Source organism: Bacillota bacterium LX-D, from assembly GCA_031628995.1.
Lineage (GTDB): Bacteria > Bacillota > DUOV01 > DUOV01 > Zhaonellaceae > JAVLUO01.
In genome coordinates this window covers 1-57,671 of the sequence record JAVLUO010000007.1, presented here as the reverse complement: position 1 = coordinate 57,671, position 57,671 = coordinate 1, and the positions used below count along the sequence as shown (strand labels likewise).

Genomic DNA, 57,671 nt, shown 5'->3' with positions numbered 1-57,671 from the left:
CCTGCGCAGCTTTTTACATTGCGAATAACTTCACCAAAGGAGCCAATCCGTAAGCCAAGCTCTTGAACACCTGCCTGGAAATCCTTAAGTTTTTCCTCTTTAATTAAAAAAATAATTGTCTGTCTAGTAGTTAATTTACTTCCTAAACTTTTTACTTTCTTACTCAGGGTTCCTAAGCCAATTAATTGTTCAGGAGTAATAATCCCGCAAGGTGCCGCAATTCCCACACCTAAAATACCGCTTTTTTGCTTAAAAATTGCATCTCCCATTGTCCCACCCCCATGTTTATTGTGCTGATAAAGATCTATAGTTAAAGCATACCAATAAAGTATTATTTTTCATAGTAGTTTAAAAATAAAAAATGAATTTTGAAATTAAAAAATAAATAGCACTTTTCCCTTTTTTTTGCATATATTATTATGAAACATTTGGGAGAGGAGGAGCTATCTTTGGCAGATAACTTAGAGGTTGTAAAGAGAAGAGTTTGTGCCGAATCAGTTGTGAGAAATAGTACAAATCATGTGAATTTAACCAATACAATGGAATTTCCCGTAGAAGTAAAAAAAATTAAAGATGTACATATTGATGTTAAGAATTTGGAAGCACAGTCTGACTATGATACAGGAGTAATAAGGGGCCAGCTGTATAAACAAATTACCTGGGTAGCTGCAATGGATGGGTGCTTTGAAGGAGTTGAGTACGAGGCAGGTGGGGTTTATGATCTGCCTATGGAAGAGTCTTTCACTTGCACTATTGAAATGCCGGGAGTTAGGCCCGAAGATACAATTGCTTGTGAAGGTATGGTGAATGCTGTTACACAGGCAGAAGAAAGTACTGGTAAACATAATAAACCTGATGTTTGGAGTCAGGATATTACTTTAGAGTTGTATTCTAAAGCTACTCGGACAACGGAAATGGATATTGTAACAGATGTAATGATGTCCAATAATAAAGAGATGCATGTGGTCAAAGGGCAATTAACTATTCACAATATTACTGGTCAGGGAGAAAAGAGATTTGAGTTAAACACAGATTTAGAGTTTCCCCGTCAGGTGGAAATGATTAAAGATGTGCAAGCCAAGATTACAGATATTGAAACTGAGATTATGACCGATCAGGTAGAAGTTGCAGGTGTCTTACATAAGCAAATTTTTTATGTGGAAAAAGACAGCCAAAAAATGTTTGAAACTAGTGTAGATGAAGAATGGGAAGTAGTTTTTGACTTGCCGGGAGTTACAGAGGCCATGGAAGTAATGGTTGATGCCATTGTAGAATCGGCTAAAGTTGAGTTAAAAACTGGCATGGAGGATGAAGCTACCCAGGAAGCGGAAATAAAAGTTAAAGTAAAGGTAACAGAAGACCTGGATTTAGAATATATTAAAGATGTAGAAGGCCCTCACCTAAAAGTTGAAAGGGATATCTTGAAATGCGAAAATATAGTTGGTAGGGGAAGATCCAAAGTAACTGTACAGAATGAAATTTGTTTTGATCAGCCGGTTCAAAGAATAATAGGTATTGATGCTCAGGCTAATTTTAACAGGAAAGAATCAAGGCTAAGGCAAGGTCAAGCAACAGTTCAAGGAAATTTATGCAAGCATATTTCTTATGTAGGATTATGCGACAATGCTGTCTGGAGAAAAGCAGTTAAAGAACCATTTTCTACTACCATAGACATATTCGACGCTGAACCTGGAATGAATTTTGATATAAATTGCGATATTGAAGACATTGATTTAAGCCCGCCAAACTATGATGAGGAATGCCTTCATGGCCGCCATTTCACACCGGAAGAATACCCTTGGCAACAAATGGCCGTCTTAGATGTAGAGGTGAAAGTTACGGAAACGAAAGAAGAGGTAGTTGTAGTTGACGTTACCCTGGAAGAAAATGAAGAAGAGCCTGAATTACCATGCCCTACAGAAACACCAGTACCTACAGCTACACCTACTCCTACACCAACATTAGCACCTACACCAATGCCAACGCCAACGCCAACGCCAACACCAACACCAACACCAACAGTTACACCTGCACCAACTAAAAAGCCTAAACCAGGTAAGGAAAAGCCAATTAAGCCAACAGGTACACCAACTCCTGAGGGAACACTTAAACCTGAACCGGGAAAACCAAGCCACAGCTTCTGTTATTACCGCATTCAGCCTGGAGATACTTTGTATAAACTAGCACAACGTTACAATACAACTGTGGAAGCTATAGTGGCACAGAACCCTGGTATAGAACCAAATAATTTACAGGTTAATACTTGGATAAAAATCCCCTGCGGTGCCTCTGGCACTAAAGGATAATAGAAAAGCCGCTAATGTTTGCGGCTTTTCTAGCGTAATGGTTTTATTTGGCTGTTACCTCCTATAAGGAGCTGCATAAAATATATTAGTCCAATAAAGGTTAGGAGGAGTAGGAAATGAGCGATATGGAGGGTATTTTTGAACAAGAGATAGAAGAAGAAAAAGTTGAATGTGAAGGATTCGAAGTGGAAGGTTTAAGCCAAAGACATCATGATTATAGTGACCAGGATGATCAGTGCGGACATCATGAGCGAAATTGTCACGAATACCATAAGCACAATAAAAACAAAGGATGTGGCAACAACTTTTTAATTATACTCATTCTTTTTATATTAATTTGTCAATGGAATTAGTCTAGTCAATTAATTAGATGAATTTAGATTAAAGAATAAAAGCCGTACTAAAAGTACGGCTTTTATGGATTATTTTTATCTTTGTTAGCAATGCTTTTGCTTTCTTCATGAACAATTTTTTTGACATTTTGATTTTCATTTTTAGTAGGATTTTTTTCTTTTAAAGTGCTGAGCATGTTCATTAAGGACATTAAAGCGGTAGGATTTTTAGTAAGTAAGCTGGCAATATCTCCTGTATTTATTCCTCCTCCGTGATTTTTGTTATGTAAAAGTCCCGTTAGAGTTTGCATCAGGTTGCCATCTAAAGCATTGGCAGCCATCGTTTGTGTTAGTTCGGATTTTGGCAGCCGTAATGTAACAGGTTTAAGTAGATTTGTTATGTTAAAAAGTGTTAAGAGGCTTAGTAGCCCTAAAAGGTGATCAGCAGTAAAATGAGGATAGCGATCCAGTAAATTAAATATGCCGGTAAATATATCGACTTCATCTTCTCTCCCTTTATCCAAAAAGTTCTCCCCCTTTCATCGGAAATAGCCTAGAATAATATATTCCTTGATGCAGAAAATAATTACGCCAGCCGCTAAACTTTTAATAATGATTTAGCGGCTGGTTTCTTAGAAGTCGTTGTGTTCTGTAAATTCTTCGTAATCTTCTGCTTTATTGTCTTCTTCCTCTTCTTTTTCCACTTCAGCAAATTGCTCATCATCTTCTTTTTCTAGCTGCTCTACAGAAAAACCCTTAGTAATTCTTTTTAAAGGATTTTCCGAAAGAAAGAGCAGTATGACCAGCATGAAAAGAGCTAGTAGATTATGATGATGCCGATTTTCCCCTCTTAGGCTATCCCCTAAGGATAAAGCATTAGCCCTGGTTGTACTTTTTATTGCAGAGAGTGTTTGTAGAGCGTTTTGAGCGGGTGAGCTATTAAACAGCTCGTATAAGTTATTAGTTAAATCAACAATTCTTTGTCCTGTTCCTCCTAAAAATGGCTGAGCACTTTGCAGCAAGGCAAGTAAATCCTCGTTAAAATTCATGAATAAATTTGCCTCCTTTCCTTTAGGCCTCTATTGCATATTATGTTGGATAATATTTTGCTGTTACTAAGGTTAGCAAAGGAATAATTTATTGCCATCTAAACCAAAATAAACAGAAGAAAAAGTACTAACATTTATTAGAGGTGAATAGGCTTGAATAATATTTTTAGCAAAAGGATTTTGCTGGCGGTAGTTTTAGCGTTAACAGTAGTGTCTTTGCGTCAGCTGGCTCTAGTACAGCCACAGGATATTCCACAATTGCTGGGGGCTAAATTTGAAGTATCATCTATTCCCGATCCTGAACCCCTGGAGGAGGAAGCATTACCTACTCAAGGAGAATGGTCCTTAGTAAGAAGAGCTGATGAGGTTAACTTATTGACGAGACTTGTAGCTGGTGAAGCTACAGGTGAGCCCTATGAAGGACAGGTTGCTGTAGCAGCTGTAATGTTAAACCGGGTACGCAACGCCTCTTTTCCCAATACGATTAGTGGTGTTATTTATCAGCCCCATGCTTTTGAAAGTGTAACTAATGGGCTAATTTGGAGAACTGCCAATTTGGCTACAGCGAGAAAAGCAGCTATTGATGCTTTAAATGGTTGGGATCCAACCTACGGGGCACTATATTTTTGGAACCCTTATAAGCAAGTAAGCAGTTGGATTTGGACACGGAAGATAATACGTCAAATTGGCAACCATGTTTTTGGTATCTAAGATTATTTAGGAGGAAGCATTTATGCGTAAACTACTTTATATTGGTCTATTAACTCTTTTTGTAATTGGCTTATTTGCCTGGGGCAACTGGGAAAGAGCCGGCAAACAGAGGCTATCCTATGCTTTAGAAGCTGGTTATCAAAATAATTTTTACAATTTGGTCAGTCATGTTGAGCAAAGTAGAATATTACTGGGTAAAAGTCTTATTTCCGGTTCCCCAAAGCACAATATTCTTTACTTAACAGAAATCTGGAATAGAGCTGCCGATGCCCAAAATTCATTGGCCGCGTTGCCTATTACAGAAGTGAATATGGCTTCTACCCGTAAGTTCCTCAATCAATTAGGAGATTATTGTTTTACTTTGGCTAGAGCAGAAGCCAATGGCAGGCAGCTAAGCAATAAGGATTATGAAAAGTTGAAATACTTTTACGATGAAACAGGACGTTTAAGTGAAAACTTACATGAAATTGAAACGAATTTTAATCAGGATGGTTTTCGGTGGACAGATGCAGCCGTAAACACTGATTGGCTCAAAAGTGCCCAGGCTGCTCCCAAGAAGGATTTAGCAAATTTTGTGGATATTGAAAAACGCATTCAAGGTTTGCCTACCTTAATATATGATGGACCCTTTTCGGATCACCTGGAATTAAAAAAGCCATTAGGTTTAAGTGGAAAAAACCTAGTATCCTCAGAAGCTGCAGCAGAAGCTCAAAAGTTTCTGTCCTTTTCCAAGGAACAAAATTATAGAATTATTAGAACAAGTCAAGTTAATGGCAAAATTCCAGCCTTTAACTTTATCTTAAACCCTAATCAATCAAAGGGATTGATTAGTGTTGATGTCAGCAAAAAAGGCGGACATATAATTACTGTTCTTAATAACCGGACAATAGGCAGTAAAAAAATTTCTCTGGAAGAGGCTGAGGATAAAGCAAACCAATTTCTAAAGGAAAATGGTTATCAGTATATGCTTCCTACATATAGGATTACCCAAGATAATTCTTTAGTTATTACCTACGTTTACTGTCAAGACAATGTGGTTATTTACCCCGACCAATTAAAAGTTAAGGTTGCTTTAGATAACGGCGAAATAGTAGGTTTTGAATCCTTTAGCTATTTAATGGCACACCACGCAAGAAAAATTCCTAAGGCGAAACTCACAGAAAGAGATGTTAAAGCAAGAATCAATCCTAATGTAGTTGTAGAAAGTATGCGCCAGGCTATAATTCCTTTGGAAAACGGAAAAGAAGTTTTTACATATGAAGTTAAAGGCGTCTTAAGACAAGAGCAGTATTTAATCTATATTAACGCCCTTAATGGCGATGAGGAAAACATCCTTAAAGTTATGCAGCAGCCAGGGGGGAATTTAGTTCTTTAGATGTAACAAAAGGTAAGCAAACATATTAAAACAATATGTGCTTACCTTTTGATTAAAAATTTTCAACCCTAAAATTCTACTTTTAATAAATCCATAACATTTTGAATGCGGTTAATAATAGTTGCTGACTCTGAGCCGGCAAAGAGTAATCCCACAGCGTAGTTATTTTCATCTAAAACTAAGGCGCCGCTGTCTCCAGGGCTAGCCATAGGGCCGGCTATAACCTGATCGGTGAAGTAAACATTGTCGTTTTCTCCTAAAGAAACCTTTAGAGTAGTTGATAAAACTCTCACCATTCCTGTATTAAAGCCGCTTGAACGCCCACTTTTTTTAACCTTCATTCCTAAACTAATTTCTTTCACACCCCGAACATACCCAATATCCAAGATTTTTGGCGTAATCGCATCATAAGAAATAGGCCGGGCTACAGCCGCATCTACTAAATTACAAACAGATGATTTTTTAAACAGGGACATTCGATAGTTTGGTTTAACGCTGTGTAATATTTTGTTGCCTACCCTCTCTAAAGCTGCAGCTTTGGGACAGGCAGCTTGGGTGTATTCTCGGGAAATAGGTATAAATCTTTCTAAGTAACCAATTAACTGGTCTTTGGTTCCTCCATCGTACGGACCTGGTTGATAAATAGGGTCTCCAATTCTGCAGCGCCCATCTCTGCCATTAGAGCTATTGGCAAAAACATGGTTATTAGAAAGCAGCAAGGTTTTTTTAGTAGCTTTGTCTTTCACCACTGCTCCAAAAGTACCTGCTGTAATTTTATAGTGGCCGATGCTGACACCAGGAGGTGCCGGGCGCATGTAATCCGTATGTCCTAAAAGACGAATATCCCCTACCTCAATTACATCTGTTTCCACATCATATATTTTGGCAGGAACTTTTTCCCGCTTGCTTAGTGCCTCAGGAGGCAGTTTCTTATTCACTAATACTACAACAGATCCTTTATTTGTTGTTTCCCCGTGGATTGTTTTAAATCCCTTGCCTACACCTACGATATTAGAGGAAATATTCATTAGGTCATAACGGGTTTTTTTCAAAAGTCTATCTAAAAGATCCATTTACTCACCCTCTTAATCATAAAAAAAGTTTTACTGGTATATTAATATTCAGAGGGTGGGAAAAGGGTGAACTAATAAAAAAAAGCCCTTTTAAGGGCAAGATGGGGAATCTTAAAATAAATTAGACAGGCTATTGATATCGATACCTGTTAGCTCAGACATTGTTTTCCCAGCAAAATCCTTGGAGCGGGCAAATGCTGCGTTGACTGTTTCCGTAAGGACTCTTTGCAATTTTTCTCGTCCCAGGGTGGACATGGCATTAGGAGATAAGCGTATTTCTTTAATTTCCCCTAACCCATTAATAATGACACTTACAGCACCTTGTCCGCCTTTTACTTCCGTGGTTTTAACAGCCAAAGTTCTTTTGGCTTGGGCCATGTTTTCCTTAAATTGATTTGCTTGGGCAAACAAGTTATCAAAATTCATACTCATTAAGGCAACCTCCTACAATATTGTACATATTAAGCTCCTTTGTAATCTAGTAATAAGTTATGAGGAAGGCGAGTAAAAGTTTCCTGTTTACATAAATTACCTTAAGTACCGGCTTTCTTAGTTATTTTACAGAAAAATGTAAGAAATTTTAAATAAACGGTAAAATTTAGCAGGTTATTTTCCAATGATGTCGAAGTATACTATAAAACACAATATATAGTTGTCAAGGGTCAGAGTACACCACAATATATAGGGGTTGGAGGGGGAGATGTGAAAAAAATGGGTGCAGATTGTTATCTGTATAAAAGAATTAAGTCTAAGTCTGATGAATTGACCAGAATGGCAATTAATTCCCAGAGAGGTTTGTTAGATCAGGAGATATATCAAAAAAGCTGCGAACTAGACGAACTAATCGTGCGTTATATGAGAATAAAAAGAAGCCGCTCCTAGGCTCATAAATAGATTTTTAGCTAAGTATAATGCCGATGTAAATAGGCAGAATTAAGGCTAAAAGAGCAATCAGAGAAACACCAAAGGCTGCTAATTTATTTCCTTTGTCTAAATTAAATTTAGCATAACTTAAGGTATGAAGAACTACGGCTATAACCAATATATATCCAAAAAATACCATGTATGTTTACCTCCTACTACCAGGTGTTGCGTAAGATTGAGAATATACTAAAGGGCCGAAAGGCCCCCTAGCCTTATCAAACTTTATTCTTAGTTTAAAGGAGCCGATTTTAGGATCATTCCTGTACGACGAATATGGAAATTAACAGAAGCTGTAATTTCCGCATCAGGAAATCTTGCTGACCAATTGTAATTTTGCCAATCGGGGATAGTAGCAAACTGCCAGACAGCTGCTCTGGCAAAACCAAAAATATCTGAGCGGTACTCATGCTGACATTTATAAAGTAGTTGATTCATTTTTCTTTTAACTTCTTGTTCAAAAGCTTTTTCCAATTGTTTTTTTAATTTTGGGTTTTCATAATTGATTCTGCTTTGAATCGAGGCGATGGAACCTTCTAAATCCACTTCAACTTTTATTTTTGGTACTTCTCCACGTAAATCAACGCTAACTTTGGGCGTTCTGCCAGTCTGAAGTGCTAAAGCGATAATGTTATTCGGTTTCTGAGGGTCATTTATGGTATAAAAACCATATTCAAATTTGCCATTTAAGAATTGAAAAATTCTTGCCTCTTCTCCCGTTAATTCTCCTACCATTGTGCCGGACCGAAAAACGGCCATGCCGAAATATTCACTTTTTTTGCCGCTTCGCCGAGGTGTTTTCCCAGCAATATAATCCCCTTCGTGTATTTCACTTTGCATATTTTTCATTTCCTTAGTGTCTAATTCTTTTAAATTGTTTACACCGGCCAAGGTAGCATAAGGCTCTTCTAAGGTTGATTTAAGATCGTTATAAAAGTCGTTTAAAGTTACCTGAGGGTAAAAACCGGAATAAGCACCTTGCTTAATCATTAAAAATATATCCTTTACAGGATCCTGACCAATAAAAAAGTTATTTTCTTTTAAAAAGGTTTCAGCATCTCCTTTAGAAACCACTACGTTCATAATCCGCCGCATTTCCAGATAGCGCAGCATAGCCCCTGCATATTTATTTATATCTCCGCTGCGGGCTAGTTTTTCCGAAAAGACAATTAATTTACTATGCATTAAATTAATTTGCCGGGAAGAGGCCACATTGGCTAGATTTAAGCCTGTAAAAACCGAAGGACAATCTACAGTGATGATGGTTGTATTAGCAGGCCCTACTTGACTGCTGCCTTGTTCCATGCCTCCATTTGGGGCTTGCCCCATATTAGCTATTTGCAAAGTAAGCCGCAATTTATTTTTTACACCTACGTCTAAACCCATAGCAATTACATAGGCCATTTCATTAACCTCTCTTTGGTCATAGCAGCCAGAGGGTAAAATAGTTAGAAGCAGGCAAAGACATAAAAGCAAAGCTATTTTACGCATTTTGTTGAGCCACCTTTTTCTTTTTCCCCCGCATTAGAGCTACCAGCAGTGTCAACAGCGGTATGCCAAAATAAATAATACCCCCATAAAATCTAAAAAATGAGACATAAATATAAGCTACATTAGAAAGGTCAGCATGCAGAAATGCTACGGCAAATAATAAGATGCAAAGGGGCGGCAGCAGCGTCCGAAAATCGCTAATTCTTAATGTTTTACAGTAGATGCTAAGAGCGGCATACAAATTGGCACCTGTAGCTATAATGGCGCTGATACTCCACACAAAAATAAAAATTGATTCAAATCTTTGAAAAAAGTTGCCATAGGCAATAGTTCGTGCTAGACCTAATAAAGGTATGGTGTTCTCTAAACCTACGAAATAGGGAAAGGCCAAGGAGTAGCACAAAAAACAAATTGCAATAATTAGTCCCGAAAGAAGAATAGAGATAACCCCAATTTTTTTAAAATGCTCTTGCCCTTGCAATGATTTTAAAACAATGGTTAAAAGCAGTACATCTCCGTAGACAGAACTGCGTTCAATACCATGAAAAATAATTTCTCCCAGACCATAGCCTAGTAGGGGGTATAAATTTGACAAACGATAAAGATAAATTCCCAGGGCAAGGAGCATTGCGATACCTGCCAATATATATAAAAAGAAAAAGCTGGCAGTTCTTGTTAGACCTTCTAAGCCATGGTAGAGTGCAGCTATTAAGGCTAGGATGAAAAAAAGCATAATAAAACTAGGAGGTGTCATCGGATACTCATAAATTTTAATGGCTTCAACAAATTCCCTGATAAATAAGGTAGAATTATAGAAAAACAATAGACAAAGTACAAAAGAAAGTATTTTACCAAGAATAGTTCCAAAAACTATTTCTAAAATTTCATTTAACTCTAGGCCCGGAAATCGTTTAATCAGTTGATAATAGATTAGAAAACCTAGTAAAGCCGTTAAGGAGGAAACCGTTGTTAGAAGCCAAGAAGCACCTCCGGCTATTTCTACAACATTACGTGCGCTGCTAAATAAAACTTTAGAGGAAATCATAATCGTTAGAAGACAGATAGTGTCGTAAACTCCAACTTTTCCTTCTTTAAGCATTGTACCTACTCCTTTTGCCCTTCTGGAGGCTCAGTCTGGATCCAGCCTCGAGAAATTTTTGGCTGCCGCCGCTTATTAATAGGATTAATATGATCAGGTCTATTTTCCTGTTTCCAAATAGGGTAACGAATAATTAAGTCAGAACTGCTTTTGGCCTTAGGCCAGCCAGGGGTGAAGAAAGGCACTCCAAAATTTCTCCGGCCGGAAGAAATAGAAAAAGCAGCTACTAAACCGGCAGCAATGCCAAAAAATCCCAAGATGCTGCCTAGAAAGATAAAAACAAAGCGAATGATTCGGGCGGCAAAAGCTAAAGAATAGTTGGGAATAGTAAAGCTTCCCAGGCCTGTTAGTGCTACGACAATAATTAAAATAGGGCTGACAATTCCAGCACCAACGGCTGCCTGGCCTAAAATTAAAGCTCCAATAATACCTAGTGTATTGCCGATTAAACTGGGCATCCGCAGACCTGCTTCCCGAATTAATTCAAAGGAAAATTCCATGAGCAATACCTCAATGACTGTTGGAAAAGGTACTGCCTCTCTTGATTTGGCAATAGAAAATACAAGGTCTGTTGGAATCATCTGCTGATGGTAATTAACTAAAGCAATATACATGCCTGGAGTCAGCAATGCGACCAGTAAACCTATAATTCGGACCATACGTAGTGCAGAGCCGTACTGCCAGCGTAAAAAGGAATCTTCCGGGGAATGCATCAGCGATAAAAAAGTGATGGGCATGACCATTGCAAATGGTGTGCCTTCCACAATGACTGCCACTTTACCTTCCAATAGATGGGAGGCAGTTCTATCAGGCCGCTCCGTTGTCAAGACCTGAGGGGTCAAGCCAAACGGATCATCTTCAATGAGTTGTTCCAGCATGCCGTCGCCGCCAATAAAGTCGGTTTTAATGCTTTTAATTCTCCGCTTTATTTCTTTAACTATGTCTGGGTTGGCAATGCCTCTAATGTACATAATGGAAACTAAACAGTTATTTTCTCGACCTACAGACATAAATTCGTTGACAAGGTTTTTATTTTTAATAATTCTTCTGATTTGAGTAGTATTTGTTTTTAGAGCTTCTGTGAATGCCTCTTGTGAACCTCTGACTACGGATTCCGTAGAAGGTTTATCAATTCCCCTTTTTTCAAAGCCCCGACTTTCAATAGCCAGACAACAAGTGTAGCCATCTACGAAAAGTACCGTCACTCCCATTAAAACTTGGGTAATAGCATCTTGGTAGTTTAGGAGTTTTTTCGCTTGACTTACAGGCAAAACATTATCATTAATATACCGGATAACGTTTTCACCCTGATAATCTTTAAATAATTCCGCATCCATCAGCTGGCGTAAAATAAAATCATTAATTGTATTTCGGTCTGCCATGCCATCGATATAAATCACAAAAGCTTTAATTTGTTTATTAATTTTAAACTCCCTAATTACTACATCGGCATTTCCCGGGATGCTAAATTCTCTTTTTAAGATTTCTAAACTTACATCAATATCCACTGAAATTTCATCCTGGGTCTGCTTTTTCGGCCGTTGCTGATCCTCTTGCTTTGGCTGTTGTTTTTCTTTTTTCCATGGCTGTTGCTGTTTTTTACCTATATCTTTTACCCGCCGCCATTCCTTGGCTCGAATGGGCCGTTTCGGGCCTTTCTCATTGTCGTTTGTATTCTCTAAGTTTCCCTGGGAACCACCATAATCTAAATTCTCTCTCTCTTCTGGACTGACTCTTTGGTCGCTTTCGTTGGGAAGTTCCTCGAGAATGAATCCACTGTTAGTAGGAGGCTTATAGGCTAAAAAAGAAAGCACCTTTTGAAATAGAGTTTGTTTTTTTGGCTGTTCGTTATTTGAAGGCAAATTTATCACCAAGCTATCATTTTTTTATATCTTTTGTAACTTTTAGAAAAAAATGCAAGAAATTTTACCTACAGGGTAATAAATAATTTTCCTCTGTTGTAACATATTTCCTTAAAGATTATAAAATATACTATAAAAAAAACGAAAGCGAGGAAGCGAAATGACAACTGTCCAAAATGTTAATGGTCCATTTTTCAAAAATATTAAAAATATTAATGAAAGAAGTACGGCGCCTGTTGTTCAACAGCAAGAAACCTGTCCTCAACTGCCGGGAACTATTTTAGTGGAGATAATGGATCCTTCGCAGCAATAGTAGATAGTATTACTAAAGCCGGAGGAACTGTAGAGGTAGTCAATAAGTAATTAGTTAAGAAGTAAAAGCAGTTAAGCTTAGCTGCTATTGGCTAATGGAAAGCAAAAAGAGGTATTAATTACAAAGCTTGGCTCTCATTTTCTTGACTTTAAAATTAGCTTGTACCATAATAAACTGCAAAGAGGTGGAAAAATGAGTCCAGTTGCAATTGAAATAGGGCCTTTAACCATTCGCTGGTATGGTATTTTAATTAGCTTGGCTTTAGGCCTGGGAACTATTCTAGCTTATCGGAGAGCTACTAAACGGGGAATTAATCCGGAACATATTTTAAATTTGATTTTGATTGCAGTGCCATCGGCCTTATTTGGGGCGCGGCTCTATTATGTTATTTTCAATTGGCCTGAATATGTCCAAAATGGTCTTTTGGAGGTAATAGCTGTATGGCATGGGGGGCTGGCTATTCACGGTGGATTGCTAGGAGGGGTGTTAGCAGGTTATCTTTACATAAGAAGTCAAAAGTTAAATTTTTGGCAGATGGCAGATATTATTGCTCCTAGTTTAATTTTAGGGCAAGCAATTGGCCGTTGGGGCAATTTTTTTAACCAGGAGGCCTATGGAGGGGTTGTTTCCTTAGAGTTTATTAGCCATTTTCCTGATTTTATTCAAAAGGGCATGTATATTGGAGGAGCATATCATCATCCTACTTTCCTTTATGAATCCCTTTGGAATTTAGCTGTATTTATCTTTTTACTTTGGTTCAGCCGACGTAAACTTCCTGCTGGAACTATTTTTTTAAGCTATTTAGCTTTGTACTCTCTAGGGCGTTTTTGGATTGAGGGATTAAGGACAGATAGTTTAATGCTGGGCCCTTTGCGAGCGGCTCAAGTGGTTAGCGTAATTTTAATTGTTTTAGCGGGGATTTTACTAGCTTGGAGAGTAAGCAAAAGAGAGAAGTACTAATGAAAAGGCAATTGGTTGTGACAATAACTAATTGCCTTTTCTCTAAAACTTTTGAAGGAAGGAGTAATTTTAAAATAGAATTGGGTAACTGAGTAAAAAATAAAATTCTCAATTGGGTTACGAAAATTGTTAATGGTCAAAAATAAATGGGGGGGTAACATGGGTCAAAAAATACTTGTAGTAGATGACGAACCTAGCATTGTAGAATTAGTTAAGTTTAACTTGGAAAATGCTAATTTCTGCGTTGAAGAGGCGGCAACAGGTAATGAAGCACTAGAAAAAGTCAAAAAAGAAAATTTTGCTTTAATAATCTTGGATATTATGCTTCCCGGGGTAGATGGTTTAGAGGTTTGCCGAAGGATACGCCAACAAAGCCAAGTTCCAATTTTAATGCTCAGTGCTCGGGTGGAAGAATTTGATCGGGTGTTAGGTCTAGAGCTAGGTGCAGATGATTATTTGACTAAACCCTTTAGCCCCAGAGAATTAATTGCTAGAGTCAAAGCAATTTTGCGGCGGGTAGACGAAAGTAAATTAGAAGCCAAGGAGCAGGGGATTGCCCTTCGGGGGTTGACTATTTTGCCTGAACAACATAAGGTACTGGTTAAAGGGCAGGAAATAGAACTGACCTTAACGGAATATCGTTTGTTGGAATTAATGCTCCAATCTCCAGGCAGGGTTTTTAGCCGGGAATATTTACTAGAAACTGTATGGGGAATAGACTACTTTGGCGATGCTAGAAACATTGATGTCCACATTCGACATTTGCGGGAAAAAATCGAACCAGACCCTGCCAATCCACAATACATTATAACAGTACGAGGCATCGGGTATAAATTTAGGGAGAAAGATCTATTTTGAAAAGCATTCGCACTAAGTTGACTGTCACCTACTTGTTTTTGATTTTGGTCATTGTGGCTATGACGGCTGGATTGTTAGAATATTCCCTAAGAGATTACAGCAGGGAAAAGTTGAAGCAGGAAATGATTACAGAAGCTGAAGTTACGAGCACCTTGGTAGGAAAAATTGAAAATACTCCCCAGGAATTAAACAAGCTGGTGCTGGAGTTAGGACAAAAAACCGGTGCTAGAGTAACCATTATTTCTCCTCAAGGCCGTGTCCTGGCAGATTCTGCAGCCGATTACCGGAAAATGGAAAACCATTTACATCGTCCGGAAGTACAAACTGCTTTACAAAAGGGGTTGGGAGTAGAAACCCGCTATAGCTTTACTCAAAAGGAAAATTTACTGTACATAGCTAAGACATTTCAAGGCCACAATCAGCTGAAAGGAATAATTCGTTTAGCAATCCCTTTGTCCAAGGCCTATCGTGTTCCTGCGGCTATGAATCGGATCTTATCCTTTAGTATCTTTTTTGCAACCCTGACCGCTCTTGTCTTGAGCTTTATTTTTGCCAGGTGGTTATCTATCCCCCTTAAAGAAATAACTTTAGCAGCGAAAAGAATGGCCACAGGAGATTTTAATTTCAAGATAAATTATCGTTCCGATGATGAAATAGGCCAACTAGCTTTGAATATTAATGATATGGCTGCTTCTTTACAAGAAAAAGTAGCTGAACTCTCCTTCGAAAAAAACCGGATGGAAACAGTAGTTAATTATATTGTCAGCGGAGTTATTTTGCTTAATCGAGAAGGGGAAATACTGCTGATTAATCCTAAGGCAGCCGAAATTTTTGGTGTGGAAGCCCGCAAAGTTTTAGGCAGACATAATTTAAGTGCTACTCACCATTATCATTTAGATGAAAAAGCCAGAGAAGCTTTAGCAGCAGGTGAGGTTTTAACTACCGATTTGCAAACTATTTTACCGGAGGAAAAATCATTCTTAGCCTATTTCGTACCACTGCCTAGGGAAAGAAACAAACAGGAAGTATTAATTGTATTGCACGATATTACCTCATTGCGCCAATTAGAACAAATGAGGGTTGAATTTGTCGCAAATGCTTCCCATGAGCTGCGTTCTCCTTTAACTGCCATTAAAGGATTTGCTGAAACTTTGCTAGACGGGGCCTTGGAGGATGCTGACTTGCGGCAGAGGTTTGTGCAGATTATTAATCGGGAAGCTGAAAGGCTAGATCGTTTAGTGAAGGATCTTTTAGATTTAGCTCGGATTGAGTCTAAGAAAATTAAAATGGACATACATCCTTTTGAGCTAAAATCTTTAGTAGATCAAGTACAAACTGAATTTAGTAAACAATTACGGGAGAAGGGTATATTTTTTAAAGAGAATTTGCCTGCGGATTTGCCCAAAGTCTACGGGGATAGAGACTGGCTCCACCAAGTTTTGATTAATTTAATTGATAACTCCATTAAATATACATCTAAGGATGGTGTGATTGAAGTTAAAGCAATGCTTAAAGACAATGAATTGATGATCGAAGTTAAGGACAGTGGCCAAGGCATTCCCAAAAAAGATTTGCCAAGGATCTTTGAACGTTTTTACCGAGTTGATAAAGCCCGTTCTAGGGAGTTAGGCGGGACTGGTTTGGGGCTTTCCATTGTCAAACATATAATTGAAAGCCACGGTGGAAAAATAGGTGTTTCTAGTGAGCTAGGCCGGGGAACAACTATCCATTTTACACTTCCTATAGATTAATCTTACGAAAATTGTTTGAGAATTTTGTTATTTCCATTTAAAATATTAATATAAATTCTTGTTAAGGATGCGATGCTCAAAATGAAAACTCTGCAGGTTGGAAAAAGCAAATTCGATCTCGGAAAAAGAACCATTATTATGGGTATTTTAAATTTTACACCTGATTCCTTTTCTGACGGAAATATGTTTTTTGATTTGGAAAAAGCTGTTCAACATGGACAAGAAATGGTGGCGGCGGGTGCCGATATCATCGATATAGGTGGAGAATCGACAAGACCAAATTTTGAACCTGTAAGTGCCGAAGAAGAATTAAGACGTGTCCTTCCCGTAATTAAAGCCCTGCGTGAGGTCACTGAAGTTCCTATTTCTATTGATACATATAAGGCCGAAGTAGCAAGACAAGCTATCGAAGCGGGAGCTAATATGCTCAACGATATTTGGGGTTGCAAAGCAGATCCGGAGATGGCTCATGTGGCGGCTTGCTACCATGTTCCCATTTGCTTAATGCATAATAAAAAAGAAGCTGTTTATAACCAGCTAATTCCGGACATCCTTGCTGAGCTGCAAGAGTGTATAGACATTGCCAAAGCAGAGGGAGTAGAGGATCAGAATATTATAATTGATCCGGGCATTGGTTTTGGCAAGACACTAGAACACAATTTAGAAGTTATGCATCAATTGCAAAAGTTTAAGGTCTTAGGATATCCTTTATTGTTGGGAACTTCCAGAAAGTCGATGATTGGCAAAGTTTTAGACCTTCCCGTAGAGGAACGGGTTGAGGGGACAGCGGCCTCAGTGGCAGTAGGAATTGCTAAAGGGGCTGATATTATTAGAATCCATGACGTTAGAGCAATGAGTAGAGTAGCTAAAATGACTGACGCCATGATCAGAAGGTAGGTGCTTTAGTTGGCAGTAGCTTTTATTGGTTTAGGCTCAAATTTAGGTGACAAACAGGCAAATATAAAAAGGGCCATTGAAATGCTTAATGGACATGAAGAAGTGGATGTAACCAAAATTTCCCCTAACTATGAAACAGAACCTGTCGGTTATGCAGAGCAAGATAATTTTTTTAATGCTGTTGTAGCTGTGGAAACTAGTTTAACTCCTTTGAAATTATTGGAATTATGTTTAAATATTGAGCAAGAATTAAAAAGGGTTCGCAAGATTAAATGGGGGCCCAGAACCATTGATTTGGACATTTTACTTTACGATGACTTAATTATTAAAACAGAGCAGCTGACAGTACCCCATCCCTATCTTCATGAACGCTGGTTTGCCTTAAAACCTTTGAATGACTTAGCACCAAATTTAATTCATCCTGTCTTAGGTGAAAGTGTTAGTGAATTGCTGGCTGAGTTAGAACAGCAAAATGATTAATTCATTGTTTTTACTTCTTGCAAAATAGATATTTACATTGTATCCTTTAGATAAGGATAGACAAATAAATAATGTTGTACCTTCAGGGGTTGGTTAAAGGCGAAAGCCTTGATTCCACACCGGCGGTGATGCTTTGTACAAGCTAAGCCCGCGCGCCGAAAGGTTGATTCGGGGAAGTTCCGAAGCCGACAGTTAAGTCTGGATGAAAGAAGGTGACTAACAAGAGCTATAAAAATTTTTGCATCGATTTTTAAGTGATTTTAGAAAATTTTTTAAAGTTATAGCTTGAAAGTTAGCATTTTTAAACCCTTGGATAGATACATCCAAGGGTTTTTTAGTTTGCTCAAGGAGGTTAAAAATGAATCACCACTTGTTTATGCAGAGAGCTTTAGCTTTAGCAGTTAAAGCTAAGGGGAGAACCAGTCCCAACCCCATGGTAGGGGCTGTAGTTGTCAAAGATGGAAAAATTGTGGGAGAAGGCTATCATCACCAGGCAGGAGCCCCTCATGCCGAAGTTTTGGCACTTCAGGAAGCGGGGACAAAAGCTCAAGGCAGCACCTTGTATGTAACCCTAGAACCCTGCTGCCACTTTGGGAAAACACCTCCTTGTGTGGAGAAAATTATTCAATCTGGTGTGAGGGAAGTCATTGGTGCTGTAGCAGACCCAAATACCCTAGTTAACGGCCAAGGATATGAACTCCTGAAAGCAGCTGGAATTAAGGTGCAAGTTGGGGTTTTGCGTCAGGAAGCTGAACAATTAAACGAGGTATTTTTCAAATATATACGCACCAAAAAGCCTTTTGTAACCTTAAAGTGGGCCATGACTTTAGATGGGAAAATCGCTACTGTTAATAACGATTCAAAGTGGGTAAGCAATGAGAAATCCAGGGCTTTGGTCCACCAGTGGAGGGATAGTACCGACGCACTAGTTGTAGGTGTGAACACTATCTTAAATGATAACCCTTTTTTAACTACCAGGCTTCCCCATGGTAGAGGGAAAGACCCCTGGAGAATAATTTTAGATACCCATTTACGTACGCCGGTAGAAGCTAATGTTTTAAATACAGCTTCCAAAGCTCCTACTATTATTTGCTGCGGGCCGGAAGCAGATGAAATTAAGAAAAATAATTTAGCAGCGCAAGGGGTACAGATTTGGGAACTGCCAATTCAGGGAGGAACCTTAGACTTAAATTATTTACTTGAGAGTTTAGGGAAGCAAGAACTAACCAGCATTTTAGTTGAGGGAGGAGGAAAGGTGTTAGAATCTTTCTTTCGCCTAGGACTTGCTGATAAAGTTTGCTGCTTTATTGCTCCCAAAATCCTAGGTGGAGAAGCGGCTAAAACCCCTGTAGAGGGGGAAGGTATTAAGCTGATGAGTCAAGCTTACAAGTTGACCCGTGTATCCCACGAAAGTATCGGAGAGGATTTATTAATTACTGGATATTTGAGGAGGTAATATGTTTACAGGAATTATTGAGGAATTAGGCCAAGTAGTGGACAACAAAAGATCATCTGCCAAGAATTACCTTAAAATTAAAGCTGAGAAAGTACTTTTGGGAACTAAAGTTGGCGACAGCATTGCTGTAAATGGAGTTTGTTTAACGGTTACGAAGCTAGAAAAAAATGCTTTTTTTGCTGATGTTATGCCGGAAACTTACCGTAAAACGACTTTGGAAAGTTTAAAGCTAGGGGAAAAAGTTAATTTAGAAAGGGCTGTAGCTGCCGACGGCAGATTTGGCGGCCATTTTGTCAGCGGTCATATAGATGGCAGCGGTGAAATCTGCAAAGTGCAAAGAGAGGAAAATGCAGTGCTTTTAGCAATTAATGTTTCCTCTGATTTACTGCCCTATATTATTCCTAAGGGCTCCATTGCCATAGATGGCACCAGCCTTACAGTTGCAGCAGTAAGTGCCCAAGGATTTTCCGTATCCTTGATTCCCCACACTTTTCAGGAGACCAATTTGCAGTTTAAGAGTCAAGGGGACAAGGTAAATTTGGAAACTGACCTTATGGCTAAGTATTTAGCTAATTTTCTAACAAACTTAAAGGACCAAAAAAGCAAATTATCTATAGATTACTTGACTAAGCTAGGTTATTAGGAGTGATTTAGATGCTAAGCACAATTGAAGAAATTATCGCTGATTTAAAACAAGGGAAAATGGTAATTATGGTAGACCATGAAGATCGAGAAAATGAAGGAGATCTTTTAATGGCTGCGGAAGCAGTTACCCCCGAAGCTATAAACTTTATGATTACTCATGGCAGAGGGTTAGTTTGCCTGCCTATGGAAGAAGAAAGGGCCAATGAACTTAAGCTGCCTGTAATGGTCAATAGCAATACGGATCCTTTTTACACTGCCTTTACTGTTTCCATAGATCTTAAAAAAGGAACTACTACTGGTATTTCACCTTATGACAGGGCCAAGACTATTTTCCACGCTGCGGATGAAAGGGCCCAGGCAGAAGACTTTGTACGCCCTGGACATGTGTTCCCTTTGCGGGCTAAAAAGGGAGGAGTACTGAAAAGAGCGGGGCATACAGAGGCGGCAGTTGACTTAGCAAGGCTGGCAGGTTTTAAACCTTTGGGAGTAATTTGTGAAATCATTAAAGCAGATGGCACCATGGCTCGCTTAAAAGATTTAGAAGTTTTTGCTCAAGAGTTTAAGCTAAAAATCGGCAGTATTCAGGATTTAATTGCTTATCGCAAAAAACATGAGCAGCTAGTAGAAAAAATAGCAGAGGCTGCTTTGCCCAGTAAATATGGTCAATTTAAACTTAATGCCTATAGGGACAAATTAACGGGACAAGATCATTTGGCAATTGTTAAAGGAAATCCCAGAGGTGAAGAACCTGTCCTTGTCCGTGTCCACTCTGAGTGCTTAACAGGGGATGCTTTAGGCTCCTTAAGATGTGATTGCGGTGATCAGCTAGGTAAGGCTTTACAAGCCATAGAGAGAGAAGGCAAAGGAGTAGTTGTGTATCTAAGACAGGAAGGCAGAGGCATAGGCTTAGGAGCAAAAATGAAGGCTTATGAGCTGCAGGATCAAGGTTTAGATACAGTTGAGGCCAACGAGGCTTTAGGTTTTCCCGCTGATTTACGGGATTACAGCATTGGAGCTCAGATTTTAACAGATCTAGGTATACGAAATATCCGCTTGATGACTAATAATCCTAGGAAAATCAGAGGTTTAGAGAACTATGGATTGAAAATTGTGGAAAGAGTGCCTCTACAGATTCCCTATGGGCCAGAAAACAAAAAGTATCTCTTAACTAAAAGATTTAAACTTCAACATGATTTGGAAATTGGGGGAGATAGAATATGCAAATAATTGAAGCTAATTTAATCGGCACCGGCTTAAGGTTTAGCATAATTGCCAGCAGATTTAATGAATTAATTACCCGAAAGCTGGTAGAAGGAGCCAAAGACGGACTCCTTAGACACGGTGTCCGGGAGGAAGATATTTCTTTAGTGTGGGTTCCCGGTGCTTTTGAAATTCCGATTATAGCCAAAAAAGCAGCACAAAATCCTAAAACTGATGGAGTTATTTGTTTAGGAGCAGTTATCCGAGGGGCGACTCCTCATTTTGAGTATGTCAGCGCCGAAGTAAGTAAAGGCGTTGCTAGTGTAGGCCTAGAGGTAGGAAAGCCAGTAATTTTTGGAGTTTTAACTACGGATACCATTGAGCAGGCTATTGAGAGGGCTGGCACTAAAGGAGGCAATAAAGGTTGGGATGCTGCCCAAAGTGCTATTGAAATGGCAAATTTAATGAAACTAGTCTAAAATAGAAAGGCAGTCTGTCATGTTGGCATACTGCCTTTCTTATAAAAAGAAACAATTTTACTGATTACTAATATGCTAAGGGTGGAATAGAGCAGCTTTTTATTTTATGATGGAAATAAAACTAATGGAGGTAACAGCAGTGAATTGGCAGGAGATGCAGGATGAAATTATGCTCTTTGATGGTGCCATGGGTACGATGCTTCAGGGGGCAGGTTTAAAACCGGGACAGTGTCCAGAACTCCTTAACCTGGAGAACCCAGAAATTATTCGAAAAGTCCACCAGTCCTATATTCAAGCCGGTGCTAACATAATTGAAACAAATACTTTTGGGGCTAACCCCTTAAAACTAAGGGAATATGGATTAGATGGCAAAACAAGGGACATTAATAGACAAGGAGTCCGCATTGCCAAGGAAGCTGCTGCCGGCAGGGCTTTAGTTGCTGGCTCAGTGGGCCCTACCGGACTCCTTCTTGAGCCCTATGGCCCAGCTACCTTTGCTGAAGTATATAAGGCTTATAAGGAACAAATTGAAGCTTTAGCTAAGGCAGGTGCAGATTTAATTTGCATTGAAACTATGTCCGATTTAAATGAGATTAAAGCAGCATTGCTGGCCGCTAAGGAGTGCTCCAGTCTCCCTATTGTATGTATGATGTCCTTTAATCCTCAAGGTAGTACCATGATGGGAGTCAGCCCGGAAACGGCAGCTGTTGTTCTTTCTGCTTTGGGAGCAGATGTTGTTGGAGCCAATTGTTCTGCTGGAGCCTCAGAGCTGTTGCCAGTTATGGAGCGGATGGGGAAAGTATCGGATAAAATGTTAATTGTGCAGCCTAACGCCGGACTGCCGGTTTTTCAAGCTGGACAGGTATCTTATGCTGAAGATGCAGCTAGTATGGCTCAGCATGCTGAAAATTTTGTCCAGGCAGGGGTGCAAATCTTGGGAGGCTGCTGCGGTACTTCGCCCCAGCATATACAGTCTTTGGCAGCTAAAGTAAAACATAGGCCGCCGGTCCAGAGGAAAAAACATAAAGTTTTATTTATTTCAGGGCGGAAAATGGTTTTAGGTATGGGAGAGCATAATGAGACTGTATCTATTGAGGGTCTAAATTCTTTTAGTGCTAATGAAGGTCAGCAAATTTTACAAAAAGGCGCACAAGGTTTGTTGATTAAGCTGCCTGCCCATTTAGACCTTAGGGAGCTGCAACAAAAGTTTTTAGCTTTTCAAGGTGTAGTAGATGCACCTTTAGCTCTAAAGGCTGAAAACCCAGCTGCATTGGAAGCTGTCCTAAAAATAGTACGGGGCCGTCCACTGCTATTTGGCCTAACGGCGACGGAAGATAGTTTAAATAAATTCCTGCCTCTAGCAGCTAAGTATGGAGCAGGAATTGTAGCTGCAACTATAGACGAATCTGGCGTGCCAGAGAACAACGGGGAAAAGATTGCTTTAGCTGAAAAAATTATGGCCCGAGGAAAAGAAGTGGGAATTAATCCTTGGGATATTGCCATAGATGCCTTGGCTTTACCTTTTAAAGCAAAAGCAGCTTTGGAGGAAGAGAAGCTAGCAGTTTACAGCACACTCAAAAAATTAGGTGTTCAGGGGGCCATTTCCTTATCAGAAGAAAAGTTTTGGCCTGCCTGGCTCCCTAAGGATAGAGAAAAGCTTAAGACTTATCTGGGGCAAAATCAGATTGACCTTTTTTTAGCTAATCTTTTAAGCTAATTGATAGAATAAAACGGATTTAAGGAGTAAATATGAAACTAAAAAAGCAAACAATAGCGGAATTATCCATACTTTTTATTACTGCAGTTTGGGGTTTATCCTTTGTTATTATTAAAGATGGGACTACAGAAATAAATCCCTACTATTATAACTTTATTCGCTTCTCTCTAGCAGGATTACTGCTTTTAGGCTGCAGTTATCAGAAATGGTCTTTAATTAACGCTGAAGTCATCAAGAAGGGTTTCTTTGTGGGACTAGCTTTATCTGGCGGTTACATTTTCCAAGCCATAGGAATTAAGTACACAACTGCCTCTAATGCAGCCTTTATAACCAACTTAGCTATTGTTTTTGTACCCTTATTGCTGATTCTTATTGAACGTCACTTTCCTGGCCCCATAACAGTTCTAGGCGTAATTTTTTCAACTATTGGTTTAGCCTTATTAAGTTTGCAAGAAAACTTCTCCATTCAATATGGGGATTTACTAGTCTTAATTTGTGCTATTTGCTATTCTATTCATTTAATTTTAGTTAATCGATATACTAAAAGCTTTGATACCCTTATTTTTACTACGTTCCAAATTTTAACTGTAGCTGTAGTTAGCGGCTTAATTGGCTTGGGGCAGGAACCTGTTACCTTGGCTTCTTTGTCTGCTTTATCAGCTGATTTTTGGTTAGGGGTTGCTATTTTAGCCCTTTTTGGCACGGCAGTTGCTTTTTTTGTCCAAACCTGGGCTCAAAAATTTGCCAGCCTGACAAGAGTTACCTTGCTTTTAGCCTTAGAGCCTATCTTTGCTCTGGTCTTTGCTTATCTTTTTTTGGGGGAAGTATTTACATTAAAAGAATTTATCGGCACAGGGATGATGTTGGGAGGTATTTTACTTATTGAGCTGAAAGGAGCTTGAACTGCTCAGAATAATATTATTAACACGTTCCTATGTTTATACAGTGTAAATACAGCAACTAGTGGAGATCCCCAAGCTTTCTCGGATCTATACTTTAGAACGGGCGGCAATGAAAATTATGGATACGGTTTCATTGTTTGAATTCAAGGATGATTTTCCAGTTGTAATCTGGCAGGCTCATATTTCTTGGAAACCTTTTATCAGCTCGAACATAAAACATCCTTACGAAAAATGTAAGGATGTTTTGACCAGTAATATTTTTAAAGCGCAAAGGGTTTAAGGCATCGTTAGTCCTAATACAGTATCGTATGTTTTTTCAAGTTCCTCGTATGTTGCTGGTCCTACAATACCATCTGTTGCTAGTTTATGAGCTTTTTGAAAAGCCATGACGGCATTTCTAGTTTGGCTGCCATAAACTCCATCAACATCTCCTTGATAGTAACCAAGCACTTGCAGCTTTTCCTGCACAGCAACAACATCGGAACCTGGTTCTACGCCTACCTGAAGTATTCTTCCTGTAAAGACTCGACCAATAATTTTGACTGGAGTGCCTATAGGAACAATGGCAAATAGTTTAATAACATCTTCATTATACATGCGTACACAACCATGGCTGGCGGGAGATCCAATGGAAGCGGGATTATTAGTTCCATGAATGCCATATCCGCCCCAGGGGACGTTTAACCTCATCCACCTAGCTCCAAAAGGACCGCCTGGATTAACTAGTTTTTCGATAATTACCCAATTGCCAATAGGAGTTGGGGTGTTAGGCTTACCTACAGCAACGGGGTAGGTAGCTTGAATTACTCCATTTTTAAGAAGTGTAAGTCGGAACTTTTGGACATCAATGGAAATACTATATTCATGATTAATATTAATAGGATCTTTGGGCAGTCCTAATGCATTCCAGGTATCGGGCCCTACAACCCCATCTGCTGTAAGACCAACTGCGTTTTGAAAATTTTGCACAGCTGCTGCAGTTACCTTTCCATAAATACCATCTACTTTTCCTGAATAATACCCTAAACTAGCAAGCCTTTCTTGTACGTTTCGTACATCGGGACCTGTCATCAAAGGATTTGTTAAGCGTAAAAACCGGCTGGCGTAAAGCATGTTATCCCCCCTTAGAACATATTACGTACCCAAAGAAATTTGGTGAGGAGGAATTTATAAAGAATAGATATATTCCGAGATAGTAGAATAGATTGGCCTTGTATATTTATTAGTATATATGGTAAATATATGAAATAACTAAACAATTAACGTTGGAGGCATTATGGAAGAAAAAGTACAAGGCACCCTAGTTATTATTGGCGGGGCAGAAGATAAAAAAGGTAAACAAGAAATTTTAAAAAAATTTATCGACTTATCAGGCAATGAAGATGCCCGGCTGGTGGTTATGACTGCCGCCACGGAAGAGCCGGAAACTGTGGGGGAAAATTATCGTCGAATTTTCAAAGATTTAGGCGTAAAGGATATTGCAGTGCTAAATATCAACAGCCGCCAGGAAGCAAACGAGCAATATTATGCTGATACTATAAAATCCTCTACAGGTATTTTCTTCACTGGAGGCGATCAATTACGCATTACCAGTCTCTTAGGAGGAACTAGTACCTATTGGGCTTTAATAGATGCTTACCAGCAAGGAATTGTCATAGCTGGCACTAGTGCAGGTGCTTCTGTTATGAGTGAAACCATGATTGTGGAAGGAGACAGCGAAGAGGCACCGAAGAAGAATACTTTAAAAATGGCTCCGGGAATGGGTTTTATTAAAGGTGTTGTGGTTGACCAACATTTTGCCCAGCGAGGCAGAATTGGCAGACTTTTATCTGCTGTGGCGCAAAACCCCGATATTTTAGGCATTGGCATCGATGAGGACACTGCTATTGTAGTTAACTCCGATGCTAAATTTGAAGTATACGGTTCTCAGACCGTAACTATTGTTGATGGTTGGTTAGTTAACCATAGTAATGTATCGGAGTCTAGCCCTAGTGAAGCATTAGCTCTGACTAATATTACCCTGCATGTTTTGCCTGCAGGCTATAGTTTTGATTTAAATCATCGAGTACCAATTTCTTAGGTTAAGCAGTCTGATTAAGTACTGCTTGTTATATATAGATAATATACAACTCTTAAGGAGGACTGCAATCCATCATGGAAATCAAATCCATGCGGGCAATTGAAGGTAAGAATATGTACTGCCTGCATCCGGTAATTGTACTCCAGCTAGATTTAGGAAAATATAGTGATTGTTATACTAATGAACTTCAGCAGTTTACAGAAGGTTTATTAAAAATTGTGCCTACTCTGAGAGAACATTATTGTTCGCGGGGAAGGCCGGGAGGCTTTGTAGAAAGGCTGAGAGAGGGTACTTTGCTTGGGCATGTGGTAGAACATGTTGCTCTTGAATTGCAATACTTAGTGGGAAGCAAAGTAGTTTACGGTCAAACAAGGTTATTAAAGGAACCTGGGTTATATCAAATTGTACTCGAATATGAAGTTAAAGAAGTTGGCTTTTTAGCGATAAAGCTGGCTCTGGGTATAGTAGATGCTGTTCTAAATGGCCGAACATGGAAGCTGGAAGATGGTTTAAATAAGTTGAACAAAGTAAAAGCAAAATTTTCTTTAGGACCAAGCACGCAAGCTATTGTAGATGCTTGCAGGGAACGTAATATTCCTGTACTGCCTTTAGGAGAAGGCAGTTTACTGCAACTAGGTTATGGCAGTAAACAGCGTAGAATAGAAGCAACTATTACCCAGAATACATCTTGTATTGCTGTAGATATTGCTGGTGATAAATTACTGACTAAAAACTTGTTGGCTGAGGCAGGTATTCCTGTGCCAAAGGGTAATATCGCTAAAAGTTTGGACCAAGCATTGCTGCAAGCAAAGAAAATAGGTAAAAGAGTAACGGTAAAACCATATAATGGTAATCAAGGAAAAGGTGTTTCTCTAAACCTTCAAAGCCCTCAGGAAATTACTTCTGCTTTTCAAATTGCTAAAAACTATAGCGAAAAAATACTTATTGAAGAATATATTGAGGGTAAGAATTATCGTGTACTGGTTGTAGGCAACAAAATAGTTGCGGCTGCCGAACGAATTCCAACTTTTGTAGTTGGCGATGGAAAAAATAGCATTAGGAAATTAATTGAGATTATAAATGAAGACCCTCGACGTGGCTTCGGCCATGAAAAACCCTTAACTAAAATTAAAATCGATCCTGAACTAATTTTAGTTCTTACGAAGCGGGGCCTAACTTTAGATTATATTCCCTCCCCGGGAGAAAGGATAAACCTGCGGGAAAATTGTAATATTTCCAGTGGAGGGATTGCTGTAGATGTAACAGAGGAAGTTCATCCGGAAAACGCTGAGCTAATACTTAGAGCAGTGAGCACTATTGGACTAGATGTGGCGGGGGTGGATTTGGTTACTCTTGATATACGGCAACCTATGGAGCAACAAGGCGGCGCAATTATCGAAATAAATGCAGCTCCTGGCATCCGCATGCACCTTTTTCCTTCTCAAGGTACTGCCAGGGATGCCGGCAAAGCCATAGTGGATTCTATGTTTGGGCCGGAAGAAGATGGACGTATTCCCGTGGTAGCGGTAACAGGCACCAATGGAAAAACAACCACCACTAGGCTCATTGCCAATATGTTAAAAACACATGGACATTTAGTTGGGTATACTACTTCTACCGGAATATATATAGATGAAAAATGTATTTTAAAAGGGGATAATACAGGGCCTCTTAGCGCCAAGACCGTTCTCCGAGACAGCAGAGTAACAGCAGCTGTTTTGGAAACAGCTCGAGGTGGAATGTTGAGAAATGGCCTTGGCTACGATTTAGCTCAAGTGGCTGTGGTGACAAATATCACTGAGGATCATTTAGGCCAGTATAATATTAATACTTTAGAAGATTTAGCCATGTTAAAATCCTTAGTAGTTGAAGCATTGCCGCCTACAGGATATGCTATTTTAAATGCTGATGATCCTTTGGTAGCAGCTATGGCAAGGAGAACTAAAGCTCAAGTTATCTACTTTAGTCGCCATCCCCAAAATATTATTGTTCGCAGGCACTTAGGTATTGGCGGTAAGGGAGTTTTTGTCTCCGAAGGGCAAGTATGTATTGCTCAAGGCAGGGACTTTCAGAAAATACTTCCAATCAAAGAAATAGCTTTAACTTTTAATGGACAAGCAAGTTATAATACAGAAAATGCCTTGGCAGCAACAGGTGCGGCCTGGGCTTTGAACATTGAAGTAGAAGAAATGGCCAAGTCCTTAAGAAATTTTGGCTTAGAAAGATGGCATAATCCGGGACGGTTAGAATTTTATGAAATAAAAGGCGTTAAGATAATTGTCGATTATGGCCATAACCCGGCAGGCCTGGAGGAAGTATTTAAGTTCGTTCAGAGTTTACAAGGAAATTGTATCCGTGGAGTTATTGGAATTCCAGGCGATAGGCTGGACACCACTATCCGCAAAGCCGGACAGGTAGCCGCCAGATGTTGTCAATGGATATATATTAAAGAAGATCGGGATTTACGAGGCAGAAAACCTGGCGAAGTAGCTCAACTGTTGTTTAAAGGAGCTATGAGCGGAGGAAATGGAAAGCATGTCCAAGGTATAAATATTGAATTAAATGAAGTAGCAGCCTTTGAATGTGCTTTGAAGGATAGTGTGCCTGGCGATATAGTGGTAGTATTTTATGAAGAATTAGAACCTATTTTACAAAGCATTGCTCGTTGGGCTGGGGACTCTTTAGCCAAAACGTCATCTAGGGCAGCTTCAGCAAACTAAGTGGCCACTGTAAAGTGAGTTGCAAAGTATAGCGGTTATTTCACATAGCCACTATACTTTGATTCTAAAGTACGCGCAATGGCGCTTTTTTGTTTTAAGTTCCAGAAAGAAAAAGGAGTTTTTGCATTTGTGTTGTAATATGATGAGGGAGAACTTTCCCAGTTCTGTAATAGTTCTAGGAATAATTTAGGTGTAATATTACTTAATTGTGGGGTATAATATTGGATAATTTAACAATAAATGCTTATGCAAAAATAAACCTAACTTTAGATGTATTTAGGCTCCGGCCTGATGGATTTCATGAAGTGCAAATGGTAATGCAGTCTATTTCCTTAAAGGATAGATTGTCTTTTGCTCCCGCCAGTACCTTGACCTTAACAGCAACTGATCCTCAACTGGTTAACGATCAAACAAACCTAGTTATGAAAAGTGCTGAGTTGTTAATGTCCAAAACTGGTGTTAAGAAAGGGGCAGCAATCAAAATTGAAAAGAATATTCCTTTGGCTGCAGGTCTGGCCGGAGGCAGCAGTGATGCGGCAGCAGCTCTTTTAGGTTTAAATATTCTTTGGGACCTAGGCTTGACCATAGGAGATCTTATAACCATAGGGGCTGAATTAGGTTCTGATGTGCCCTTCTGTTTGATAGGAGGTACTATCTTAGCCCAAGGCAGAGGGGAAATACTCCGCTTTTTGCCAAAGATACCTAAATTATGGCTTGTTTTAGTTAAGCCGGATTTTGGTGTCAGTACGAAGGAAGTATATCAAAGATGGGACGAATTAGGGGAAAAGTTGCCTGAACAGAGTTTCCAGGCTCTTGAAGCTATTTATACGGGAGATAGAAATAGGGTAGTGGCTGCTTTAAGCAACCATCTTGAGCTGATAACAGGTAAGCTATATCCAGAAGTGCTAAAAATAAAACAAAAATTATATGATTTAGGTGCTAAAAAGGCTATAATGAGTGGCAGCGGGCCAACAGTTTATGCCGTAGTTGACGACGAAACCATGGCACAAAGAATGGCTTTATTACTTAAAAACGATTATTCCCAGGTTTATGTTACTAGCACTATCTGAGCTTATGGGTTCTAAATTTTTTTTTTACAGGGGGAATATTGATGACTCAACGTTTATCACCTATTAAACTTGAAAATTATATGCCCTTGAGAGAAATTGTTTTCGAAGCACTACGAGAGGCAATTATTTCTGGAAGCCTGAAGCCGGGGGAAAGGTTAATGGAAGTACAGCTGGCAGAAGAAATGGGAGTTAGCCGCACCCCGGTGCGGGAAGCTATTCGCAAATTAGAATTGGAAGGCTTTGTGGTAATGCTGCCAAGAAAAGGTGCTTACGTAGCAGATATTTCTTCCAAGGACATTGCCGATGTTTATGAAATTAGGTCAGCACTAGAGGCGTTAGCTGCCGGGCTTGCTGCAGAGCGGATTACTGACGAGGAATTAGAGGAATTACAACGCATTCTAGTTAAGGTTAGCGAAAGTGCCGAAAGCCATGATTTAGAAACATTAATTAACGTGGATACTGAATTTCACGATGTATTGTATAAGGCCAGCAGAAACGAACGTTTAGTACAAATTATTTCTAATTTACGGGAACAAATTCAAAGGTTTCGTTCCCAAACTCTGTCTTATCCAGGCCGAATGAAGAATGCTTTGGAAGAACACAAAAAAATTGTGGAAGCTATTGCAGACCGCAATGTTGCTCTAGCCAGCAGGTTGGCTCAGGAACATATAGAGAGTGCTGAAAACAGTATGTTGGAGGCACTGCAAAAGACAAAGTAAGGCTGTTTAAAAATTTTTTAAGGGGTGTGCTTAAATGAAAGTAGATGCTATTGTGTTAGCAGGAAGCCCAAATCAAGGCCCACTTAAAGAGTGCAGCCCGGCAGCCCACGAAGCGCTAATTCCAATAGGTAAAAGACTTATGGTTGATTATGTTGTAGAAGCCTTAAAAAGTTCTTCCAACGTCAATAACATTATTATTGTCGGCCCAGTGGAACTAGAGGCCTACTACAAGGGGCAGCCAGGGATCACTTTGGTTGAGGCCGGTGATGATGCAGTTGAAAGTTTAAGCAAAGGGCTAAAAAGGGTAAGTACTCCTGGACATGTTTTAGCAGTAACTTCTGATATTCCCCTTTTGACACCTGAAGCCATTGAGGCATTTATGCAAAAATGTGCTGCACTGAATGCGGATTTATTTTATCCCATTATACCTAAGAAAATAAATGACCAAAGATACCCCAATGTAATGCGGACCTATGTTACCTTAAAAGAAGGAACTTTTACAGGTGGGAATATTTTTCTGTTCAACCCTAGGATTATGCCAGGCTCCGCTGCAATTGGAGCAGAACTTGTCAAATTAAGAAAAAGTCCCTTTGCTTTATGTAAGCAGATAGGAATAATTTTTATAGTAAAATTTTTACTAAAGTTGTTAACCATTAGGGAAGTAGAAGCACGTTTTTCCAAGCTTCTCAAATTAAAAGGCAGGGCTGTAATCATCGAGTATCCGGAAATCGGCATCGATGTTGATAAACCCAGCGATTTAGAATTAGTGTATAGAGCCTTGATTAAAGAAAAGATATGCTGATGTGGTTAGATTGATGACGGATTGGGGGACGGTCTATGCGCAGGAGCCAAAGGATAGCTATAATTACAAAAGTTCTCAGTGAAAATCCACGGAAGCTTTTTCCTTTAAACTATTTTACGGAAGAATTAGGTGCTGCCAAATCTACGATAAGTGAAGATTTAGCACTCATTAAGGATACTTTTAATGTGTATAATTTAGGAGAAATTCAAACTATAGCTGGAGCAACTGGCGGGGTGAAATTAATTCCTCGTTTAGGAGAGGAAAATATCAAAAAATTTTTAGAAAGCTTTGCAGAAAGACTTACCGAAAAGGAAAGAGTAATACCCGGCGGATATATTTATATGACGGATCTTATTTTCAATCCTAATTATGCAAATATGGTGGGAGAAATATTTGCCACTGTATATAATCATTTAGAACCGGACTATATTGTAACTATTGAAACAAAAGGTATTCCCTTGGCTATGTCAACAGCTCGTGCTTTTAATGTTCCCTTAGTTATCATTAGAGATGACAGTAAAGTTACAGAAGGCTCTGCGGTCAGCATCAATTACATTTCAGGTTCAACTGGGCGAATACGAACAATGGCTTTAGCCCGGCGCTCTCTGCCTACAGGATCTAAAGTACTATTAATCGATGACTTTATGCGGGCCGGAGGTACGGCACGAGGAATGAAAGAATTAATGGAAGAATTTAAGACGGAAGTTTTGGGAATAGGTGTTTTAGTAAGTACTGCCGAGCCTGAAGAAAAGTTGGTGGATGACTATTTATCCCTTTTAGTACTAGAGTCAGTCAATGAAAAAGAGAAGAAAATTGTTTTAAAGCAAGGAAGCTGGCTGCAAAATAATATTTCCGAAGAATATGGGAACATTGGTAAAATTTACGAAGAGAAAGAAGGAATTTAATACCAAATGGCGAATTAGGCAAATAGGAAGCAGCCATTGAGCTAGCAGAAAGGGATGGTGGTTGTGTTGAATATTACAGATGTACGTATCAGAAAGATTAATCAAGAAGGAAAAATGAAAGCGGTAGTATCCGTAACTTTTGACGAGGCTTTTGTTGTACATGATGTAAAAGTTGTTGAAGGCCAAAACGGACTTTTTGTAGCTATGCCAAGCAGAAAAACTCCTGAAGGGGAGTACAGAGATATTGCCCATCCTATCTCCTCTACAGCCCGGGGAATTATCCAATCTGCCGTACTAAAAGCATATGAGGAAGCTATTTAATTAGTAAATTTTTATAAGGTAACAAGCTGTTCTGAGCAAAAAAGCAGGACAGCTTTTTTTTATTAGACTTTCTATTTTTTTATAATATGTTAAAATAGCTTTGGGAAAATTATTAATCATTCTTGTCAGCTTGGATGAAGATGGAGGTTTTTGTGGTGGTTGAAGATTTTAATAAAATTGCTGCTGTTATTTTAGCTGCGGGAAAAGGAACTAGGATGCGTTCCCAATTGCCCAAAGTTTTACATAAGGTTGCTGGAAAATATTTAGCTCAACATGTTGTTGATGCTTGTCATGAAATTGTTGGGAAGACAATAATAGTTGTTGGTCATGGAGGAGAACAGGTGCAATCTGCCCTTGGTGAAGACTTGTTTTACGCTTGGCAAAAAGAACAGCTAGGAACGGGACATGCCGTACTGCAGGCAGTAGAGTATTTAACATCTGAAATTGAGACTGTTTTAGTAGTCTGCGGGGACACACCTCTCCTATCTACGGCAACTCTTTCTAAACTACTGAAGAAGCACGAAGAAGAAAAAGCTGTGGCAACTATTTTGACAACCTATTTAACGGAGCCCTTTGGCTATGGAAGAATAATCCGTAACGAGGACCAAGAAGTTCTAAAAATCGTGGAACAAAAAGACGGGACTCCTGAAGAGTTAGAGGTTAAGGAAATAAATTCAGGAACTTATTGCTTTGCCGCAACCTATTTAAAAGAGGCACTTAGCAAAATTAAGCCGAATAATGCTCAAGGAGAGTACTATTTAACTGATGTAATTGGACTTTTACAGAAGCAGGGTTTAAAAATAGCAGCCTTGGCCACAGATGATCCAGCTGAAATAATGGGTATAAATGATAGAGTCCAGTTGGCTCAAGCCGAAGCTTTAGTTAAGTCTAGAATTAATCAAAAGTTAATGCTGCAAGGTGTAACAATTGTTGACCCTGAGCATACGTACATCGAAGGAACCGTGCAAATAGAAAATGATACTATTATCTACCCAAATACTTACTTGCAGGGTCAAACCAAAATCGGGAAAGGCTGTGAAATAGGTCCCAACACCGTAATTGTTAATAGCCAAATTGCCAATGAAGTTATAATCAAACAATCTACAGTTGTGGAAAGTGAATTAGGGGAAGGGTGTCAAATCGGCCCCTACAGCTATTTGCGTCCAGGAAACAAACTAGGGCAAAATGTAAAAATAGGCGATTTTGTAGAACTAAAAAAAGTTTCCGTAGGCAATAATAGTAAAATACTCCACTTAAGTTATATTGGGGATGCTCAGGTTGGAACGAAAGTAAATATCGGAGCGGGAACTATTACTTGCAATTACGATGGAGAAAAGAAGTGGCCTACAATTATTGGAGATGGTTCCTTTATAGGTAGTAATAGTAATTTAGTTGCTCCTGTTCAGGTAGAATCGAAAGCCTACGTAGCTGCTGGCTCTACAATAACCAAAGATGTTCCTGCTGGCTCCCTAGGGGTAGCTAGAAGTAAACAGGAAAATATTTTAAATTGGACAAGCAAAAAAAATAAAAAAAGTAGAGAATAAAGAAAGAGGTTTGTCAAATTAAGCAGAATTGTGTAAAATAGAGCCTATAAGTGTAGATGGAGGTATACTAATGTCCACATCCAGACAAAAATTAAAACTGTTTACCGCCAATGCTAATCCGGGCTTGGCTGAAGAAATAGCAGAGTACATGGGAGTTACCTTAGGCGATGCAAAAGTTAAACGCTTTAGCGATGGTGAAATTAGCATTGCTATTGATGAAAGTGTACGGGGTGCTGACGTTTACGTCATTCAACCTACTTGCAATCCTGTCAATGATAATTTAATGGAACTTTTAATCATGATTGATGCTTTGCGCCGGGCTTCCGCCAGGAGAATTACAGCAGTAATACCTTATTATGGTTATGCAAGACAAGAAAGAAAAGTTCGGGCACGGGATCCGATTTCTGCTAAATTAGTTGCCAATCTTCTAACGGCAGCTGGAGCAAGACGTGTAGTAGCTATGGATCTGCACGCCAATGCGATCCAAGGTTTTTTTGATATACCTGTAGATCACATCCCCTGTGTATCAATCTTAGCTGAATTTTATTTAGGTAAAAATTTAGATAATGTTGTTGTTGTCTCTCCTGATTTAGGCGGTGTCACTCGTGCCAGAGACTTAGCTCAGCGTCTAGGTGCAGGTATTGCTATTATTGATAAAAGGAGACCCAAGCCTAATGTTGCCGAGATTATGAATATTATTGGTGACGTTGAAGGCAAAAGCGTTATTATGTTAGATGATATTATTGATACAGCAGGAACAATTGTCCAGGGAGCTCAAGCCATGATTGACAGAGGTGCAAAAGAAGTTTTTGTGGGCTGTACTCATCCTGTATTCTCTGGGCCTGCTTTAGACCGTTTAGGCGAGTCTGTAATTAAAGAAGTTGTAGTAACTAATACTATTCCTTTAAATGATAAAATAGAAATTCCTAAAAAAATTAAAGTATTATCAGTAGCACCATTGTTAGGTGAAGCCATAATTCGGATTCATGAGGATTTACCCGTAAGTAAAATTTTTAATTAGGCTTACTTGAATTAACGGTATTTTCATTTTCATCTTTATTTACCTCATCCACCGATTTTTGTTTGGCGGCATGGGGTTTTTTAACTTCTTCTATCCCTAATTTTTTGAGAGATTCCCCTAGCTTTTTAGTTTTAGTAACAGTTTGCTGCCACATTTTCGAGCCTGCCTCTTTAACGGTTTTGACGGTTCCTTGAATGCTGGACTCGTGCCTTTCCAAATTTTTCTCAGCACCTTTTTGGGCAATTATAGCATCCTTTCCTACGGTGGAAAGCAAATCCGTGGAGAGAAAAGCCTTCCCTTTTAATAAATTGTCCATAAGTTTATCAGCAATTTCCAGCAAAGTAATGTGTCCTGTTGCTGGGTCAAACAAAAATTCATCTACAGTTCCTAAAAAACTTCCACTTTCTGTTAATACTCTTGTGCCAATAATAGGTATACCACTATGAACCAACTGCATAATTTGGGGAAGAGCACTGGCTTTTTCGATACATTTGCTTTTTACTACTGTAATGGCGTCATCTCCTATTGTATTAATATGTTCGTAGGTAATGACTTTAGCTTCTTTAAACCAATTACCTTTTTGCTCCAAGACTAAAGCTGCAATATTTAATGCCTTGGCATCAATAACAATATCCTTAACCTTGCCAAGTATTTCTCCGTCCTCAATGCTTAAAACCGGCATTGCTAAAAGTTTACGGCTTGGATACACGTTAAACCCCCCTCTAAGCTCCCAATGGTAGAAATTGTTCCTTTTAATGTTGTTTTATGCTCGCAGGCAAAGTAATATTCCAGAACATTGCTCATATCCAGGTATAATTGCAGTGCCATTTTGTAAGACTAAACAAAGAATTATTACAAAATACTAATAAAATTGGTGATAACAATGCTTTTACCGAAAAGAATGAGTAAAAAGCCTTTAATAACTAAAAAAGCAAACAGTAGTGCCATAGATAAGTTGAATCTTACCAGCAGTTTTACTGAAAATATGGCTGTTTTTAAAGAAAAGTTTAAAAACTGCAGCGATGTGGTCTTCCGTGAAATGGAAATAGGTTTAAGCAGAATTAAGGCTGGAGTTATTTATGTTGATGGTTTAGTTAATAAGGATATTATTGAGAATCAAATCCTCAATGCTTTAATGCTCCAAACTGCCGAATTGGAAGTACATGCAGGGGAAGAACATATTGTAGGAACTCATATCTTAAGCAAAATTAAGGAAAGAGGCATGACTGCTGGAGAAGTCAAAGAAAATAGGCAAATTGGGGAACTTATCCATGGCATTTTATCTGGAGATGCGATTCTTTTCGTTGACGGCATTGATCAAGCTTTAATCATTAGTGCCCGAGGCTGGGCAAGCCGTGGAATCGGGGAACCGGAGACAGAATCTTTAGTCAGAGGACCTCGAGAGGGTTTTACGGAAACTATACGTTTCAATACTGCATTGTTACGCCGCCGCTTAAAAAATCCAGATTTAAAGATGGAAGCAATGCGGATTGGGGCAAGAGCCCAAAGCGATTTAGTTGTAGCCTACATAGAAGGAATTGTCAACCAAAAAGTTTTGCAGGAAACAAAAAAAAGATTAAATAGCATTGAAATTGATGGTGCTTTAGAAAGTGGTTATATTGAACAATTAATTGAAGATAACTTCCTTTCTCCTTTTCCGCAGGTTCAATATACGGAGCGTTCTGATAAAGTGATGGCTGCTCTTCTGGAAGGAAGAGTGGCAATCCTTTTGGACGGTACTCCATTTGTTCTAATGGTTCCTGCTACCTTTCCTCAATTTTTTCAGAGCCCGGAAGATTACTACGAGCGGTGGATCATTGGCTCTTTTACCAGATCTTTGCGAATAGTAGGAGCTTATATAGCTGCTTTTGCTCCTGCTATATTTATTGCAACAATTACTTATCATCCCGGACTAATCCCAGCGAAGCTAATGCTGGCTATTGCAGCTGCCAAAGAAGGTGTGCCTTTTCCTGCTATTGTTCAGGCCATTATCATGGAATTGGCGTTCGAATTGTTTAGAGAAGCAGGGGCACGGCTACCAAAACCTGTTGGGCAAACAGTAGGTATTGTAGGGGGTATTATTGTCGGAGATGCGGCTGTTTCAGCAAATTTGGCCAGTCCCATTATGTTAATTGTAGTAGCACTAACAGCGGTAGCATCATTTACAATCCCATCTTATAATTTGGTAATTGGAATTCGCTTGATTCGCTTTCCTTTAATGATTGCTGCAGCTGTTTTAGGATTTTATGGTGTAATGTTGGGTTTTATTATCCTGCAGATTCATCTAGCCTCCATTAAAACATTTGGGGTTGATTATCTTTCCCCAGCCATACCTTATCAGGTGAGAGATTGGAAAGATTTATTTATTAGGGCTCCTTTGCATAAGCTCACAACACGTCCAATAACCACAGGGGCTGAGGATACTGTTCGTCAGCCAAAATCCGATGAAGGTAGGGGGTGGTAAGATGTTTACTTCCCAAGACAAAATCAATCCAAATCAAATTGCCATTGCATTAGTTTCCATTATGATTGGGGGGGGCATATTAGCAATGCCTTCGGTATTTGCTGCTGCAGCCGCTCGTGATGGTTGGCTGTCAATTTTGCTAGCAGGGGCAGACGCAGCCTTGGCAGTTTATTGTCTAACTTTACTAGGCAAGACTTTTCCTAGTGAAAATATTTTAGAATATAGCAGCCGGTTATTAGGAAAGAAACTAGGCTTTGTCGTTGGGATAGTATTTTTGGTTTTTTTCCTCCTGTCTACGGCAATGGCCGTTAGGCAATTTGGAGATGTGCTAAAAATTTACTTTTTAGAAAAAACACCTTTAGAAGTTATAAATTTAACCATGTTGTTCACTAGTGCTTATCTTGTTGGCCACGGGGTAAACTCAATGTTTCGGGTGATGCAAACCTTTTTTCCCTTACTGATTATACCAATTGTACTTTTACTATTGATGGCTTTGCCTATGGCCAATTTTAAAGAGGTATTACCACTATTTGAGCAAGGGGCTGTTCCTATCTTTAAAGGAAGTATTGTAGGATATGGTATTTTTGGAGGTTATTCTATTATAGGTTTTTTTATTCCTTATTTATCTAAAGCAGAGAAAGCTGTAATACCTTGTTTAGGAGCACAAGCTTTAGTAATTATTATTTATTTAGCTATGTTTTTGATTGCCTTAGCAGTTTTTGGCCCCATAGAGCTAAGCAATTCTTTATTCCCCATTGTAGATTTAGTTAGGTTAATTGAAGTTCCCGGTACCTTTATTGAGCGTTTTGACATTATTATTCTAAGTATTTGGATTTTAGCCGTTTTTACGACAGTTGTTGCAGTGTACTTTCTATCAGCAACTACTTTGACCCATCTTACAGGTCTGGGAGAATTACGCTGTTGGGTATTTTTACTGCTCCCTTTTATTTATTTAATAGCCATGACTCCCCAAAATATTGATGAAGTTAGCACCTTTGGAAAGGTGGTAGGTGATTTTAGTTTAGGATTGACTTTTTATATTGAAATCCTGATTTTATTAGCCTTGAAACATATTAAGGAGGCTAAGCAAAAATGAAAAAAATATTAACAGCTCTTCTAATATTAGTAAGTATATCCTTGGGCACTGCTTGCTGGGATCAAAGGGAAGTTGATGAAAGAGGAATTGTTTTAGGATTAGGTTTAGATCAAAGCGTCAAAAAAGCTGAAGTTCCAAGTGGAGTGGAAGGGGCTTTAGCTGAGCCTGGGAGCAAATTCTACCAGGTTACTTTTCAACTTGTTGCCCCAGGCCAGGTAGCAGGCAAGGAAAAAGGCGGGGGAGATAAATTACCCTTTTGGAATTTAACAGTTACTAATGCCAGCAGTATTGCCGAAACTTTTAATGAGGCTTCTACCAGGTCAAATAGGGCTCCCTATTTGGAACATGTGCAAATTGTACTAATTGGTCAAAATTTGGCCAAAGGCGGGTTAAAAAGTGCTTTTGACTCTATTCTGCGGGAAAGCGAAATTAGAAAAAGGGTACCTGTATATATTACACCTGGTACAGCTAAAGAAATGCTGGACATTAAACCTAAATTAGAAGGAGTAAATGCCACCTATTTAACAAGTTTGCAAAACAATGCTGATTATACAGCTCATTTTGCACCTACCATTACTTTAAGCCAGCTTTCCCGTAACCTCCATGAAAATAGCACTTATTTAATCCCCAGAATAATTGCCGGCAAAGGAGAAGCAAAGCTTAATGGAGCAGGACTTTTTAAAGGAGATAAGCTCATTGGCTGGTTAGGCGGTATGGAAACCCAAGGAGTGCGTTTAGTAACAGGTAAATTTGAAGGAGGCAATATTAAAGTACAAACTTCTAATAAGGGTGCAGGCGGAGTAAAGGGCAATGATGTCCTAGAACTTACTTCAGCCAGTTCCAGAATTATACCTATTGTTCACGGAAAAAAAGTTTCCTTTAGAATAGAGATTACAGGTGAAGGGACTTTAGTTGAACACCAAGATCCCAGTCATGTGTTAAATAGTGCACATCTAAAAGATACTGAGCGGGAATTTAATCGAGCTATTGAAAAACAAATTAAATTGACTGTACAAAAAATGCAGCAGCAATTCCAGGGTGATGTTTTTGGTTTTGGCAGAAGACTAGAGGAACGCCATCCTGGGGTTTGGAAACAGCTGAAGAAAAATTGGCCTCAGGAATTTGCCCAAGCCGAAGTTCAGGTTCAAGCTCAAGTACATATTCGCCGGGTAGGGGTAAATAAATAAGTTAAAAATTAAGGAGAAGGAAGCATGCTGATCAACATTATAGAAAGGCTCCAAAGTATCTTTTCCTTTTGGGCCATTGCAGCTTTTCTAATCTGCGGAGTATGGTCTTATGTAATGGTTTCCCCGGCTTTAGGGAAAAGAGGTTTTGCCAGAGAAAGTTTAGTTGCAAAAAGGGGTGGGCTAGGATATATATTTGGTATAATTGTTATTTTTATCTTAATTAAAATTTTGGGTTTTGTAGCTAATATTTAAAGAAATTAGCATTCTTAATTTTTAAAAAAGGAATTTAGGAGAGCTAAGCAGAATATTGGAGAGCAGAAAGAGGGGGAGCTATGAAACTTGTAGTTGGTTTAGGGAATCCTGGGCCGCGTTATGAAACTACACGGCATAATATTGGTTTCATTACGGCTGACTTTTTGGCAGATAAATTAGGAGTTGATTTTAAAGCAGCATCCAAGCATCAATCCCTAGTTGCTGAAGGCAGATGGCAGCAAGAAAAAATAATTATTGCCAAGCCTCAAACCTATATGAATTTAAGCGGTCAGGCAGTTGGTTCTTTACTTCATTGGTATAAGCTGCAGCCTCAAGATCTCATTGTTATTTACGACGATTTAGATTTAGCTGTAGGCAGATTACGGATTCGGAACAGTGGCAGTTCCGGCGGACAAAAAGGTATGGGCAATATTATCCAAATTCTAGGAACAGAAAAAATTCAAAGAGTTCGCCTAGGAATTGGGAGACCTCCCCAAGGCTGGCAGACTGCAGACTATGTTTTAAGCGGCTTTTCCGATAATGAATGGAAAATATTGCAAAACTTGCTGCCAAAAGCAGCGGAAGCAGTGTTGACAATAATTAGTGATGGATTAGAAAAAGCCATGAATAATTATAATTGTTAATAACTATTAATTATTAATGTAGGGGGCAAAAAAGATATTTCTCATCGTAGGATTCCTAGCTGCGGTTGCAGCCTGGGTAGTGAATTCTTGGCTGGTGAAACTTTGGGGTAAAATAATGATTTTTACTGTTGTCCCTGTTCTGGAAGAAATTATGAAGACTACAGCAGCAATTTTTGCTCATAGTTCCATTTTATCAATTCACATTGTTTTTGGAGCTGTAGAAGCAATTATTGATTTGCTGAGTCCTGGTTACGATGATTGGCCTGCGGCATTAACTAGTTTAGGAAGTCATGCTTTTTTAGGCTGGTTAACGCAAACTATTTGGCAGGCTTCCACAAATATTTGGTTAGCTATTGCTTCAGCAGCAGTTGCCCATATTTTGTGGAATACAGCTGTTATATTTTTCAGACCATTACGATAAAAATAGTATGGAGGCCTGACTTGGTGTCCATCTTTTCGTATTTATTATTTGGAGGTTTACATGGTGCAACACCAGGGTTTATTAGAACTCCTTGACCAGGAATCACAATTTCAAAGTTTATTAAGAGGCATTAGGCAAAATTATGGAGGCCAAGCTGTTTTTGGACTAGTTAGCTCTCAAAAAAGTTTTTGGGTAGCCGGAATTGCTGCTAAAAACAATTATCCAGTTCTAGCTATTACTGCTAACGAAGAAGAAGGCAGATCTTTAGCAGCTGATTTAGCTTTATTTTGGCCGGGGGAGATAGAATTTTTCCCGCCTCGGGAAATGCTTACTTACCAAGTTTATGCTTCCAGTAAAGAAATTCAAGGGGAGCGGTTAAAGGTATTGGCCCGCCTTATAGAGGGAAATATCAAGTGCCTGGTAACGACAGGAGAAGCAGCTTTGCAGCAATTGGTTCCTAGGAAGGTATTGGAAAAAAGCACTTTTAAAATTGAACAAGGGGAAGTATTAAATTGGGATGAACTGCTGCAAATAATTGTAGAATTAGGTTATGAACGGGTGGAAATAGTCGAAGCCCCTGGACAGTTTGCTGTTCGTGGCGGAATATTAGATATTTATTTATTAACCGAAGAGCAGCCAGTGAGAATTGAGTTTTTTGATGACGAAGTGGATTCTATCCGCTTTTTCCAGCTTGAAAACCAGCGTTCAGTAGAAGAAATTAAATCTATTACTTTGGGTCCGGCACATGAAATGGTTTTAACAACTGAAGCAGCTCAGGCTGGAAGAGTTAAGATAGAGCAGGAATGGCAAGAGCTGCGCAAAAAGCTAATAAAATTAGACAAAAAGGAAGCATTAGATTCTTTGGATCAAAGAATTACGGATGATTTGGCTAAAATTGATGAAGGGCAATGGGGAGAGAATTTACAACGTTTCCAACCTTATTTCTATCCCCAAGGCGATACGATTTTAAATTACTTTACTAAAAAACCTGTTGTGATTGTGGATGAGCTCAATAGAGTAGTGGAAAACTTAGAGAGGTATGAGCAGGATAGATCTGAATCCTTTGCAGATTTAATTGAATCAGGCGCAATGCTGCCTTCCCAGGGTAAAATTTATGCGCACCACAATTCATTTACTTCCTTCTTGGCCGGCTATTCAGCAGTTTTTTTTAGTGCTTTACCGCAAAAATTAAATAAAGCAGTATTGCAAAATATTATCAGCGTCAAAACAAAAACCATGATTCCTTTTATGAGTAAGTTTAAATTACTGGCAGAGGAAGTTGGGCTTTGGAGAAGAAAGAAATATAGAGTTATTTTTTTGACGGACAACTTAGAAAAAGCTAAATTTCTTCAAGGATTATTGGCTGATCATGATATTGAAAGTATGGTGATTCAAGACTTAGAGAGTAGAGTGGAAGCAGGAGTAATCATTAGCATTGGCCTTTTAAACCAGGGTTTTGAATATCCTGAATTAGAACTTGTAATTATCACGGAACAAGAAGTATTCGGTCAAAGGAAAAAGAAAAAAACACGTAAGACTGGGCAAGAAGGCAGTAAGATTGGGGTATTTACGGACTTAAAAGTAGGAGATTATGTGGTTCATCTTCACCACGGTATTGGGCGGTATTTAGGAATTAACCAGCTGGAAGTAGGTGGGGTGTATAAAGACTATTTACATATTCAGTATAGCGGTGAAGATAAATTATATATCCCTACGGATCAACTGGATTTAATCCAAAAATATATTGGCGCTGAGGGTCATGAGCCTAGGCTGAGTAAGCTGGGAGGCAATGAATGGAGTAAGGCTAAAAGCAAAGTCAAAGCTTCTGTTCAGGATATGGCTAAGGACTTACTTAAATTATATGCTGCCAGGGAGGCTGCTACAGGTTTTGCTTTCTCTCCGGATACAGTGTGGCAAAAAGAGTTTGAGGAAGCATTCCCTTATACGGAAACTCCTGACCAGGAACAAGCTATTGAAGAAGTTAAAAAGGATATGGAAGCAGCAAAGCCTATGGACCGACTTCTGGTAGGGGATGTAGGCTATGGAAAAACTGAAGTCGCTTTAAGGGCCGCTTTTAAAGCTGTTGTAGATTCAAAGCAGGTTGCTGTTTTAGTCCCCACTACTGTATTGGCACAACAGCACTATAATACCTTTGTCCAACGGATGGATTCTTTTGCTGTCAAGATAGGACTCTTGAATCGCTTTAGAAGCAGCAAAGAACAACGCCTCGTACTGCAGCAAATTAAAGAGGGAAACTTGGATATTGTTATTGGCACTCATAGGCTCCTCTCTAAAGATGTTAAGTTTAAAGATTTAGGGTTGGTTATAGTGGACGAGGAGCAAAGGTTTGGAGTAGCTCATAAAGAAAAATTAAAACAAATCAGGGAAAGTGTAGATGTGTTAACATTAACGGCAACTCCTATCCCTCGAACCCTCCATATGTCTTTAGCTGGCGGCAGGGATATGAGTATTATTGAAACACCGCCGGAAGAACGTTATCCAGTGCAGACCTACGTTGTGGAATATAGTTCGGAACTGATTAGGGACGCTATCCGCCGGGAATTAAATAGGGGCGGCCAGGTTTACTTTATCCATAACAGAATTGCAGATATGGACCGGGTAGCTGCTCATCTGCAGCAGCTTATGCCTGCAGCTAAAATTGGCATGGCTCATGGACAATTGAAGGAAGACGAGCTGGAACAAGTAATGGTTGCTTTTATTGAAGGCGATTTGGATGTGCTGGTGTGTACCACAATTGTGGAGAATGGCTTAGACATTAGTAATGTTAATACATTGATTGTTAATGAGGCTGATAACCTTGGTTTAGCACAGCTTTACCAATTAAGGGGCCGGGTAGGACGCAGTAATAGAGTAGCCTATGCTTATTTTACTTATCGCCGGGATAAAGTACTTAACCCCACTGCAGAGAAAAGGCTAAGGGCCATCCGCGAATTCACAGAATTTGGTTCAGGATTTAAAATTGCCATGCGAGATTTAGAGATTAGGGGGGCTGGTAATTTATTAGGGCCTGAGCAGCATGGACACATATTGGCAGTAGGCTTTGATTTATATTGTCGTCTTCTAGAGGAAGCCGTTGAACAGCTAAAAGGCGAAAGCCCCAAAGAACCAGAGTTTCAACCAGTCTTAGAAATTGCAGTGGATGCCTATATTAGTGATAAATATATTGCTAATTCAGGTTTGAAAATGGAATTCTATCAAAGGCTGGGAGCTGCTGAAGAAGAGCAGGAAATAGCTGAGATAATTGACGAACTTATTGACCGCTTTGGGGAACCTCCCTTACCCATGCAGAATTTAATCCAAATTGCACTTTTAAAAGTATTAGCTCGAGAATTAAAAATAAAATTAATTCAGACTCAAAAGAGTATAGCGGTAATTGAATTTGTGGAAAGTCCTTTAAAAGGAGAACAATTTTTCGCTTTAGATAAGGCATTCCCACGCCGTTTAAGTTTTAAGGCCTCTGATGGCTTAGTTATCACCATTAAAACGGGTCAGTTGGCTCCGGATAAAGTTTTAGTAGGATTATTAAAAGTAGTTAAAAAAATCAAAAAACTTGCTCAAAGTTAAAGTGGACTGTATAATTAGGGTTAATTGTTGTTTAAGCAGCGTGCTTAAGAAAGGTAGTGGAAACTTAGTGAAAAAAATTAAACGTTGGTACAAGCTTGGAAGTTTACTTATACTGGCAGTTTTTTTGCTTGCTGGCTGCGGACAAGATTATGTGGCTAAAGTCAACAATACAAAGATTACTCGCCTCGAACTTGACAAAAGGGTTCAACAAATGAAATCAATGTATGAAATGCAAGGCTTTAAGTTTGAAGGTGATGAAGGGAAGGAATTGCTCAAGACCTTAGAACAACAGGTTTTGAACCAAATGATTCAGGAAACCGTTTTAAAACAGGAAGCAAAAAAAGAAAACCTGAAAGTAGATAAGAAAAAAGTACAAGATGAATTAAACGGCATGAAGAAGCTTTACGGTGAGAAACAATTTGCCGAGATGCTAAAAAGCCAAAAAATAACGGAAGCTGAAGTTAAAGAAAGTATAGAAACTAATTTTTTATTTGAACAACTTTTTAATAAGGTTACAGAAGACGTGAAAGTAACGGATCAGGAAGCGAAAAATTTCTTTAATAAATATAAAGATAACTTTATTAAGGTAAAGGTAAGTCATATTCTAGCCCAGGCTAAAGCAGGAGAAGCCAATGAAGCTCAATTAAAAAAGGCTGAAGCTAGGGCCAAAGTTTGGATTGAAAAGCTTAATGCCGGGGCCGACTTTGCAGCTCTCGCCAAAAAAGAATCCGATGAGCCTGCAGCAAAGACCAGCGGCGGTGCTTTAGATCAATATTTTTCCATGAGCAATAGTCCTTACGACGCAGAGTTTACAGCTGGTGCTTTGAAGATAGCTAAAGGGAAAATAAGCGAAAAACCGGTTAAAAGCTCTTTTGGCTACCATGTGATTAAAGTAATAGATCGGCAAGATCAGTATGAACAGTTGAAGGAAGATGTGAAGAAACAACTTCTCGATGAGCAAAAAAACGAAAAATTTGACCAGTTTTTCAATGATGCTATGAAAAAGGCGAAAATAGAGAATAAGCTGGAAAAAGAAAAGACACAGCGAAAACAGGATACACAGCAAAAGGAGAATACACAAGAAAAAGAAAGTGGGACTAATAAAAGCTAATTAATATAGGCCTGGCAGTATAATATGGACTGCCAGGCTTGTATTTTTTAGAAAATAGGGCTTGAACTTTTTTTAGGTACTAATGGAAAAAATGAATAATCTCTCCTTGGCTGATATATACTAACAGTGAAAGTTGACTATAAGGAATTTAGCCAAAAGGAGGGATATAATTGAAGGCGACGGGGATTGTACGACGTATTGATGATTTAGGCCGGGTGGTAATCCCAAAAGAAATACGAAGAACCCTACGTATTCGCGAAGGGGATCCTCTTGAAATCTTCGTGGATCGTGAAGGTGAAGTAATTTTAAAAAAATACTCCCCAATTGGTGAATTAGGTGATTTCGCTAAAGAATATGCTGATTCGTTGTATGAAGCGATTGGACATATAGCTTGTATTGCTGATCGTGATAATATTATAGCTGTCTCTGGGGCCCCGAAAAAAGAATTTTTAAATAAGCCAAATGGTCCTGCTATTGATAAAGTAATGGAAGATAGAAAATCTGTACTTATTAATGAGCCTGGGCAACATAATTTATGTATTGAGTGCTCTTCTTCAGAAAAAGGCCAGGAATGTAAATTTACCTCCGAGGTAATAGCCCCTATTATTTCTGAAGGAGATCCTATTGGAGCAGTTATCCTTTGCACAAAAGAACCTAATGTTCAAATGGGGGAAATGGAGCTAAAACTGGCGGAAACAGCAGCAGGTTTTTTGGCTAAACAAATGGAACAATAAGGCGCTGGTAAGGCGCCTTTTTGCTGCCTTTGTTGCAAATAGAAAAGGATTTTAGCAAGAAAAGAAGAATAGTTAAAGCATTACATTAGTTTTAGAAAGGGTTTTAATTATGGAATTTAGTTTAGCAGTAGAGGCGCAAGAATATATTCTGCGCAAATCTGCAAGTATTATTGTTGATAAAGTGGAGCTGCCTGGCGGTTCCTGATGCGGTGGGACTCAGCCGAAAAGCTACCCTGCCGTGCGTTTGGGAAAAATTGACTTGACTAAAGATAGTAATTACGAAAAAGCTCATGTTAATGGCATTGATATTTATTATCGTTCCTCCCTTGCTCAGCTTTTTTCGAAAATAAATATAACAATGGAGCCACTTTTCTTTCTTCATAAATTGGTTGCTCAAGGAACCAGATTGTATTGATTAAAGAAGAAGGATATTGCTCCCTTTGTGGAGAATAGTTAGGTTATTATGTTTGGATATATACTGCCGGAAAAGGCAGAACTTAAACTTCGAGAATATACTATTTTCCGGTCGTATTACTGCGGGCTTTGTTTGTCCCTCAAAAATAGATATGGAAGATTCGGCAGTTTGCTGCTTAATTATGATTCAACTTTTCTAGGCTTATTGCTTTCTTCACTTAACTCTGAACCGGAAAATGCTGCAACTAAGCATTGCTTGTTTAATCCTTTAGTTAAACACAGAATGATCATCAATAATTCATTTTTAGACTATGCTGCAGATGTGAATTTGCTGCTTGCCTACCATAACATAGTTGATAATTGGAATGACGATAAATCATTTCAAGCAGGAAGTGGGATGCTGCTTTTAAAAAAGGCCTATGGGAAAGCAGCCTCCAGGCAGGAAGAAAAAAACGCTTTAATTAAAAAAGGCTTAGCTAAGATAGCTGCCTTGGAAAAAGCAAAATGCCCGGATTTTAAACAGCCTGCCGAGGCTTTTGGTCAAATACTGTCGGGTATATTTCCAAGTCATTTAGAAGTATCTCCCCAGGGACGAGTTCTAAGTTGGCTAGGATTTATTTTAGGACAGTGGGTTTATTTGGTTGATGCCTGTGATGACTTAGAAAAAGATGTGCAAAAAAAATCCTATAATCCACTTCTATTAGCTTTTTCCTATAAAGGTGAGCCTATTGACCAATTTAAAGCTAAAATACGTCCTGTCTTGCAGCCTGTCCTCATTGATTTATTGGCAGAATTAAGTAAAAGTTTTGAACTATTAAACCTCTATAAGCATAAGGGTATTATTGAAAATATTGTCTACGTGGGAATGTTAACAAAGACGGAGCAAGTTTTAGGTATTTTAGGTCAAAGGAGTTGTGAAGCAGGTGGGGGACAATTACGAAATTTTAGGTGTCAGAAGAGGGGCTTCTAAAGAAGAGATTCAAAATGCATATCGGGAATTAGTAAAAAAATATCATCCTGATAAATACAGAGATAATCCTTTGGCAGATTTAGCCCAGGAAAAAATGAAAGAAATTAACGAAGCATATAATCAGCTGCTGAAGAATGGTCCCACTTACCAAGAACCTTATTATCAAAACAATTATTATCAAAATAACGGTTTTCAGCAGCAAAAACATCAGGAATATTATGATCGTGCTTGGCAGAAAGGTTACCGTGGTGGTGGAGGCGGTGGCGACTGCTGCCAAACCTTGTGTACCATTTGGTGCTGTGACAGCTGTTGTGAATGCGTTGGCTGCGATATTATTGAGTGCTGTTAAAGAGAGGTTGTTTGAATGGCTCCCCGTGAAGATAAGAGAAGTTCCAAAGGACGGCGAATAGCCTTAAGCGGTATTCTGGCTTCTTTTGTTCTGCTTTCCTTATATTTAGCTTCTCTCCTTCCTACAAATAAGTTATTTTTCTATGGCTTGAGTTCAGTATTTTCCGCAATTATGATTCTAGAATTCGGAGCTTCAGCGGGATGGTTCTTTTATCTGGGAACTGGTCTATTAGCTGCAGTTTTTTTACCAGATAAGTTTAAAGTATTTCCTTATATCGTTTTTTTAGGCCATTATGGCATTTGGAAGTGGTATATCGAAAGTCTCCGGAATTTATATTTGGAAATAATATTAAAAAGCTGTGTTTTTAATCTGGCCCTTTTGGGAACCTATTATTTAGCTAAGGAATTACTTTGGGCTGAGGTGCCAATTAAAATAGACCTTAGGTGGCTGTGGCTAGCCTGGCAGGGAATTTTTTTTGTGTATGACTATGCTCTAACTGTAGTTATTAATTTTTATCAAAAAAGGATTAAACCATTGGTTTAATCCTTTTTTGATAAAGGGTATGGGCCTCTATCAAATGGCTTATCCTATTTATGCCTGCATCCTGGCATTGTCTACTGCAGGAGTACCAGCAGCTATTTCAATTCTAGTGGCAGAGTGTCTTGCCAAAAATGACTATCAAGGGGCAGGAGAATTTTTTATATTTCCCTGTACTTACTTGCTTTTACCGGGCTTCTTTGCAGCGGTGCCATCCTCTTTGCTGCTGACTTTCTGGCCCAAAAAGTTTTGCTATTTTAACTATTTTGGCTCCTGGAATACTTTTTTGGGGATTGTACCAAACTACTGCCGGAGCATTGCAGGGTTTGTATAAATCTTTTTGACCAGTTATTAATTTATTACTTGGCATAATTCTCAAATGCGGGTTAAACTATTATTTGACAGCTATACCAGGTATAGAAATTAGAGGCGCAGCAGTGGCTACTGTGGGTGCTTTTGGTTTGGCATTTATTCTTAATTATATAATTTTAACTAATTTACTAAAGTACAAAGTTGAATTTTGGAAAATGCTTATTAAACCAATTATTGCTGTGGCAATTATGGCTTTAGTTGTACCTAAAAGCTATTTATTCCTTGCTCCCTATTCTTTAAATTTAGGGATCTTGGTTACCGTTTTGGTTGGTATGGTAGCATACTTTGTAACTTTATTTATATTAGGTGCCATCAAAAAAGAAGATATTGTTGCAGTGCCTAAAATAGGTTCTAGGCTAGCAGTAGTATTACAAAAATTTAAATTACTGAGGTGAAAGAAATGGCAGCAGGTTCCATTACAGTACTTGGTTTAGGCCCTGGCGGTTTGGGACTTATTCCTATGGAAAGCTTAATTTTGTTAAAAAAAGCACCCCTAATCATAGCTCGTACTGAAAAACATCCAGCTGTTTCAGAATTACGTGAGCTTGGTCTAAAAATAAGTTCTTTTGATTTTTTGTACGAAGAAAAAGGTACTTTTGAAAGTGTCTATGAGGCTATTGTGCAAAAGTTGTTGTCTTTAACAAAGGATAATCCAGAAATAATCTACGCAGTCCCCGGTCATCCTTTAGTTGCGGAAACAACGGTACCTTTATTAAAGGAAGCAGCTAATGCAAAGGGGATAAACGTAAGTATTTTACCTGCCATGAGTTGTTTAGATGCTATCTATGCGGCTCTAGCTATAGACCCTACGAAAGGAATTGTAGTAAAAGATGCTTTAGTTTTAGATGCTCAGGAGTTAACTCCAGCTTTAGGTTTAATTATTACTCAGCTTTATGACCGAAGAATTGCTTCCGAGGTTAAACTAACTTTAATGGATAAATATCCTGACGATTATGAGGTAACTTTAATTCAAGCAGCTGGAGTTAAAAATATGGAACGGAAGGAGACCATTAGGCTTTACGAACTAGACCGCATTCCGTGGATTGACCACTTAACAAGTCTTTATCTTCCTCCCGGCACAGCCCAAAATATTCAGCAGACTGAATTTCCTTTGGATCCATTAACTAATGTTATGCGTACTTTGTTAAGCGAAAATGGCTGTCCTTGGGATAAAGAGCAAACCCATGAATCACTTAAACGCTATTTAATAGAAGAATGTTACGAAGTAATCGAAGCTATCGAAGAACAAAATATGTATAAATTATGTGACGAATTGGGAGACTTATTATTACAAATAGTATTTCATGCTGAGTTAGCTGATCAGAAGCATTCTTTTAACATGAATGACGTAATTGAAGCAGTTACTAATAAAATGATTCGCCGCCATCCCCACGTTTTTGGAGAAGTTCACGTTGAAAATTCTGATGAAGTACTTGTCAATTGGGACGAAATAAAGAAGCTGGAAAAGAATGCTCAGGGACAAAAAACTCTGATGGATATTCCAAGAGGATTACCTGCTTTGTATAGGGCGGAAAAAGTACAAAATAGAGCGGCTAAAGTAGGATTTGATTGGCCAAATATCAAAGAACCTTGGAATAAGGTTCAGGAAGAGTTAAAAGAACTGGAAACCGGGATTGCCAACGGCGATTTAGCTAATATTCGTGAGGAAATCGGAGATGTGTTATTTTCAGTAGTTAATGTAAGTAGATTTTTAAAAGTAGACCCTGAAGAAGCTTTGCAACAAACCATTGTCAAGTTTATTAAACGCTTTCGATTTATTGAAAAGGAAGCGCAAAAACAAGAATTGGAATTACAGGAATTATCATTGGAAGAAATGGACAAGCTTTGGGAAAAGGCAAAAAACTATTGAATCAGAGACTTTTTAAGAAATGTTAGGAAAATATTGCAGGAGAATGTTGTAGAGCAGCGAATAGTTTTACAGTGATTCTTTTCATAGGAGGGATTTTCTTGAATAAAACCGATTTGGTTAGCAGCGTGGCTGAGAAAGCCGAAATCACTAAGAAAGAAGCAGAAAAAGTTGTAAACGCTTTATTCGATACTATATCCGATGCTTTAGCTCAAGGTGATAAAGTCCAATTAGTAGGATTTGGAACATTTGAAGTTCGTGAACGTGCTTCTCGTACTGGACGTAATCCAAAAACTGGAGAAGAAATTAATATTCCTGCTACAAAGGTACCAGCCTTTAAACCGGGTAAGGCTTTAAAAGATGGTGTTAGCCAATAAAGCAGGTTAAAAGTCAGGCCTTAAGAGCCTGATTTTGCTTATAACGAGGAGGAGAATATGCGGCTGGATAAGTACTTAAAAATATCACGCATTATCAAAAGAAGGACTATTGCTAAAGAAGTATGTGATAGTGGCAGAGTGCTGCTCAACGGCAGGCCAGCTAAGGCTGGGACTGAAGTAAAAACAGAAGATGTACTGAAAATTGATTTAGGAATCAAAGAAATTGAGGTAAAAATTTTAGCTACCCCCGAAACAGTTAGAGCCAATGAGGCGAAAGATCTTTATGAGGTTCTACAGGAGACAGTAAAATAGTAAATATTGTGGATAAATTATTTGCCTTTGGTGAACAATAAAAGTGAACTTATTGGAACTGGAGGTATTTTTATGTTTAAGTACAAAAAACCAATGCTATGTTTAGTCAGTGCTTTATTTGTAAGTTCTCTCTTGCTTACAGCTTGTGACAATGCTGCTAAAAAACCAGGAGCAAGAAACAGCCAATATACAAAAGAACCAACGATTTCCTTATACGTCAATGAAAAAGGTCAAACTCAAAAAATTAAACTAGAAGAATATTTAAAAGGCGTAGTAGCGGCTGAAATGGAGCCTACTTGGCCAAGAGAGGCATTAGCTGCTCAAGCAATAATTGCTAGAACATTTACTTTAAAGAAGATTGCCCAAGGGGGCGTAGAAGCCCATGGAACAGATGCTTCAACAGATGTGAAGGAGTTTCAGGCCTATGACCCTGCAAGAATAAACCAGAACGTAATTGCAGCGGTAGATTCTACCCGAGGCATGGTAGCTACTTACAAAGGGAACTACATTAATGGTTGGTTTTTTGCTGACGCAGGAGGAAGGACATCTGCATCTGCTGCTGAAGGCTTAGCTTATACTAAAGAAAAAACTCCCTATATTCATAGTGTAGAAGATCCGGGCTTTAAAATAACTGTACCTGAAAATAAAGCTTGGAAAGCTGTTTTCCCTCTAGATCAGGTGAGAGCAGCAGTGCAAAAGCTGACAGGCCAAAATATTGGAGAAAATCCAACTAAGGCATCTGTTGTGCAAAAAGGTCCTTCGGGCCGAGCTGTAAAAATTAAAATTGGCAATGCAGTTGTAGGTGCCCCGGCATTGCGTTTAGCTTTGGGGAATGAGCAAATGCGGTCTACTTTGCTCACTGGCCTAATGATAGCCAATGGAAAGTTAGTCGTGACTGGGAAGGGATATGGCCATGGAGTAGGCATGAGCCAATGGGGGGCTAGAGCCTTAGCTGAGCAAGGCAAAAAAGCCTCTGACATTGTGCACTACTATTTTCGCAATATTAAAATTGAAAGAATGTGGAAGTAAATACAATCCTAATTTACAAAAGACCTGAAGAGAGAATAAATTGAACTTCTCTTTTCAGGTCTTTTTATTTTATTTATTCATATTTATTTCCTACTTGCATATTTATCAGTAAAGAGGGGAGTGAGCTTGTATGGCAGACAAAGAGCATCTGATTAAGTTAGATGAACGCAAACAACTGCTGATTACAGGTGTGATTCACGTCGACAATTATGATGAAGAAGAAATAACCTTACAAACCACTTTGGGTCTCTTAATTATAAAAGGCGAGGAATTAAATATAAGTGTCTTGAATCTAGAAAATGGGACCTTAAATGTCAGCGGGCGAGTAAATCAATTAACTTATACTGATGGACAAGGGAAAAAAGCTAAAAGCTTAATTCAGAGAATTTTGAAATAGATAAATAACAGGGTGGTGGCCAATGATAACTGCATACCTGCAAATTAAATTTTTTGTAAATACTATTTTTATTGGGCTAATCATTGGCGGAATATTTGACTTATACCGTGCAATTCAGGGGTTGGTTAAACCTAAGAAGTTAACGCTAGGGATAACAGACCTGCTTTTTTGCTTGATTTTAACAGGTCTTGTTTTTTTGCTGCTTTTATTTAGCAATTGGGGAGAGGTTAGATTTTACGTTTTTCTAGGTTTGGCCATTGGTCTAATTATCTATTTTAAGTATTGCAGCAATGTAATGCTGCAATTTTGGCATAATTGGTTAATTTGCATGTATAAACTAATAGTTTTAAGCTTTAAAGCTATAGTTTATCCTTTGAAAATAATTGCAATCATATTTATAATTCCCCTTAAATTAATTAGTGGGCTATTGACAAAATGCAAATTATTACTAAGAAAACCATATTTAAAACTCAAAGCATGGTTTGGTAAATTGTATAAAAAAAATGATTTATAAAAAATTGTGTCTGAAAAACGTTTTTATTACTAGGCAGGATATTTTTGGCTTACGTAGAATTAAAACTACTAGTTATCTACAATAATTATCCACAATTTGTGGATATAATGTGGATAAATTTGGGGATATGTAATCCACGTTTTTAACTAAAGAAGGGCTGCCAGATGACTGCTGCAGTTCCAAATTTTTTTAGATTTGTTATAGTGACATTAATAGAGAAGGTGAATAAGTTTTGTCTAGTGCACCGAAGATATATGGTCCTGCTGGGGAGCCTTTTTATCAAGAAATTAACAATACTAAGTCAAGTAAAAGATTGCGAAAAAAAAGAAAAATGCGTTTTAAAGGCAGAAGATTTGTATGCGTTGCTATTATAGCGTACCTAATAATTTTATTAGGACAATGGCAAATTAAAATAAATCAAGCTGATAAAGAAATAAGTGCCTTAACGGCTCAGAAAAATTTACTTTTAGCTAAGAAACATGACTTAGAAAGCCAGAGACGGATGGTAAGTAGTGCCCAATATGTAGAAAAAATTGCCCGGGAAAACTTAGGTTTAGTTAAAAAAGGAGAAAAAGTTTTACTGTTAGCTAAACCAGGTAAAGTAATGCAATTGCAAACGGAAGGCAAAAAAGAAATTTATGATTAACCTATTATTTACAAGGTATTATTGACACGAGCTTTATGCGAAAGTATAATTAAGGTACGTTAAACTGTTAGGAGGAATATGGCTAATATGTCCATTGAGGTAGGCAGCATTGTTGAAGGTGTGGTCACTGGGATTACTAAATTTGGAGCTTTTGTGGAGCTTCCCGGAGGTGTGACCGGCCTAGTGCATATTTCGGAAGTTGCTGACGCCTATGTTAAAGACGTAAAAGATTATTTAAAGGAAAATGACCGTGTTTCGATTAAAGTTATCAATGTAGATCCTCAAGGTAAAATTGGTCTTTCCATTAAACAAGCTAAACCGAATTACAATGCTAAATCAAATAGCAATGCGTCTAAAGGACGGCGACAGAATAAGGAAAATCAAATATCTTTCGAAGATAAGCTAGCGAAATTTCTAAAAGATAGTGACGAAAGATTGCAAGATTTACGTAAAAACACGGAATCTAAACGAGGCGGAAGAGGAGCAATAAAATACTAGGAATTAAGGGTACTCAAAAGGGGTACCTTTTTTAGTATTATTGCAATTGTTGGAGGGTTGAAAAATGTATGGAGCAATAGATATTGGCACAAATTCTGTACGGTTATTAATTGGCCATTTTTCTAATGAATTTATACCAATTTATCGAGATATAAAAATTACGAGGCTTGGGGAAGGTGTGCAGGAAACTAATCTTTTGAAGAAAGAGGCAATAGAGCGTACTTTAGATGCTGTTGCTTGTTTCTACAATGTTTTAAATAAGTATAATGTTGATGGTTATCGCATTGTTGCTACAAGTGCAGCCAGAGATGCAGATAACAAGGAGTTATTATTGGCAGGAGCTGAAGGAAGAGGCATAAAGGTTGAAATAATATCAGGCCATGAAGAAGGTTGGCTTAGTTATGCCGGGGCCGTTAGCAGCCATAAGCATTTAACTAACCCAGTGGTTATAGATATAGGTGGAGGCAGTACGGAAATAATATATTTGGACAATCAAAATGATTTACAAAAAACCAGTATCAATGTAGGAGCCGTACGTTGTACAGAAGGCAATTGGAATGATGGGCAAATAATAGCTGCTTTAAAGCCAGTGTTAGAAGAACTTAAGAATTTACAACCTTTAAATTTAATTGGCGTAGGGGGAACAATAACTACTCTTGCTGCTATTTTCCAAAAGTTAGATATTTATGATCCTAAAAAAGTACAAGGATTTATTTTAAGAGCGGAAAATATTCAAAAGATTTTATGCTTTTTACAAAAACTTACAATTAAAGAATTGCAAAAAGTCCCGGGCTTAAACCCTCAAAGAGCGGATATTATTGTTGCCGGGACTAAAATTATTGCTAATATCCTACAGGAAATTCAAGCTGTATCTATAACTGTTTCTGAAAGTGATTTGCTGGAAGGAATTATTATGGAATTACAAAAATCATTAACGTAAAGTCTTATTCACTTTTATTGCTCATCAGATCCCATGTTACTTGATCTACCTGGCCTGTAGCAGGTAAATTATGCAGCAATTGGTAAAGTATTAAAGCTTGTTCTGTACTTTCACCAAAGCGTCCGTCGGCTGGAATCCATAAAAGTTTTTCTTCCCGGAGACAAAGTTGAACAAATACTACATCTTGTCCTGTGTTGCCCTTTTTTAGTAATCGATGTTTCATTCCGTAAAGCTTTCCTTTAACTGTAACGGGAGTACCAATTTTTATCCAAGGGAAAATTTCTTCTACTTGCTTATTATGCATTCTAAAACAGCCATGGGAGGCCATGCGGCCAATTGACCAAGGCTTATTAGTGCCATGGATTCCGTAAATACCCCATGGAACGTTTAATCCTATCCAACGTGTACCAAATCCTGTTCCCCAATTAGTACCTTTACTTATAACCTTCCACTCTCCAATTGGAGATGGAGTTTCATTTTTACCTACCGCAACAGCATATTGCTTATATAAGCTGCCATTAGACCAAATCTGTAAAAAGTGTTTATCTCGGTCAATAATAATTTTGACTCTGCCTTGAGGAGGGGGAGTTTTGTGGTTGCTTGTAGGCTGGACGCAGTTTTCGCCTAAAGCAGACCAAACAGCTAAATCTACTATTCCAGAAGGTGACAGTTTTTTATGCTTTTGCAGCTGTTGAACGGCAGTTTTTGTTTTCTGATCAAATACTCCGTCTATTTGGCCTGGGTTATAGCCTAATTCTTGGAGCCTTTCTTCTAATTCAAAAACATCATATCCTTTTAAGTAAGGGCTAGTAAGTTTTAATTGGCGATAGAATTCATCGCACCCCCAAATTTTAGTTTCTTGGGCAAAGGCAGTACTAGCTAAAATTAAATATAGGAAGATTGCACATACTATTTTTAATGAATGATTTTTCATGCCAATGTTCCTTTCTTAAAAATCATGTAAATTTATTTTCCCCTAAGTTCAGATATTTATCCTGGTAAAGAATCCAAAGGTTTAAGGTAATTACCAAAAGCTGTTCTACATAAAAATGAGTTTGATTATAATACTAAGACAGTAGGAAAAATCGAAATTTTAAGGAGTGAAAAAATGTCAGAAAGCTTAGTTGCTTTATTGATAGCTGGAATTGCTGGAGTTACTATGGCTATCCAAGGATCCATGAATACAGGTTTAAGTAAAGTCATTGGCCTATGGGAAGCTACCTTACTAGTACATTTAACGGCGACTATTGCCGTATTGCTGATTATATTTGGTTTCCGTTGGGGAAACAACGATTTTAGCAAGCTAATCCAAGCCCCTTGGTATTATTATTTGGGAGGTATCTTAGGAGTAGTTATAACTTATGGAGTCGTAGTTAGTATGCCTAAAGTGGGGGCAGCCCAAGCCACGGCGGCTATTATTGTAGGGCAGGTATCTGCGGCGTTTATTGTCGACTGTTTAGGTTTATTTGGCTTGGAAAAATTGAGTTTTTGTTGGTATAAATTGATTGGGATTGGACTTTTAGCTGCTGGGGCCAAGATTATTTTGAAATAAATTGTTGCTTGACTTTTTAGCAACTATACCTCATAATATAAAAGTACCTTCCATCGCGGGGTGGAGCAGTTGGTAGCTCGTCGGGCTCATAACCCGAAGGTCGTTGGTTCAAATCCAGCCCCCGCAACCATAAATGTGGCGGTGTAGCTCAGATGGTCAGAGCATACGGTTCATACCCGTAGTGTCATTGGTTCAAATCCAATCACCGCTACCACAAAATAAAGGAGACATGATTTTCATGTCTCCTTTATTTTGTGCGCCTAGCATGGGCGCTTGCTCGTCGGTGAAAGTCCGATACGGGGGTTGATAGTGCCAACCGTTAGCCTAAGACAAGGGTGTCCATC

General features: G+C 38.6%; 61 protein-coding genes, 2 tRNA genes and 1 riboswitch (1 of these 64 running past the window's edge). Of the genes, 51 read left to right on the top strand and 12 right to left on the bottom strand.

Translation table 11 applies throughout. The features are described from left to right. Positions 1 to 269 carry the 5' portion of a nitrite reductase gene (locus RDV78_07480; GenBank protein ID MDS1030323.1) on the bottom strand. Its footprint begins 445 nt before the window's first position, so only the first 269 of its 714 coding nucleotides appear in the window; the start codon lies at positions 267 to 269; its stop codon lies off the left edge, out of view. A 180-nt stretch (positions 270 to 449) separates the two neighbouring features. Here RDV78_07480 and RDV78_07475 point away from each other — a divergent pair, with 180 nt between their 5' ends. Further along, positions 450 to 2,306 carry a DUF3794 domain-containing protein gene (locus tag RDV78_07475; protein ID MDS1030322.1) on the top strand — a complete coding sequence of 619 codons (1,857 nt, stop codon included), beginning with the start codon at positions 450 to 452 and terminating at the stop codon, positions 2,304 to 2,306. Positions 2,307 to 2,422: 116 nt separating this feature from the next. Beyond that, positions 2,423 to 2,659, top strand: a complete 237-nt coding sequence (locus tag RDV78_07470; protein MDS1030321.1) for a hypothetical protein — start codon at positions 2,423 to 2,425, stop codon at positions 2,657 to 2,659. A 62-nt stretch (positions 2,660 to 2,721) separates the two neighbouring features. Here RDV78_07470 and RDV78_07465 read toward each other — a convergent pair whose 3' ends face one another. Further along, a complete protein-coding gene (locus RDV78_07465) occupies positions 2,722 to 3,162 on the bottom strand; it encodes a hypothetical protein (protein MDS1030320.1) in 441 nt (146 codons plus the stop codon). 108 nt (positions 3,163 to 3,270) lie between these two features. After that, entirely contained in the window at positions 3,271 to 3,687 is a 417-nt protein-coding gene (locus tag RDV78_07460) for a hypothetical protein (GenBank protein MDS1030319.1), read from the bottom strand. A gap of 153 nt (positions 3,688 to 3,840) precedes the next feature. Here RDV78_07460 and RDV78_07455 point away from each other — a divergent pair, with 153 nt between their 5' ends. Continuing rightward, positions 3,841 to 4,398 (top strand): cell wall hydrolase, encoded by a 558-nt coding sequence (locus tag RDV78_07455; protein ID MDS1030318.1) that lies wholly within the window; start codon positions 3,841 to 3,843, stop codon positions 4,396 to 4,398. A 22-nt stretch (positions 4,399 to 4,420) separates the two neighbouring features. After that, on the top strand, positions 4,421 to 5,773 hold the full coding sequence (gene ypeB / locus RDV78_07450) for a germination protein YpeB (GenBank protein ID MDS1030317.1): 1,353 nt from the start codon (positions 4,421 to 4,423) through the stop codon (positions 5,771 to 5,773). Positions 5,774 to 5,841: 68 nt separating this feature from the next. On the opposite strand, the gene RDV78_07445 is transcribed toward ypeB, so the two are convergent. Then, positions 5,842 to 6,846: a hypothetical protein gene (locus tag RDV78_07445; protein ID MDS1030316.1), complete on the bottom strand. Its 1,005-nt coding sequence runs from the start codon at positions 6,844 to 6,846 to the stop codon at positions 5,842 to 5,844. A gap of 111 nt (positions 6,847 to 6,957) precedes the next feature. Next, positions 6,958 to 7,278 (bottom strand): YbaB/EbfC family nucleoid-associated protein, encoded by a 321-nt coding sequence (locus RDV78_07440; GenBank protein MDS1030315.1) that lies wholly within the window; start codon positions 7,276 to 7,278, stop codon positions 6,958 to 6,960. 279 nt (positions 7,279 to 7,557) lie between these two features. Between RDV78_07440 and RDV78_07435 the strand changes: the two genes are divergently transcribed. Then, positions 7,558 to 7,728 carry an aspartyl-phosphate phosphatase Spo0E family protein gene (locus RDV78_07435; protein MDS1030314.1) on the top strand — a complete coding sequence of 57 codons (171 nt, stop codon included), beginning with the start codon at positions 7,558 to 7,560 and terminating at the stop codon, positions 7,726 to 7,728. A 16-nt stretch (positions 7,729 to 7,744) separates the two neighbouring features. Here RDV78_07435 and RDV78_07430 read toward each other — a convergent pair whose 3' ends face one another. The 4 genes from RDV78_07430 to RDV78_07415 form a co-directional block, all read right to left on the bottom strand. Further along, positions 7,745 to 7,909: a hypothetical protein gene (locus tag RDV78_07430; protein ID MDS1030313.1), complete on the bottom strand. Its 165-nt coding sequence runs from the start codon at positions 7,907 to 7,909 to the stop codon at positions 7,745 to 7,747. A gap of 89 nt (positions 7,910 to 7,998) precedes the next feature. After that, the gene (locus tag RDV78_07425; GenBank protein MDS1030312.1) at positions 7,999 to 9,258 is read right to left on the bottom strand and encodes a Ger(x)C family spore germination protein; all 1,260 of its coding nucleotides are present in this window, start codon (positions 9,256 to 9,258) and stop codon (positions 7,999 to 8,001) included. Continuing rightward, positions 9,251 to 10,357, bottom strand: a complete 1,107-nt coding sequence (locus tag RDV78_07420; GenBank protein ID MDS1030311.1) for an endospore germination permease — start codon at positions 10,355 to 10,357, stop codon at positions 9,251 to 9,253. Before RDV78_07420 ends, RDV78_07425 begins: the two co-directional genes overlap by 8 nt. A 5-nt stretch (positions 10,358 to 10,362) precedes the next feature. Continuing rightward, positions 10,363 to 12,219 (bottom strand): spore germination protein, encoded by a 1,857-nt coding sequence (locus RDV78_07415; protein MDS1030310.1) that lies wholly within the window; start codon positions 12,217 to 12,219, stop codon positions 10,363 to 10,365. Positions 12,220 to 12,379: 160 nt separating this feature from the next. On the opposite strand from RDV78_07415, the gene RDV78_07410 reads away from it, so the two are divergent. The 12 genes from RDV78_07410 to RDV78_07355 all read left to right on the top strand — a co-directional run bounded on the left by RDV78_07410 (position 12,380) and on the right by RDV78_07355 (position 23,877). Then, on the top strand, positions 12,380 to 12,532 hold the full coding sequence (locus RDV78_07410; GenBank protein ID MDS1030309.1) for a hypothetical protein: 153 nt from the start codon (positions 12,380 to 12,382) through the stop codon (positions 12,530 to 12,532). A 192-nt stretch (positions 12,533 to 12,724) separates the two neighbouring features. Beyond that, positions 12,725 to 13,492, top strand: coding sequence for a prolipoprotein diacylglyceryl transferase (lgt, locus tag RDV78_07405; protein MDS1030308.1), 768 nt, complete (start codon positions 12,725 to 12,727; stop codon positions 13,490 to 13,492). A gap of 159 nt (positions 13,493 to 13,651) precedes the next feature. After that, a complete protein-coding gene (locus RDV78_07400; GenBank protein ID MDS1030307.1) occupies positions 13,652 to 14,350 on the top strand; it encodes a response regulator transcription factor in 699 nt (232 codons plus the stop codon). Further along, positions 14,347 to 16,101 (top strand): ATP-binding protein, encoded by a 1,755-nt coding sequence (locus RDV78_07395; protein ID MDS1030306.1) that lies wholly within the window; start codon positions 14,347 to 14,349, stop codon positions 16,099 to 16,101. The genes RDV78_07400 and RDV78_07395 overlap by 4 nt, the downstream gene beginning before the upstream one ends. Positions 16,102 to 16,182: 81 nt before the next feature. Then, the gene (gene folP / locus RDV78_07390; protein ID MDS1030305.1) at positions 16,183 to 16,998 is read left to right on the top strand and encodes a dihydropteroate synthase; all 816 of its coding nucleotides are present in this window, start codon (positions 16,183 to 16,185) and stop codon (positions 16,996 to 16,998) included. 9 nt (positions 16,999 to 17,007) lie between these two features. After that, a complete protein-coding gene (gene folK, locus RDV78_07385) occupies positions 17,008 to 17,478 on the top strand; it encodes a 2-amino-4-hydroxy-6-hydroxymethyldihydropteridine diphosphokinase (protein ID MDS1030304.1) in 471 nt (156 codons plus the stop codon). A 74-nt stretch (positions 17,479 to 17,552) separates the two neighbouring features. After that, a riboswitch (FMN riboswitch) is annotated at positions 17,553 to 17,696 on the top strand. Between the two features lie 140 nt (positions 17,697 to 17,836). Next, positions 17,837 to 18,934, top strand: coding sequence for a bifunctional diaminohydroxyphosphoribosylaminopyrimidine deaminase/5-amino-6-(5-phosphoribosylamino)uracil reductase RibD (gene ribD / locus RDV78_07380; protein MDS1030303.1), 1,098 nt, complete (start codon positions 17,837 to 17,839; stop codon positions 18,932 to 18,934). Between the two features lies 1 nt (position 18,935). Continuing rightward, positions 18,936 to 19,577 (top strand): riboflavin synthase, encoded by a 642-nt coding sequence (gene ribE, locus RDV78_07375; protein MDS1030302.1) that lies wholly within the window; start codon positions 18,936 to 18,938, stop codon positions 19,575 to 19,577. A gap of 11 nt (positions 19,578 to 19,588) precedes the next feature. After that, complete coding sequence (locus RDV78_07370) at positions 19,589 to 20,806, top strand: bifunctional 3,4-dihydroxy-2-butanone-4-phosphate synthase/GTP cyclohydrolase II (GenBank protein MDS1030301.1); 1,218 nt, start codon at positions 19,589 to 19,591, stop codon at positions 20,804 to 20,806. Next, positions 20,797 to 21,258 carry a 6,7-dimethyl-8-ribityllumazine synthase gene (gene ribE / locus RDV78_07365; GenBank protein MDS1030300.1) on the top strand — a complete coding sequence of 154 codons (462 nt, stop codon included), beginning with the start codon at positions 20,797 to 20,799 and terminating at the stop codon, positions 21,256 to 21,258. The genes RDV78_07370 and ribE (RDV78_07365) overlap by 10 nt, the downstream gene beginning before the upstream one ends. A gap of 139 nt (positions 21,259 to 21,397) precedes the next feature. Then, positions 21,398 to 22,975: a homocysteine S-methyltransferase family protein gene (locus tag RDV78_07360; GenBank protein ID MDS1030299.1), complete on the top strand. Its 1,578-nt coding sequence runs from the start codon at positions 21,398 to 21,400 to the stop codon at positions 22,973 to 22,975. A gap of 32 nt (positions 22,976 to 23,007) precedes the next feature. Then, positions 23,008 to 23,877, top strand: coding sequence for a DMT family transporter (locus tag RDV78_07355; GenBank protein MDS1030298.1), 870 nt, complete (start codon positions 23,008 to 23,010; stop codon positions 23,875 to 23,877). Between the two features lie 276 nt (positions 23,878 to 24,153). Here RDV78_07355 and RDV78_07350 read toward each other — a convergent pair whose 3' ends face one another. Then, positions 24,154 to 24,990 carry a peptidoglycan-binding protein gene (locus RDV78_07350; protein MDS1030297.1) on the bottom strand — a complete coding sequence of 279 codons (837 nt, stop codon included), beginning with the start codon at positions 24,988 to 24,990 and terminating at the stop codon, positions 24,154 to 24,156. A 163-nt stretch (positions 24,991 to 25,153) separates the two neighbouring features. On the opposite strand from RDV78_07350, the gene RDV78_07345 reads away from it, so the two are divergent. The 9 genes from RDV78_07345 to RDV78_07305 all read left to right on the top strand — a co-directional run bounded on the left by RDV78_07345 (position 25,154) and on the right by RDV78_07305 (position 35,059). Beyond that, positions 25,154 to 25,957 (top strand): cyanophycinase, encoded by an 804-nt coding sequence (locus RDV78_07345; protein MDS1030296.1) that lies wholly within the window; start codon positions 25,154 to 25,156, stop codon positions 25,955 to 25,957. Positions 25,958 to 26,031: 74 nt separating this feature from the next. Next, the gene (gene cphA, locus RDV78_07340) at positions 26,032 to 28,677 is read left to right on the top strand and encodes a cyanophycin synthetase (protein MDS1030295.1); all 2,646 of its coding nucleotides are present in this window, start codon (positions 26,032 to 26,034) and stop codon (positions 28,675 to 28,677) included. A 221-nt stretch (positions 28,678 to 28,898) separates the two neighbouring features. Beyond that, complete coding sequence (gene ispE / locus RDV78_07335) at positions 28,899 to 29,747, top strand: 4-(cytidine 5'-diphospho)-2-C-methyl-D-erythritol kinase (GenBank protein ID MDS1030294.1); 849 nt, start codon at positions 28,899 to 28,901, stop codon at positions 29,745 to 29,747. A gap of 41 nt (positions 29,748 to 29,788) precedes the next feature. Continuing rightward, complete coding sequence (locus RDV78_07330; GenBank protein MDS1030293.1) at positions 29,789 to 30,466, top strand: GntR family transcriptional regulator; 678 nt, start codon at positions 29,789 to 29,791, stop codon at positions 30,464 to 30,466. 34 nt (positions 30,467 to 30,500) lie between these two features. After that, positions 30,501 to 31,268, top strand: a complete 768-nt coding sequence (locus RDV78_07325; GenBank protein ID MDS1030292.1) for a nucleotidyltransferase family protein — start codon at positions 30,501 to 30,503, stop codon at positions 31,266 to 31,268. 35 nt (positions 31,269 to 31,303) lie between these two features. Beyond that, positions 31,304 to 32,173, top strand: coding sequence for a pur operon repressor (gene purR / locus RDV78_07320; GenBank protein MDS1030291.1), 870 nt, complete (start codon positions 31,304 to 31,306; stop codon positions 32,171 to 32,173). Positions 32,174 to 32,239: 66 nt separating this feature from the next. Then, positions 32,240 to 32,494, top strand: a complete 255-nt coding sequence (spoVG, locus tag RDV78_07315) for a septation regulator SpoVG (GenBank protein ID MDS1030290.1) — start codon at positions 32,240 to 32,242, stop codon at positions 32,492 to 32,494. 155 nt (positions 32,495 to 32,649) lie between these two features. Next, positions 32,650 to 34,038 carry a bifunctional UDP-N-acetylglucosamine diphosphorylase/glucosamine-1-phosphate N-acetyltransferase GlmU gene (gene glmU / locus RDV78_07310; GenBank protein MDS1030289.1) on the top strand — a complete coding sequence of 463 codons (1,389 nt, stop codon included), beginning with the start codon at positions 32,650 to 32,652 and terminating at the stop codon, positions 34,036 to 34,038. 70 nt (positions 34,039 to 34,108) lie between these two features. Further along, a complete protein-coding gene (locus tag RDV78_07305; protein ID MDS1030288.1) occupies positions 34,109 to 35,059 on the top strand; it encodes a ribose-phosphate pyrophosphokinase in 951 nt (316 codons plus the stop codon). Here RDV78_07305 and RDV78_07300 read toward each other — a convergent pair. After that, a complete protein-coding gene (locus RDV78_07300; GenBank protein MDS1030287.1) occupies positions 35,052 to 35,768 on the bottom strand; it encodes a PRC-barrel domain-containing protein in 717 nt (238 codons plus the stop codon). The two genes, RDV78_07305 and RDV78_07300, sit on opposite strands and share 8 nt — an antisense overlap. A gap of 174 nt (positions 35,769 to 35,942) precedes the next feature. Here RDV78_07300 and RDV78_07295 point away from each other — a divergent pair, with 174 nt between their 5' ends. From RDV78_07295 to RDV78_07190, 22 genes are all read left to right on the top strand, one after another. Further along, complete coding sequence (locus RDV78_07295) at positions 35,943 to 37,523, top strand: spore germination protein (protein ID MDS1030286.1); 1,581 nt, start codon at positions 35,943 to 35,945, stop codon at positions 37,521 to 37,523. Between the two features lies 1 nt (position 37,524). After that, positions 37,525 to 38,619, top strand: coding sequence for an endospore germination permease (locus RDV78_07290; GenBank protein ID MDS1030285.1), 1,095 nt, complete (start codon positions 37,525 to 37,527; stop codon positions 38,617 to 38,619). After that, positions 38,616 to 39,806 carry a Ger(x)C family spore germination protein gene (locus tag RDV78_07285; GenBank protein ID MDS1030284.1) on the top strand — a complete coding sequence of 397 codons (1,191 nt, stop codon included), beginning with the start codon at positions 38,616 to 38,618 and terminating at the stop codon, positions 39,804 to 39,806. Before RDV78_07290 ends, RDV78_07285 begins: the two co-directional genes overlap by 4 nt. A 24-nt stretch (positions 39,807 to 39,830) precedes the next feature. Then, on the top strand, positions 39,831 to 40,058 hold the full coding sequence (locus RDV78_07280; protein MDS1030283.1) for a hypothetical protein: 228 nt from the start codon (positions 39,831 to 39,833) through the stop codon (positions 40,056 to 40,058). Positions 40,059 to 40,138: 80 nt separating this feature from the next. Continuing rightward, positions 40,139 to 40,702 carry an aminoacyl-tRNA hydrolase gene (gene pth / locus RDV78_07275; GenBank protein ID MDS1030282.1) on the top strand — a complete coding sequence of 188 codons (564 nt, stop codon included), beginning with the start codon at positions 40,139 to 40,141 and terminating at the stop codon, positions 40,700 to 40,702. Between the two features lie 115 nt (positions 40,703 to 40,817). After that, the gene (locus RDV78_07270) at positions 40,818 to 41,123 is read left to right on the top strand and encodes a hypothetical protein (protein MDS1030281.1); all 306 of its coding nucleotides are present in this window, start codon (positions 40,818 to 40,820) and stop codon (positions 41,121 to 41,123) included. A gap of 60 nt (positions 41,124 to 41,183) precedes the next feature. Beyond that, complete coding sequence (gene mfd, locus RDV78_07265; GenBank protein MDS1030280.1) at positions 41,184 to 44,708, top strand: transcription-repair coupling factor; 3,525 nt, start codon at positions 41,184 to 41,186, stop codon at positions 44,706 to 44,708. A 67-nt stretch (positions 44,709 to 44,775) separates the two neighbouring features. Then, positions 44,776 to 45,819 carry a SurA N-terminal domain-containing protein gene (locus tag RDV78_07260; protein ID MDS1030279.1) on the top strand — a complete coding sequence of 348 codons (1,044 nt, stop codon included), beginning with the start codon at positions 44,776 to 44,778 and terminating at the stop codon, positions 45,817 to 45,819. A gap of 170 nt (positions 45,820 to 45,989) precedes the next feature. Continuing rightward, on the top strand, positions 45,990 to 46,553 hold the full coding sequence (gene spoVT, locus RDV78_07255) for a stage V sporulation protein T (protein MDS1030278.1): 564 nt from the start codon (positions 45,990 to 45,992) through the stop codon (positions 46,551 to 46,553). 463 nt (positions 46,554 to 47,016) lie between these two features. After that, positions 47,017 to 47,937, top strand: coding sequence for a DUF5685 family protein (locus tag RDV78_07250; GenBank protein MDS1030277.1), 921 nt, complete (start codon positions 47,017 to 47,019; stop codon positions 47,935 to 47,937). Beyond that, positions 47,891 to 48,286, top strand: coding sequence for a DnaJ domain-containing protein (locus RDV78_07245; protein ID MDS1030276.1), 396 nt, complete (start codon positions 47,891 to 47,893; stop codon positions 48,284 to 48,286). Before RDV78_07250 ends, RDV78_07245 begins: the two co-directional genes overlap by 47 nt. Positions 48,287 to 48,301: 15 nt before the next feature. Continuing rightward, positions 48,302 to 48,829 (top strand): hypothetical protein, encoded by a 528-nt coding sequence (locus RDV78_07240; GenBank protein ID MDS1030275.1) that lies wholly within the window; start codon positions 48,302 to 48,304, stop codon positions 48,827 to 48,829. A gap of 34 nt (positions 48,830 to 48,863) precedes the next feature. Continuing rightward, positions 48,864 to 49,157 carry a hypothetical protein gene (locus RDV78_07235; protein ID MDS1030274.1) on the top strand — a complete coding sequence of 98 codons (294 nt, stop codon included), beginning with the start codon at positions 48,864 to 48,866 and terminating at the stop codon, positions 49,155 to 49,157. A 16-nt stretch (positions 49,158 to 49,173) separates the two neighbouring features. Next, positions 49,174 to 49,590, top strand: coding sequence for a polysaccharide biosynthesis C-terminal domain-containing protein (locus tag RDV78_07230; protein MDS1030273.1), 417 nt, complete (start codon positions 49,174 to 49,176; stop codon positions 49,588 to 49,590). Positions 49,591 to 49,595: 5 nt separating this feature from the next. Further along, positions 49,596 to 51,065 (top strand): nucleoside triphosphate pyrophosphohydrolase, encoded by a 1,470-nt coding sequence (gene mazG, locus RDV78_07225; GenBank protein MDS1030272.1) that lies wholly within the window; start codon positions 49,596 to 49,598, stop codon positions 51,063 to 51,065. 98 nt (positions 51,066 to 51,163) lie between these two features. After that, a complete protein-coding gene (locus RDV78_07220) occupies positions 51,164 to 51,439 on the top strand; it encodes an HU family DNA-binding protein (GenBank protein ID MDS1030271.1) in 276 nt (91 codons plus the stop codon). A gap of 57 nt (positions 51,440 to 51,496) precedes the next feature. Continuing rightward, positions 51,497 to 51,751 carry an RNA-binding S4 domain-containing protein gene (locus tag RDV78_07215; protein MDS1030270.1) on the top strand — a complete coding sequence of 85 codons (255 nt, stop codon included), beginning with the start codon at positions 51,497 to 51,499 and terminating at the stop codon, positions 51,749 to 51,751. A gap of 72 nt (positions 51,752 to 51,823) precedes the next feature. Then, positions 51,824 to 52,780, top strand: a complete 957-nt coding sequence (locus RDV78_07210) for a SpoIID/LytB domain-containing protein (protein MDS1030269.1) — start codon at positions 51,824 to 51,826, stop codon at positions 52,778 to 52,780. Positions 52,781 to 52,910: 130 nt separating this feature from the next. Then, positions 52,911 to 53,177, top strand: a complete 267-nt coding sequence (gene yabP / locus RDV78_07205; protein MDS1030268.1) for a sporulation protein YabP — start codon at positions 52,911 to 52,913, stop codon at positions 53,175 to 53,177. Positions 53,178 to 53,923: 746 nt separating this feature from the next. Continuing rightward, positions 53,924 to 54,337: a septum formation initiator family protein gene (locus tag RDV78_07200; protein MDS1030267.1), complete on the top strand. Its 414-nt coding sequence runs from the start codon at positions 53,924 to 53,926 to the stop codon at positions 54,335 to 54,337. 87 nt (positions 54,338 to 54,424) lie between these two features. Then, positions 54,425 to 54,835 carry a S1 domain-containing RNA-binding protein gene (locus RDV78_07195; GenBank protein MDS1030266.1) on the top strand — a complete coding sequence of 137 codons (411 nt, stop codon included), beginning with the start codon at positions 54,425 to 54,427 and terminating at the stop codon, positions 54,833 to 54,835. A gap of 64 nt (positions 54,836 to 54,899) precedes the next feature. Beyond that, the gene (locus tag RDV78_07190) at positions 54,900 to 55,775 is read left to right on the top strand and encodes a Ppx/GppA family phosphatase (protein ID MDS1030265.1); all 876 of its coding nucleotides are present in this window, start codon (positions 54,900 to 54,902) and stop codon (positions 55,773 to 55,775) included. A gap of 4 nt (positions 55,776 to 55,779) precedes the next feature. Here RDV78_07190 and RDV78_07185 read toward each other — a convergent pair whose 3' ends face one another. Beyond that, on the bottom strand, positions 55,780 to 56,709 hold the full coding sequence (locus RDV78_07185; protein MDS1030264.1) for a peptidoglycan-binding protein: 930 nt from the start codon (positions 56,707 to 56,709) through the stop codon (positions 55,780 to 55,782). 174 nt (positions 56,710 to 56,883) lie between these two features. Here RDV78_07185 and RDV78_07180 point away from each other — a divergent pair, with 174 nt between their 5' ends. From RDV78_07180 to RDV78_07170, 3 genes are all read left to right on the top strand, one after another. Then, positions 56,884 to 57,327, top strand: coding sequence for a DMT family transporter (locus RDV78_07180; GenBank protein MDS1030263.1), 444 nt, complete (start codon positions 56,884 to 56,886; stop codon positions 57,325 to 57,327). Positions 57,328 to 57,381: 54 nt separating this feature from the next. Beyond that, a tRNA-Met gene (locus tag RDV78_07175) sits at positions 57,382 to 57,457 on the top strand. A 7-nt stretch (positions 57,458 to 57,464) separates the two neighbouring features. Continuing rightward, positions 57,465 to 57,541, top strand: a tRNA-Met gene (locus tag RDV78_07170). Positions 57,542 to 57,671 lie beyond the last annotated feature (130 nt).

Bases quoted from the DNA above. Each gene is read 5' to 3' on its own strand.
- RDV78_07330 (MDS1030293.1), top strand. From the start codon at position 29,789: ATGACTCAACGTTTATCACCTATTAAACTTGAAAATTATATGCCCTTG.
- RDV78_07435 (MDS1030314.1), top strand. From the start codon at position 7,558: ATGGGTGCAGATTGTTATCTGTATAAAAGAATTAAGTCTAAGTCTGAT.
- RDV78_07285 (MDS1030284.1), top strand. From the start codon at position 38,616: ATGAAAAAAATATTAACAGCTCTTCTAATATTAGTAAGTATATCCTTG.
- RDV78_07410 (MDS1030309.1), top strand. From the start codon at position 12,380: ATGACAACTGTCCAAAATGTTAATGGTCCATTTTTCAAAAATATTAAA.
- RDV78_07470 (MDS1030321.1), top strand. From the start codon at position 2,423: ATGAGCGATATGGAGGGTATTTTTGAACAAGAGATAGAAGAAGAAAAA.
- ypeB (MDS1030317.1), top strand. From the start codon at position 4,421: ATGCGTAAACTACTTTATATTGGTCTATTAACTCTTTTTGTAATTGGC.
- folP (MDS1030305.1), top strand. From the start codon at position 16,183: ATGAAAACTCTGCAGGTTGGAAAAAGCAAATTCGATCTCGGAAAAAGA.
- RDV78_07295 (MDS1030286.1), top strand. From the start codon at position 35,943: ATGCTTTTACCGAAAAGAATGAGTAAAAAGCCTTTAATAACTAAAAAA.
- RDV78_07290 (MDS1030285.1), top strand. From the start codon at position 37,525: ATGTTTACTTCCCAAGACAAAATCAATCCAAATCAAATTGCCATTGCA.
- RDV78_07195 (MDS1030266.1), top strand. From the start codon at position 54,425: ATGTCCATTGAGGTAGGCAGCATTGTTGAAGGTGTGGTCACTGGGATT.
- RDV78_07355 (MDS1030298.1), top strand. From the start codon at position 23,008: ATGAAACTAAAAAAGCAAACAATAGCGGAATTATCCATACTTTTTATT.
- yabP (MDS1030268.1), top strand. From the start codon at position 52,911: ATGGCAGACAAAGAGCATCTGATTAAGTTAGATGAACGCAAACAACTG.
- mazG (MDS1030272.1), top strand. From the start codon at position 49,596: ATGGCAGCAGGTTCCATTACAGTACTTGGTTTAGGCCCTGGCGGTTTG.
- ribE (MDS1030302.1), top strand. From the start codon at position 18,936: ATGTTTACAGGAATTATTGAGGAATTAGGCCAAGTAGTGGACAACAAA.
- RDV78_07185 (MDS1030264.1), bottom strand. From the start codon at position 56,709: ATGAAAAATCATTCATTAAAAATAGTATGTGCAATCTTCCTATATTTA.
- mfd (MDS1030280.1), top strand. From the start codon at position 41,184: ATGGTGCAACACCAGGGTTTATTAGAACTCCTTGACCAGGAATCACAA.
- RDV78_07180 (MDS1030263.1), top strand. From the start codon at position 56,884: ATGTCAGAAAGCTTAGTTGCTTTATTGATAGCTGGAATTGCTGGAGTT.
- RDV78_07440 (MDS1030315.1), bottom strand. From the start codon at position 7,278: ATGAGTATGAATTTTGATAACTTGTTTGCCCAAGCAAATCAATTTAAG.
- RDV78_07280 (MDS1030283.1), top strand. From the start codon at position 39,831: ATGCTGATCAACATTATAGAAAGGCTCCAAAGTATCTTTTCCTTTTGG.
- RDV78_07235 (MDS1030274.1), top strand. From the start codon at position 48,864: ATGGCTTATCCTATTTATGCCTGCATCCTGGCATTGTCTACTGCAGGA.
- RDV78_07345 (MDS1030296.1), top strand. From the start codon at position 25,154: ATGGAAGAAAAAGTACAAGGCACCCTAGTTATTATTGGCGGGGCAGAA.
- RDV78_07420 (MDS1030311.1), bottom strand. From the start codon at position 10,357: ATGCTTAAAGAAGGAAAAGTTGGAGTTTACGACACTATCTGTCTTCTA.
- RDV78_07370 (MDS1030301.1), top strand. From the start codon at position 19,589: ATGCTAAGCACAATTGAAGAAATTATCGCTGATTTAAAACAAGGGAAA.
- RDV78_07460 (MDS1030319.1), bottom strand. From the start codon at position 3,687: ATGAATTTTAACGAGGATTTACTTGCCTTGCTGCAAAGTGCTCAGCCA.
- purR (MDS1030291.1), top strand. From the start codon at position 31,304: ATGCGCAGGAGCCAAAGGATAGCTATAATTACAAAAGTTCTCAGTGAA.
- RDV78_07190 (MDS1030265.1), top strand. From the start codon at position 54,900: ATGTATGGAGCAATAGATATTGGCACAAATTCTGTACGGTTATTAATT.
- RDV78_07270 (MDS1030281.1), top strand. From the start codon at position 40,818: ATGATTTTTACTGTTGTCCCTGTTCTGGAAGAAATTATGAAGACTACA.
- ribD (MDS1030303.1), top strand. From the start codon at position 17,837: ATGAATCACCACTTGTTTATGCAGAGAGCTTTAGCTTTAGCAGTTAAA.
- RDV78_07350 (MDS1030297.1), bottom strand. From the start codon at position 24,990: ATGCTTTACGCCAGCCGGTTTTTACGCTTAACAAATCCTTTGATGACA.
- pth (MDS1030282.1), top strand. From the start codon at position 40,139: ATGAAACTTGTAGTTGGTTTAGGGAATCCTGGGCCGCGTTATGAAACT.
- RDV78_07325 (MDS1030292.1), top strand. From the start codon at position 30,501: ATGAAAGTAGATGCTATTGTGTTAGCAGGAAGCCCAAATCAAGGCCCA.
- RDV78_07250 (MDS1030277.1), top strand. From the start codon at position 47,017: ATGTTTGGATATATACTGCCGGAAAAGGCAGAACTTAAACTTCGAGAA.
- lgt (MDS1030308.1), top strand. From the start codon at position 12,725: ATGAGTCCAGTTGCAATTGAAATAGGGCCTTTAACCATTCGCTGGTAT.
- RDV78_07400 (MDS1030307.1), top strand. From the start codon at position 13,652: ATGGGTCAAAAAATACTTGTAGTAGATGACGAACCTAGCATTGTAGAA.
- cphA (MDS1030295.1), top strand. From the start codon at position 26,032: ATGGAAATCAAATCCATGCGGGCAATTGAAGGTAAGAATATGTACTGC.
- RDV78_07215 (MDS1030270.1), top strand. From the start codon at position 51,497: ATGCGGCTGGATAAGTACTTAAAAATATCACGCATTATCAAAAGAAGG.
- RDV78_07305 (MDS1030288.1), top strand. From the start codon at position 34,109: ATGTCCACATCCAGACAAAAATTAAAACTGTTTACCGCCAATGCTAAT.
- RDV78_07445 (MDS1030316.1), bottom strand. From the start codon at position 6,846: ATGGATCTTTTAGATAGACTTTTGAAAAAAACCCGTTATGACCTAATG.
- RDV78_07210 (MDS1030269.1), top strand. From the start codon at position 51,824: ATGTTTAAGTACAAAAAACCAATGCTATGTTTAGTCAGTGCTTTATTT.
- RDV78_07425 (MDS1030312.1), bottom strand. From the start codon at position 9,258: ATGCGTAAAATAGCTTTGCTTTTATGTCTTTGCCTGCTTCTAACTATT.
- RDV78_07430 (MDS1030313.1), bottom strand. From the start codon at position 7,909: ATGGTATTTTTTGGATATATATTGGTTATAGCCGTAGTTCTTCATACC.
- ribE (MDS1030300.1), top strand. From the start codon at position 20,797: ATGCAAATAATTGAAGCTAATTTAATCGGCACCGGCTTAAGGTTTAGC.
- RDV78_07240 (MDS1030275.1), top strand. From the start codon at position 48,302: ATGGCTCCCCGTGAAGATAAGAGAAGTTCCAAAGGACGGCGAATAGCC.